General features: G+C 71.4%; 58 protein-coding genes, 1 tRNA gene and 3 pseudogenes (2 of these 62 cut by a window edge). 28 read left to right on the forward strand and 34 right to left on the reverse strand.

The window, feature by feature from the left end; all coding sequences use genetic code 11:
- The 7 genes from AB0J53_RS16615 to AB0J53_RS16645 all read right to left on the reverse strand — a co-directional run.
- A protein-coding gene (locus tag AB0J53_RS16615) for a zinc ribbon domain-containing protein (RefSeq protein WP_364172748.1) crosses the window boundary here: on the reverse strand, nt 1-855 show its 5' portion. Its footprint begins 630 nt before the window's first position; only the first 855 of its 1485 coding nucleotides appear in the window; it begins with the start codon at nt 853-855; its stop codon lies off the left edge, out of view.
- A gap of 129 nt (nt 856-984) precedes the next feature.
- A complete protein-coding gene (locus AB0J53_RS16620) occupies nt 985-1557 on the reverse strand; it encodes a Uma2 family endonuclease (protein ID WP_364172751.1) in 573 nt (190 codons plus the stop codon).
- Between the two features lie 63 nt (nt 1558-1620).
- Nucleotides 1621-2259: an adenosylcobinamide amidohydrolase gene (locus tag AB0J53_RS16625; RefSeq protein ID WP_357586374.1), complete on the reverse strand. Its 639-nt coding sequence runs from the start codon at nt 2257-2259 to the stop codon at nt 1621-1623.
- Nucleotides 2256-3047: an ABC transporter ATP-binding protein gene (locus tag AB0J53_RS16630; protein WP_246644267.1), complete on the reverse strand. Its 792-nt coding sequence runs from the start codon at nt 3045-3047 to the stop codon at nt 2256-2258. Before AB0J53_RS16630 ends, AB0J53_RS16625 begins: the two co-directional genes overlap by 4 nt.
- Nucleotides 3044-4003, reverse strand: a complete 960-nt coding sequence (locus AB0J53_RS16635) for an iron ABC transporter permease (RefSeq protein ID WP_219501935.1) — start codon at nt 4001-4003, stop codon at nt 3044-3046. The genes AB0J53_RS16630 and AB0J53_RS16635 overlap by 4 nt, the downstream gene beginning before the upstream one ends.
- 83 nt (nt 4004-4086) lie before the next feature.
- The gene (locus tag AB0J53_RS16640) at nt 4087-5037 is read right to left on the reverse strand and encodes an ABC transporter substrate-binding protein (protein WP_364172755.1); all 951 of its coding nucleotides are present in this window, start codon (nt 5035-5037) and stop codon (nt 4087-4089) included.
- 213 nt (nt 5038-5250) lie between these two features.
- The gene (locus tag AB0J53_RS16645; RefSeq protein WP_364172758.1) at nt 5251-6111 is read right to left on the reverse strand and encodes a Gfo/Idh/MocA family oxidoreductase; all 861 of its coding nucleotides are present in this window, start codon (nt 6109-6111) and stop codon (nt 5251-5253) included.
- Nucleotides 6112-6211: 100 nt separating this feature from the next.
- Between AB0J53_RS16645 and AB0J53_RS16650 the strand changes: the two genes are divergently transcribed.
- Entirely contained in the window at nt 6212-6796 is a 585-nt protein-coding gene (locus AB0J53_RS16650) for a histidine phosphatase family protein (protein WP_219501695.1), read from the forward strand.
- 44 nt (nt 6797-6840) lie between these two features.
- On the opposite strand, the gene AB0J53_RS16655 is transcribed toward AB0J53_RS16650, so the two are convergent.
- The 3 genes from AB0J53_RS16655 to AB0J53_RS16665 all read right to left on the reverse strand — a co-directional run bounded on the left by AB0J53_RS16655 (nt 6841) and on the right by AB0J53_RS16665 (nt 8247).
- The gene (locus AB0J53_RS16655; RefSeq protein ID WP_219501696.1) at nt 6841-7101 is read right to left on the reverse strand and encodes a hypothetical protein; all 261 of its coding nucleotides are present in this window, start codon (nt 7099-7101) and stop codon (nt 6841-6843) included.
- A gap of 87 nt (nt 7102-7188) precedes the next feature.
- Nucleotides 7189-7425 carry a DUF397 domain-containing protein gene (locus AB0J53_RS16660; RefSeq protein ID WP_049559738.1) on the reverse strand — a complete coding sequence of 79 codons (237 nt, stop codon included), beginning with the start codon at nt 7423-7425 and terminating at the stop codon, nt 7189-7191.
- A complete protein-coding gene (locus AB0J53_RS16665; RefSeq protein ID WP_219501936.1) occupies nt 7426-8247 on the reverse strand; it encodes a helix-turn-helix transcriptional regulator in 822 nt (273 codons plus the stop codon).
- 231 nt (nt 8248-8478) lie between these two features.
- On the opposite strand from AB0J53_RS16665, the gene AB0J53_RS16670 reads away from it, so the two are divergent.
- Together AB0J53_RS16670 and AB0J53_RS16675 are read left to right on the forward strand one after the other, a co-directional pair.
- Nucleotides 8479-8973 (forward strand): ATP-binding protein, encoded by a 495-nt coding sequence (locus AB0J53_RS16670; protein ID WP_364172763.1) that lies wholly within the window; start codon nt 8479-8481, stop codon nt 8971-8973.
- A 77-nt stretch (nt 8974-9050) separates the two neighbouring features.
- Nucleotides 9051-11444 (forward strand): helicase-associated domain-containing protein, encoded by a 2394-nt coding sequence (locus AB0J53_RS16675; protein WP_364172766.1) that lies wholly within the window; start codon nt 9051-9053, stop codon nt 11442-11444.
- Here the strand turns inward: AB0J53_RS16675 and AB0J53_RS16680 are convergent.
- Entirely contained in the window at nt 11428-12441 is a 1014-nt protein-coding gene (locus tag AB0J53_RS16680; RefSeq protein WP_219501700.1) for an ABC transporter substrate-binding protein, read from the reverse strand. The two genes, AB0J53_RS16675 and AB0J53_RS16680, sit on opposite strands and share 17 nt — an antisense overlap.
- Before the next feature lie 85 nt (nt 12442-12526).
- Between AB0J53_RS16680 and AB0J53_RS16685 the strand changes: the two genes are divergently transcribed.
- Genes AB0J53_RS16685 through AB0J53_RS16695 form a run of 3 tightly spaced genes read left to right on the forward strand, consistent with a single transcriptional unit; the run spans nt 12527 to nt 15398 of the window.
- Complete coding sequence (locus AB0J53_RS16685) at nt 12527-13591, forward strand: iron chelate uptake ABC transporter family permease subunit (RefSeq protein ID WP_364172769.1); 1065 nt, start codon at nt 12527-12529, stop codon at nt 13589-13591.
- The gene (locus AB0J53_RS16690; RefSeq protein WP_364172772.1) at nt 13588-14595 is read left to right on the forward strand and encodes an iron chelate uptake ABC transporter family permease subunit; all 1008 of its coding nucleotides are present in this window, start codon (nt 13588-13590) and stop codon (nt 14593-14595) included. Before AB0J53_RS16685 ends, AB0J53_RS16690 begins: the two co-directional genes overlap by 4 nt.
- Nucleotides 14595-15398 (forward strand): ABC transporter ATP-binding protein, encoded by an 804-nt coding sequence (locus AB0J53_RS16695; RefSeq protein WP_364172775.1) that lies wholly within the window; start codon nt 14595-14597, stop codon nt 15396-15398. The genes AB0J53_RS16690 and AB0J53_RS16695 overlap by 1 nt, the downstream gene beginning before the upstream one ends.
- Nucleotides 15399-15409: 11 nt before the next feature.
- Here the strand turns inward: AB0J53_RS16695 and AB0J53_RS16700 are convergent, their stop codons facing one another.
- Complete coding sequence (locus tag AB0J53_RS16700) at nt 15410-16663, reverse strand: ArgE/DapE family deacylase (protein ID WP_364172778.1); 1254 nt, start codon at nt 16661-16663, stop codon at nt 15410-15412.
- Nucleotides 16664-16723: 60 nt separating this feature from the next.
- On the opposite strand from AB0J53_RS16700, the gene AB0J53_RS16705 reads away from it, so the two are divergent.
- A complete protein-coding gene (locus AB0J53_RS16705; protein ID WP_364172781.1) occupies nt 16724-17638 on the forward strand; it encodes an endonuclease/exonuclease/phosphatase family protein in 915 nt (304 codons plus the stop codon).
- A gap of 3 nt (nt 17639-17641) precedes the next feature.
- Here the strand turns inward: AB0J53_RS16705 and AB0J53_RS16710 are convergent, their stop codons facing one another.
- The gene (locus tag AB0J53_RS16710) at nt 17642-18214 is read right to left on the reverse strand and encodes a DUF1349 domain-containing protein (RefSeq protein WP_246644268.1); all 573 of its coding nucleotides are present in this window, start codon (nt 18212-18214) and stop codon (nt 17642-17644) included.
- 93 nt (nt 18215-18307) lie between these two features.
- On the opposite strand from AB0J53_RS16710, the gene AB0J53_RS16715 reads away from it, so the two are divergent.
- Complete coding sequence (locus tag AB0J53_RS16715) at nt 18308-18628, forward strand: co-chaperone GroES (protein WP_308125643.1); 321 nt, start codon at nt 18308-18310, stop codon at nt 18626-18628.
- Here the strand turns inward: AB0J53_RS16715 and AB0J53_RS16720 are convergent.
- The gene (locus AB0J53_RS16720) at nt 18619-19545 is read right to left on the reverse strand and encodes a hypothetical protein (protein WP_364172785.1); all 927 of its coding nucleotides are present in this window, start codon (nt 19543-19545) and stop codon (nt 18619-18621) included. The genes AB0J53_RS16715 and AB0J53_RS16720 overlap by 10 nt on opposite strands.
- Before the next feature lie 54 nt (nt 19546-19599).
- Complete coding sequence (locus AB0J53_RS16725; protein WP_364172788.1) at nt 19600-20151, reverse strand: TIGR02611 family protein; 552 nt, start codon at nt 20149-20151, stop codon at nt 19600-19602.
- 83 nt (nt 20152-20234) lie between these two features.
- On the opposite strand from AB0J53_RS16725, the gene AB0J53_RS16730 reads away from it, so the two are divergent.
- The 3 genes from AB0J53_RS16730 to AB0J53_RS16740 all read left to right on the forward strand — a co-directional run bounded on the left by AB0J53_RS16730 (nt 20235) and on the right by AB0J53_RS16740 (nt 22788).
- The gene (locus AB0J53_RS16730; protein WP_364172791.1) at nt 20235-21131 is read left to right on the forward strand and encodes an aryldialkylphosphatase; all 897 of its coding nucleotides are present in this window, start codon (nt 20235-20237) and stop codon (nt 21129-21131) included.
- Nucleotides 21132-21250: 119 nt separating this feature from the next.
- Entirely contained in the window at nt 21251-22141 is an 891-nt protein-coding gene (locus tag AB0J53_RS16735) for a histidine kinase (protein ID WP_364172794.1), read from the forward strand.
- Nucleotides 22138-22788: a response regulator transcription factor gene (locus AB0J53_RS16740; protein WP_357586358.1), complete on the forward strand. Its 651-nt coding sequence runs from the start codon at nt 22138-22140 to the stop codon at nt 22786-22788. Before AB0J53_RS16735 ends, AB0J53_RS16740 begins: the two co-directional genes overlap by 4 nt.
- Here AB0J53_RS16740 and secY read toward each other — a convergent pair.
- The gene (gene secY, locus AB0J53_RS16745; RefSeq protein ID WP_364172799.1) at nt 22781-24070 is read right to left on the reverse strand and encodes a preprotein translocase subunit SecY; all 1290 of its coding nucleotides are present in this window, start codon (nt 24068-24070) and stop codon (nt 22781-22783) included. The genes AB0J53_RS16740 and secY overlap by 8 nt on opposite strands.
- 86 nt (nt 24071-24156) lie before the next feature.
- Between secY and AB0J53_RS16750 the strand changes: the two genes are divergently transcribed.
- Nucleotides 24157-24741 (forward strand): ATP-binding protein, encoded by a 585-nt coding sequence (locus AB0J53_RS16750; RefSeq protein ID WP_364172802.1) that lies wholly within the window; start codon nt 24157-24159, stop codon nt 24739-24741.
- Here the strand turns inward: AB0J53_RS16750 and AB0J53_RS16755 are convergent.
- A complete protein-coding gene (locus tag AB0J53_RS16755) occupies nt 24723-25505 on the reverse strand; it encodes a putative hydro-lyase (protein ID WP_219501715.1) in 783 nt (260 codons plus the stop codon). The genes AB0J53_RS16750 and AB0J53_RS16755 overlap by 19 nt on opposite strands.
- A 50-nt stretch (nt 25506-25555) precedes the next feature.
- On the opposite strand from AB0J53_RS16755, the gene AB0J53_RS16760 reads away from it, so the two are divergent.
- Nucleotides 25556-25864: a hypothetical protein gene (locus tag AB0J53_RS16760; RefSeq protein ID WP_364172805.1), complete on the forward strand. Its 309-nt coding sequence runs from the start codon at nt 25556-25558 to the stop codon at nt 25862-25864.
- A 184-nt stretch (nt 25865-26048) separates the two neighbouring features.
- On the opposite strand, the gene AB0J53_RS16765 is transcribed toward AB0J53_RS16760, so the two are convergent.
- A complete protein-coding gene (locus AB0J53_RS16765) occupies nt 26049-26288 on the reverse strand; it encodes a hypothetical protein (protein ID WP_219501721.1) in 240 nt (79 codons plus the stop codon).
- Complete coding sequence (locus AB0J53_RS16770) at nt 26288-26512, reverse strand: DUF6158 family protein (RefSeq protein WP_049559686.1); 225 nt, start codon at nt 26510-26512, stop codon at nt 26288-26290. Before AB0J53_RS16770 ends, AB0J53_RS16765 begins: the two co-directional genes overlap by 1 nt.
- A gap of 95 nt (nt 26513-26607) precedes the next feature.
- On the opposite strand from AB0J53_RS16770, the gene AB0J53_RS16775 reads away from it, so the two are divergent.
- From AB0J53_RS16775 to AB0J53_RS16785, 3 genes are all read left to right on the forward strand, one after another.
- The gene (locus AB0J53_RS16775) at nt 26608-27540 is read left to right on the forward strand and encodes a LysR family transcriptional regulator (RefSeq protein ID WP_219501723.1); all 933 of its coding nucleotides are present in this window, start codon (nt 26608-26610) and stop codon (nt 27538-27540) included.
- Nucleotides 27541-27622: 82 nt separating this feature from the next.
- On the forward strand, nt 27623-29062 hold the full coding sequence (locus tag AB0J53_RS16780; RefSeq protein WP_364172810.1) for a S1 family peptidase: 1440 nt from the start codon (nt 27623-27625) through the stop codon (nt 29060-29062).
- Nucleotides 29063-29249: 187 nt separating this feature from the next.
- Nucleotides 29250-29323 (forward strand) — tRNA-Ile (locus AB0J53_RS16785).
- 100 nt (nt 29324-29423) lie between these two features.
- On the opposite strand, the gene AB0J53_RS16790 is transcribed toward AB0J53_RS16785, so the two are convergent.
- The 7 genes and pseudogenes from AB0J53_RS16790 to AB0J53_RS16820 form a co-directional block, all read right to left on the reverse strand.
- Nucleotides 29424-29738: a hypothetical protein gene (locus tag AB0J53_RS16790; protein WP_364172935.1), complete on the reverse strand. Its 315-nt coding sequence runs from the start codon at nt 29736-29738 to the stop codon at nt 29424-29426.
- A 4-nt stretch (nt 29739-29742) separates the two neighbouring features.
- Nucleotides 29743-29850, reverse strand: a pseudogene (locus tag AB0J53_RS16795) (hypothetical protein); the annotation flags it as partial.
- Nucleotides 29838-30191, reverse strand: coding sequence for a hypothetical protein (locus tag AB0J53_RS16800; RefSeq protein WP_364172813.1), 354 nt, complete (start codon nt 30189-30191; stop codon nt 29838-29840). The pseudogene AB0J53_RS16795 and the gene AB0J53_RS16800, both read right to left, overlap by 13 nt.
- A 179-nt stretch (nt 30192-30370) precedes the next feature.
- Entirely contained in the window at nt 30371-30931 is a 561-nt protein-coding gene (locus tag AB0J53_RS16805) for an FCD domain-containing protein (RefSeq protein ID WP_364172816.1), read from the reverse strand.
- Nucleotides 30816-31073: a GntR family transcriptional regulator gene (locus tag AB0J53_RS16810; RefSeq protein ID WP_364172818.1), complete on the reverse strand. Its 258-nt coding sequence runs from the start codon at nt 31071-31073 to the stop codon at nt 30816-30818. The genes AB0J53_RS16805 and AB0J53_RS16810 overlap by 116 nt, the downstream gene beginning before the upstream one ends.
- A 53-nt stretch (nt 31074-31126) precedes the next feature.
- The gene (locus AB0J53_RS16815) at nt 31127-33406 is read right to left on the reverse strand and encodes an alpha-N-acetylglucosaminidase (RefSeq protein WP_364172821.1); all 2280 of its coding nucleotides are present in this window, start codon (nt 33404-33406) and stop codon (nt 31127-31129) included.
- Between the two features lie 38 nt (nt 33407-33444).
- Nucleotides 33445-34731, reverse strand: a complete 1287-nt coding sequence (locus AB0J53_RS16820; protein WP_364172824.1) for an MFS transporter — start codon at nt 34729-34731, stop codon at nt 33445-33447.
- A 291-nt stretch (nt 34732-35022) separates the two neighbouring features.
- Here AB0J53_RS16820 and AB0J53_RS16825 point away from each other — a divergent pair, with 291 nt between their 5' ends.
- The 9 genes and pseudogenes from AB0J53_RS16825 to AB0J53_RS16865 all read left to right on the forward strand — a co-directional run bounded on the left by AB0J53_RS16825 (nt 35023) and on the right by AB0J53_RS16865 (nt 43481).
- Nucleotides 35023-35214 (forward strand): ferredoxin, encoded by a 192-nt coding sequence (locus AB0J53_RS16825; protein WP_219501861.1) that lies wholly within the window; start codon nt 35023-35025, stop codon nt 35212-35214.
- Nucleotides 35215-35244: 30 nt separating this feature from the next.
- Nucleotides 35245-36423 carry an FAD-dependent oxidoreductase gene (locus AB0J53_RS16830; RefSeq protein WP_364172827.1) on the forward strand — a complete coding sequence of 393 codons (1179 nt, stop codon included), beginning with the start codon at nt 35245-35247 and terminating at the stop codon, nt 36421-36423.
- Nucleotides 36413-37657 (forward strand): cytochrome P450, encoded by a 1245-nt coding sequence (locus tag AB0J53_RS16835; protein ID WP_364172830.1) that lies wholly within the window; start codon nt 36413-36415, stop codon nt 37655-37657. The genes AB0J53_RS16830 and AB0J53_RS16835 overlap by 11 nt, the downstream gene beginning before the upstream one ends.
- A 40-nt stretch (nt 37658-37697) precedes the next feature.
- Nucleotides 37698-38618 carry a hypothetical protein gene (locus AB0J53_RS16840; RefSeq protein ID WP_364172833.1) on the forward strand — a complete coding sequence of 307 codons (921 nt, stop codon included), beginning with the start codon at nt 37698-37700 and terminating at the stop codon, nt 38616-38618.
- 110 nt (nt 38619-38728) lie between these two features.
- Complete coding sequence (locus tag AB0J53_RS16845; RefSeq protein WP_364172836.1) at nt 38729-39643, forward strand: AraC family transcriptional regulator; 915 nt, start codon at nt 38729-38731, stop codon at nt 39641-39643.
- Between the two features lie 87 nt (nt 39644-39730).
- A pseudogene (locus AB0J53_RS16850) lies at nt 39731-39982 on the forward strand (transposase); the annotation flags it as partial.
- Nucleotides 39983-40196: 214 nt separating this feature from the next.
- Entirely contained in the window at nt 40197-41867 is a 1671-nt protein-coding gene (locus AB0J53_RS16855) for a hypothetical protein (protein WP_364172839.1), read from the forward strand.
- 384 nt (nt 41868-42251) lie between these two features.
- Nucleotides 42252-42374, forward strand: coding sequence for a hypothetical protein (locus AB0J53_RS16860; protein WP_364172842.1), 123 nt, complete (start codon nt 42252-42254; stop codon nt 42372-42374).
- A 255-nt stretch (nt 42375-42629) separates the two neighbouring features.
- Nucleotides 42630-43481 (forward strand): AfsR/SARP family transcriptional regulator, encoded by an 852-nt coding sequence (locus AB0J53_RS16865; protein WP_364172844.1) that lies wholly within the window; start codon nt 42630-42632, stop codon nt 43479-43481.
- A gap of 81 nt (nt 43482-43562) precedes the next feature.
- On the opposite strand, the gene AB0J53_RS16870 is transcribed toward AB0J53_RS16865, so the two are convergent.
- The 7 genes and pseudogenes from AB0J53_RS16870 to AB0J53_RS16900 all read right to left on the reverse strand — a co-directional run bounded on the left by AB0J53_RS16870 (nt 43563) and on the right by AB0J53_RS16900 (nt 51236).
- The gene (locus AB0J53_RS16870; protein ID WP_364172847.1) at nt 43563-44273 is read right to left on the reverse strand and encodes a sulfotransferase family protein; all 711 of its coding nucleotides are present in this window, start codon (nt 44271-44273) and stop codon (nt 43563-43565) included.
- A gap of 20 nt (nt 44274-44293) precedes the next feature.
- Nucleotides 44294-45334, reverse strand: coding sequence for an endonuclease/exonuclease/phosphatase family protein (locus tag AB0J53_RS16875; protein WP_364172850.1), 1041 nt, complete (start codon nt 45332-45334; stop codon nt 44294-44296).
- Nucleotides 45335-45470: 136 nt separating this feature from the next.
- Nucleotides 45471-46379 carry a lysylphosphatidylglycerol synthase domain-containing protein gene (locus AB0J53_RS16880; protein ID WP_364172853.1) on the reverse strand — a complete coding sequence of 303 codons (909 nt, stop codon included), beginning with the start codon at nt 46377-46379 and terminating at the stop codon, nt 45471-45473.
- 38 nt (nt 46380-46417) lie between these two features.
- A complete protein-coding gene (locus tag AB0J53_RS16885; protein ID WP_364172856.1) occupies nt 46418-47593 on the reverse strand; it encodes a glycosyltransferase family 4 protein in 1176 nt (391 codons plus the stop codon).
- Nucleotides 47594-47636: 43 nt separating this feature from the next.
- Nucleotides 47637-48605 (reverse strand): UbiA prenyltransferase family protein, encoded by a 969-nt coding sequence (locus tag AB0J53_RS16890; RefSeq protein WP_364172859.1) that lies wholly within the window; start codon nt 48603-48605, stop codon nt 47637-47639.
- Between the two features lie 20 nt (nt 48606-48625).
- Entirely contained in the window at nt 48626-49666 is a 1041-nt protein-coding gene (locus AB0J53_RS16895) for an NAD-dependent epimerase/dehydratase family protein (RefSeq protein WP_364172862.1), read from the reverse strand.
- Nucleotides 49648-51236: pseudogene (locus AB0J53_RS16900) on the reverse strand (aminotransferase class III-fold pyridoxal phosphate-dependent enzyme). The gene AB0J53_RS16895 and the pseudogene AB0J53_RS16900 overlap by 19 nt, the downstream one beginning before the upstream one ends.
- 192 nt (nt 51237-51428) lie before the next feature.
- Here AB0J53_RS16900 and AB0J53_RS16905 point away from each other — a divergent pair.
- Complete coding sequence (locus AB0J53_RS16905; protein WP_364172865.1) at nt 51429-52682, forward strand: glycoside hydrolase family 18 protein; 1254 nt, start codon at nt 51429-51431, stop codon at nt 52680-52682.
- Between the two features lie 130 nt (nt 52683-52812).
- Here the strand turns inward: AB0J53_RS16905 and AB0J53_RS16910 are convergent, their stop codons facing one another.
- Entirely contained in the window at nt 52813-53859 is a 1047-nt protein-coding gene (locus AB0J53_RS16910) for a hypothetical protein (protein ID WP_364172867.1), read from the reverse strand.
- A gap of 308 nt (nt 53860-54167) precedes the next feature.
- Between AB0J53_RS16910 and AB0J53_RS16915 the strand changes: the two genes are divergently transcribed.
- Both AB0J53_RS16915 and AB0J53_RS16920 read left to right on the forward strand, forming a co-directional pair.
- Nucleotides 54168-54692 carry a peptidase inhibitor family I36 protein gene (locus AB0J53_RS16915; protein ID WP_364172870.1) on the forward strand — a complete coding sequence of 175 codons (525 nt, stop codon included), beginning with the start codon at nt 54168-54170 and terminating at the stop codon, nt 54690-54692.
- 5 nt (nt 54693-54697) lie between these two features.
- Nucleotides 54698-54857, forward strand: the beginning of a protein-coding gene (locus AB0J53_RS16920; protein WP_364172873.1) for a hypothetical protein. The gene runs 1232 nt beyond the window's last position; only the first 160 of its 1392 coding nucleotides appear in the window; its start codon is at nt 54698-54700; its stop codon lies off the right edge, out of view.

The raw sequence follows: 54857 nt of genomic DNA on the forward strand, positions 1-54857 counted from the left end.
CATGCCGATGACGTGGCCGTCCTTGTCGCCGATCACCGGCGCGCCGATCAGCCCGCGGTCGGCCAGGCCGCCCAGTTTGACGGGTTCGTCGGCCTTCTTCTCCGGGTCGGCGAACGGCCTGCCGGTGTCGCCCTTGCCGCCGCCCTTGCCCAGGTGGGCGATCTCGACGGTGTTCTGCACGTCGGGGCCGGGCCGGCCGAGGAAGCCCGCCACGCTGGTGGGCGAGCCGACCTGGTCGGGCACCTTGTCGGCGAGCGGGGCGGTGGGCATGCCGACGCTGCCGACGGCCCGGCCGATCGGCATGAGCACGGCGGGGCTGTCGGGCCCGGACCCGGCCTTGACCAGGTCGGCCTTGAACCCGTCGGTGTCGGCGGGCGCCACGTTCGGGAAGATCGTGATCTCGGTGGAGACGTCGATGATGCAGGTAGCGGTGGACTTCTTCGGCGGGTAGCACTGCTTGAGGTGGCGGTCGAGCAGCGGGTCGTCGAGCGAGTGGCGGTCGGCGTCCTGCGGGATCTTCACGTCGTGGTGCTCGGCGAAGATCTTGTTCGCGGCCCGCACGGCCACGTCCTCGCCGGTCCGCACGACGCGGGTCAGCGTGACGATCGCGCCCTCGGGGTTGACCACGGTGCCGGTGCCCTGGCCGAGCGGGAAGTCGTAGGAACGCTCCACGTGCCGTAATTCGCCGATGTGGTCGAGGAGGGTGATCTCCACGTGGGAGACGGCCTCGACCCGCACGACGGCGGGGGTGACGAGGTCGGTGATGCCGCTGGGGTGCTCGTGCGCCACCGCGGGCAGGGTGAGCAGCGCGATCGTCGCCGTGAGACCGCCGGCCAGAGCTGAGAGACGCGCCATCGCCGCCCCCGTACGAAGGGATATGACCAGGGTCCCAAGCGCCTGCCGTAAGTCAAGAGAACGGCGTGCGGGCATCGGCCGGACGCCGGGAATCCCACCACGACCCCATCGCGCCGACGCCCCCCTTCGTTACGCGATCAGGTCGGCGGGGTCGAAGGTCACCGGGTAGGGCGCCCACAGAGACGCGGAGCGCCCGGCCTTGTGCACGGCGGCCCGGCCGTAGGAGTCGCCGTCGAACTCGTACGCGTAGAGGGCCGGCCCCTCGTCCAGCTCCACCCGCCAGTAGACGGGGATCCCGGCGGCTCCGTAGGCCTCCAGCTTGGTCGCCCGGTCCCTCGTCTTGGTGCTCGGGCTGACCAGCTCCACGGCGAGCCGGACGTGCTGGGGCGAGAACTCCAGCTGACCGGCCCTGGCGAGCTCCCGGGGCACGACCGCGAGGTCGGGGATGTAGTAGTCGGTGTCGCTGACACGCAGGTTGATCGTCGCCAGGGGGATCAGGTCCGGCGGCGCCGCTCTCAACAGGATGTCCGTGATGAGGGTGGCGGCGAGCTGATGCAGCGAGTTGGGGGCAGGGCTCACCAGAAGGCTCCCGTTGAAGAGCTCGTAGCGATTCCCGTCGTCGGGGAACTTGAGCAGGTCGTCGACGCTGAACGGCGGCGCGCCCGGAAGAACCGTGCGCGCGGTCGTCGGTTCGGTCGCCATCGCGGTCACCCACTCAGTATCGCGGCTCTCCCCTTCACCGACATGGTACTTACCCGGATCCGGTCACTTTCCGTCCCAGGGCCGCCACGCTTCGGCGCCGTGGCGGACGGCGGCGTGGACGGCGCGGGCGAGGCGGGCGCCCCACTCGGAGCGGGGGCCGCCGAACAGCTCCTCGGGCCCGGTGGCGGGGACGGCGAGGCAGACGGCGTCGGAGGCGGTGCCGGTGCCCGCGTAGCCGGTCTCGGCGAGCGCCTGCGTCTTGGCCTCGGTGATCGTCATGACGGCGTTGACCAGGGCGGCGTCGGTCATCGCGACGGGCACGACGGCCAGGATGTTGATCGTGCCGACGCGCATGGGCGCGAGCTCGGGGTCGGCGGCGCCCTCGGGGGCGGCGGCCCAGGTGGGAACGCGCAGGCCGACGGTGGCCACGGCGTGGACGCCGCCGTCGCGGGCCTCGCTGTAGCGGTCGACGGAGGCGGCGGTCATCATGCCGACGCCGTCGCCGGTGGGGCCGAGCGAGGTCAGGTGCTCGACCGGGTCGGTGCGCGAGTAGCCGGCGACGACCTGGGCGTTGAGCACCCACGAGCGCGGCCCGATGCCGCCGCCGAGCATGGCCGAGGAGATCATCCGCCAGCCGGGCCCGAACTCCCAGAGCAGCGACCCGAGGCGGACGCCTTCCTCGACCCGGTAGCTGAGCTTCACGGTCCTCCCCTGACGAGGTGCACGACGGGCCGCCCGCCGGGGCCCGGCTCGATCATGACATGGGCGTCGAAGTGCTCGCCGACGAGCGGCTCGGTGAGCACCTTGTCCGGTTCGCCGCAGGCGACGGCGCGGCCCCGGGCGAGCAGCAGGAGGGTGTCGGCGTACTGGCCGGCGAGGGTCAGGTCGTGCAGCGTGGTGACGACGGTCAGCCCGTCGGCGCGCCTGAGCCGGTCGACGAGCTCCAGCACCTGCTGCTGGTGGCCGAGGTCGAGCGCGGTGGTGGGCTCGTCGAGCAGGAGCACGGGCGCCTGCTGGGCGAGGGCGCGGGCGAGCACGACGCGCTGGCGTTCGCCGCCGGACAGCTCGCCCGCCCTGCGGGTGGCGAACGCCGTCAGGTCGAGCCGGTCCAGGACGGACGCGGTGACCTCCCGGTCGTGGCGGCTCTCCCTGCCGAGATAGGGGATGTACGGGGTGCGCCCGAGCAGGGCGTAGTCGAAGACCGTCATGTCGGGCGGCACGGCCGGGGTCTGCGGCGCGTAGGCGATGAGCCGGGCGCGCTGGCGCGGTTTGAGCGTGGCGGCGGAGCGGCCGTCGAGGTCCACCTGACCCCGGTGGGCCAGCACGCCCATGACGGCCTTGAGCAGCGTGGACTTGCCGGCGCCGTTGGGCCCGATGATCGCCAGCCATTCGCCGCGCCGTACGGTGGCGTCGACGCCGGTCAGCACCTCGCGGTCGCCGAGCCGTACGGAGAGGTCGCGGACGCCGATCATGGCCGGGGTGCCCGTCATGTCGCGGTCCTCCGCGTCATGCGCAGGACGGCCACGAAGAACGGCGCGCCGACGAACATGGTGACGACGCCGATCGGCAGCTCGGCGGGGGCGATGACGGTGCGCGCGGCGAGGTCGGCGAGCACCAGGAAGGCCGCGCCGACGATCAGCGACAGCGGCAGCACGCTGCGGTAGGAGCCGCCGGCCAGGCGGCGCACCAGGTGCGGGACGACGATGCCGACGAACCCGATGAGCCCGCTGACGGCGACGGCGGCGGCGGTGGCCAGCGAGGCGGCCAGCAGCACCGTGAACCGGACCCGGGCGGCCCGCACGCCGAGGCTCACGGCCTCCTCGTCGCCCACCGACAGCACGTCGAGCATGCGGCCGTGCAGGAGCAGCAGCACGGCGGAGACGGCGGCGTACGGCAGCACGAGCCAGAACTGCTCCCAGCCGCCGCCGACGTCGCCGAGGATCCAGGCGTAGATCCGCTGCAGCTCCTCGACCTTGAACTGCTGCACGAACGTCTGGATCGCGGTGAGGAACGAGGTGACGGCCACGCCGGCCAGCACCAGCGTGGACGTGCCGCCGGAGCGTCCGGCGGTGTTGCCGAGCGCGTAGGCGAGGAACACGCCGCCGACCGCGCCCGCGAACGCCGCCACCGGGATGCTCGCCGCGAGCTGCGGCAGCAGCACGATGGCCACGGTCGTCATGAGCCCGGCGCCGGCGGCGGCGCCGAGCAGGTACGGGTCGGCCAGCGGGTTCCTGAACACGCCCTGGTAGCCGGCCCCGGCGATGGCCAGCAGCCCGCCGACCACGGCCGCGACCAGCACCCGGGGCAGGCGCAGCTCGTACAGCAGGCCCTGCTCGACGGGCGACAGCCCCGAGTCGGCGGTCACGAACGGCAGCCAGTCGGCGGCCTGGACCACCACCTGCCAGGGCGAGATGTCGGCCGCGCCGCCGAGCAGGCCCGCGACCATGGACAGGGCCAGCGCGCCCAGCGCGCCGGTCACCCAGAGCGGCCGGGCGCGGGACGGCCCGGCCGCCGTTTCGGCGGACCGCACTAGCGGCCGGCCGCCTTGGTGACGGCGTCACCGATCGCCCGGGCCAGGTCGACGACGCGCGGGCCCCAGCGGGAGGCGACGTCGTCGTCCAGCTCGATCACCTGGTCGCCGGTGATGGCGGACAGGTTCTTCCAGCCGGGGCGCTTGGCCAGCGTCTCCTTGCTCTGCTGGCAGCACTTCACGTCGGCCAGGAAGATCAGGTCGGGGTCGGCCTGGGCGACGAACTCGGCCGACAGCTTCGGGTAGCCGCCTGCCGCGTCGGGCGCCTTGTCGGCGATGTTGGTGAGCCCGAACATGCCGTAGATCTGGCCGATGAACGTCGTGGACGTGACCGCGTACGGCGTCTGGTCGAGCTCGTGGTAGTAGGTGAGGTCGGCCTTGGGCGCCTTGGCGGCCAGCTCGGCCATCGCCGTCTTCATCCCGGCGACGACCTCGTCCGCCTTGGCCCGGTTGCCGGTGGCGGCGCCCAGGTCGGTGATCTCGTCGTACGCCTCGTCCAGGTTGGTGGCGGCGGGCTCCAGCAGGACGGGCACGTTCAGCTTGCCCAGCTCGGCGACGACGTGGTCGATGTCGTCGGAGACGACGACGAGGTCGGGCTTCTGGGCGACGATGGCCTCGACGTTCGGCTTGAAGCCGGACAGGTCCGTCTTCGGGGCCTCGGCCGGGTGGTTGGAGCGGTCGTCCACGGCGATCACCTGGGGGCCGGCGCCGATGGCGAACAGCGTCTCGGTGTGGGTGGCCGACAGCGAGATGATCCGCTGCGGCTTGGCGGCGATGGTGACGTCGCCGTTGCCCGCCTTGACCGTGATGGGGAAGGCGTCGCCGGAGGACGAGGCGGAGGAGGAGGGGGCGGGGGTCGCGGGGGTGGCTGTCGTGCCGGTCTGGCCGCAGCCGGCCAGCAGCAGCGTTCCCAGCAGCGCGCCCGCGAAGGCCGTGCGTACGGGCCTCACGAGTAGTCCTTTCACACTGACGGAACCGAGAGACCCGCGAAGAGCGACGGATCACCCTTTTCCACGAGGGTTGATGACGTCACGCAGAGGCAGGCGACCTGGCTATGACAGTTGCGGGACAGCGCCGGATTCGCACCGGACTTCGCTGCAGCACTGCGCGTCGGACAAACGCTATCAACCCCCCAGAACGACAGCGACGTCAAGGGTGGGGCGTCACAGGGCGCGGACTTGGGACTCCGCCTCGGCGATGATTTCCTGGAGCCGCAGCCCGTGCGCGGCGTCCAGCGGGTGCCCGCCGCCCTGCCTGACCGTGCGGGCGAACTCCTCGGCGACCGCCGCCAGCGGGTCGCCGTCGCCGTGGGCGAGCACGGCGCTGCCCTTGCGGCCGTAGACGGCGAAGCTCGACGGGGGCAGCTCGCCCACGCCGGCCTGGCACAGCGACGCCTCGCTGACGGCGCCGCCCTCGTGCTCCAGCAGCAGCCCCACCCAGGTGAGCGGGTCGCCGTGGGCGCGCACGCCGGTGATCGGGCCGAGCGCGGCGTCGAGCAGGTCGATCACGTGCGGGCCGACGTCGAGCAGCGCGCCGCGCTCCAGCCGCCACGGGGTGGCGAACGGGTGGTCGCCCATGAGGGAGCCGGAGATGTTGGCCGCGTGCCCGCCGAACGGGTCGATCTCGGCGCACCGGGCCAGGAACGCGCGGGTCTCGGCGGCGTAGCGGAGGGTGAGCACCATCTGGCTGGGCACGCCCGCCTCGGCCACGGCGGCGGCCAGCCGCCTGGCGCCGTCCAGCGAGCCGGCGAGCGGCTTCTCCAGCAGCAGCGCCTTGCCCACGCGGGCGGCGCGCACGCCCAGCTCGGCCTGCACGTCCGGCGGCACGCAGAACGCGACGGCCTCGCACGCGTCGAACAGCTCCTCGACCCGTTCGAACACCGGCGCGCCGAGCCGCGCGGCCGACTCCGGCCGCCGCGCCCACACCCCGGCGAGCCTGGTGTGCGGGCTCTCGGCCAGCATCGGCGCGTGCGCCATCTCGGCCCACGGCCCCGCCCCGATCAGCCCCACCGCCACTGGCTCCATGCCCCGATCTTACGGCGGCCCCGCGGGCGGGAACGGAGCCGGGGGCGCCCCCTGCGGCCCCGGGAGGTCCGCGGCCGCGGCGGGCCGGGATGATGGTGCCATGGACGAGATGGTGTTGCTCAGGCATGGTGAGACCGAGTGGAGCCGGACGGGCAGGCACACCGGCCGCACCGACGTGCCGCTGACCGCGCGCGGCGAGGAGCAGGCGAGGGCGCTCGGGCCGCTGGTCAAGGAGCGCCCGTTCGACCTGGTCATGGTCTCCCCCGCGCAGCGGGCGAGCCGTACGGCGGAGCTGGCGGGGCTGACGGGGTTCGAGGTGGAGCCGGATCTGTGGGAGTGGGACTACGGCGGCTACGAGGGCATCACCACGCCGGAGATCAGGAAGACGCGGCCCGGCTGGTACCTGTGGCGTGACGGCGTGATCCCGGGCGCCCCCGGGCATCCCGGGGAGAGCGCCGCCGAGGCGGGCGCGCGGGCCGACCGGGTGATCGCGCGGGCGAGGCAGGCGGGCGGTCGGGTGGCGGTGGTGGCGCACGGCCACATCCTGCGTGTGCTGACGGCCCGCTGGCTCGGTCTGGAGCCCGCCGACGGGCGGCTGTTCAAGCTCGACACCGGCACGTACTCGCGGCTGGGCTTGGAGCACGGCGAACCGGTCATCACGACCTGGAACGCGCCCGTCGGCTGACGCCGGCCAGGGCGGTCCCCGGCGCCGGACGGGCGGCTCCCCCGTCAGGCCGCCGGGGCGTCGGCGGGCTGCGGCCCCCGGCCGGTCAGCCATTCCAGGACGCGGCGGTGGCCGGAGGCGGCGTCCTCGAAGTGCCCCCAGCGCCAGTAGCGCGGCTGGTCGCGGACGCCCGTCACCCAGGTGCGGTAGGAGACGGAGCCGCCGGTGTCCGCCGGCGCGACGCCGTAGGTGCGGATCACGACCTGGCCCCCAGGCGCGAACAGCACGTCGTCGGCGATCGGGTACAGGGTCATCTGCTGAAGCATGACCCGATCCTCCGGGTTCGGGCGGCACGGCCGGTTACGCCTCCGGCGCGCCTCGGTTACGTGAACCCGCCGGAGGTGAACAGGCTGTTACACGAGCAGCCCGTCGAACTCCCCGTCCTTCACCCCGAGCACGAGGGCCCGGATCTCGTCGCGGGTGTAGATCAGCGCCGGGCCGTCGGGGAAGCGCGAGTTGCGCACCGCGATGCCCCCGTCGGGCAGTTCGGCGAGCTCGACGCAGTTGCCCTGCGAGTTGCTGTAGCGGCTCTTGCGCCAGGCGACCTGGGTGAGGTCGGTGGCGGGCATGCCGTTGTAGGTCTGGTTCATCTACATCTTTCTGAGAAGGCCGCCGATGAGCTCGACGGTGCCCCCTGGCGTGGTGCTCTCCACGCACAGTTGCTCCATGGCGGTGAGGTACGGGTCGATGTCCTCACGTTTGTCCAGGTAGAGGGCACCCCAGAGCTGTTCGACGTAGACGACGTCCGACAGGTCGGACTCGGGAAACCGCAAGATGCTGAACGCGCCCCCCTCGGCAGCGTGCATGCCGTATTTGAAGGGCATCACCTGAATGGTGATGTTGGGCAGGGCGGCGACTTCCAGCAGATGCCGGAGCTGCTCGGCCATGACCTCTCGGCCGCCGATGGTCCGCTTGAGCGTCGCCTCGTCGATGACGGCCCACAGGCGCGGCCCGTCCTTCTGGGTGAAGCGCTCCTGCCGTTGCATGCGCATATGCACGCGGCGTTCGATCTTGTCGGCGGACAGGTCGGGGTTGCCGAGCTGGAACACCGCCCGCGCGTAGGCGGAGGTCTGCAGCAGGCCGGGCACGAACTGCACCTCGTAGGTGCGGATCACGCTGGCCGCTTCCTCCAGGCCGACGTACGTGGTGAACCAGTGCGGAAGCTCGGCCGAGTATTTGTGCCACCATCCCGGGGTGTTGGCCTCGCGCACCATCTCCAGCAGAGCACGCCGTTCGGCGTTGTCGACGACGCCGTAGAGCGTGAGCAGGTCCTCGACGTCACGTGTCTTGAATCCGACGCGCCCGAGCTCCATCCGGCTGATCTTGGACTCGGAGGCCCGGATGTGGAATCCGGCCTGGTCGCGGGTCAGCCCGCTCTCCTCGCGCAGCCGCCGCAGGCTCGCACCGAGCATGATGCGCCGAACGGTCGAACCGGAACCGGGCGGATCGATGGACACGTGGTGCTCCTTGGTCGTTTCCTTGCCACACAGTCTGTCACTTCACAACCCATAGATCATGGGCTGCGGACAAGATCCCCTTTCCCACTGATTGACCTTTTGACGACCAACCGTAGCGGCTGCACGAGTTGTCTGCACGTGCATTCGCTCTTGCACCTGCACGAGAGTCTGTCGCAGAATGATCACGTGCATCCCACCCTGGCGCCGGGCCTGTGGACCACGTTCGACTGGTGGCCACCGGTCGGCTGGTGGCCCGAGGCCGCGCGCGATCTGCTGGTGCCCGGCCCTGTCTCGAGCGCCACGTTCGTGCTCCCCGCCACCGCCTCGTCCGTCCACGCCGCCCGCAGTTTCACCGCCGGGGTGCTGTCGGCCTGGGACCTCCCGGAAGTGGCCGACAACATGGAGCTGGTGGTCTCCGAGCTGGCCACCAACGCGCTGCGTCACGGCCTGCGCCTGGAGGAGCCCCGCTGCGAACGGCCCGTCCACATGTCGCTGGTGCGCCGCGGACCGCTGGTGACCAGCGCGTTCACCGAGCCGGGCACCTCGGTGCCGGTGCTCCGCTATCCGGGCCCGCTCGACCCCGGCGGGCTCGGGCTCCACATCGTCGAGTCGCTCAGCCTCCGCTGGGGCTGGTCCGCCCTCGCCCCGCACGGGAAGATCGTCTGGGCAGTTCTCTCCTGACCGGGTGTGATCTGCATTACCGTGGATGGTCATGGCTCACGGTGAGTCCTACGCGCGACCCATGAGAGTGCTGACCGATGGACGATCACCTGCTCGGCTGGCTCCGGACCCTCGACGAGGACAGGCTCTGCCGCATCCTGTCCAACCGCCCTGACGCCATCGCCGCACCGTGGCCGCGCCGGCTCGACACGCTGGCCCAGCGCCTGAGCAACGGCTTCGCCGCCATGGAGGCGCTGCGCCGCCTGCCGCTGCCCTGCCTCCAACTCGCCGAGGCCTGCCTGGTGCCGGCCAGGCCGACCGCCGAGCGGCTGGCCGGGCTGCTCGGCAGGCAGCCGGCGGAGCTGAGCCCGTGGCTCGACCGCCTCTACGACCACGCGCTGGCCTGGCCGGGCGACGACGGCGAGATCCACCTGTCGGAGGCGGTGGCGCGCTCGTGGAGCACGCCTCTCGGCCTGGGCGAGCCGCTCGACCACTACCTCAACTCCTGGACGATCAGCACCGACACGCTGCGCGCCCTGGCCCGCAACCTGGGCCTGCCGCCCCACTCCAACAAGCGCCGCACGATCACCCGGGTGAGCGAGGCGCTCGCCGACCCGTCCCGCGTGGAGACGCTGCTGCGTCACGCCCCCGGCGGCACCCGCGACCTGCTCGACGCCTTCGCCTGGGACGGCCCCGTACGCGACGTCGACGGCGGCAGGTTCGTCACGCCGGGCACCCCGGAGAAGTGGTCGGCCGACCACGGCCTGCTCTACCGGCCGAGCTGGCACGTCGCCGAGATGCCGCGCGAGGTGGCGCTGTGCCTGCGCGGGCCCGGCTACCGTCCGCCGTTCGCGGCGCGGGCGCCCGAGCTGCCCACGCTGCCGGTCGACCCGGAGGAGGTCGACCATCTGATGACGCTCGCCGCGCCGCACGTCGTCGAGCGGTGCGCGGCCCTGCTCGACAACACGGCCAAGACGCCGCTGCCGCTGCTCAAGACCGGCGGCGTCGGCGTGCGCGAGGTGCGCCGGGTGGCCAAGGAGACGGGCTGCGACGAGGACGAGACCCGGCTGCTGCTGGAGGTCTGCGCGGTGGCGCGGCTGCTGGCCTGGGACGAGCCGTCGGGCGGGCTGGTGCCGACCGAGCGGTTCGACCGGTGGCGGCTCGACGAGGGCGCGGCCCGGCTGCGGGTGCTGCTGTCGGCCTGGTGGCGGATGGAGCGTTCGTCGCTGCGCAAGGTCGACGGCCGCTACGGCACGCTGCTGGGCGACGACCAGTCGGGCCCGGCCGTGGCGCGGGTGCGCCGCGCCGTGCTGTCGGTGCTGGCGCACCTGCCGTCGGGCACGGCGTTCGCCGGCCGTGACGGCCTGGTGGCCAGCGTGCACTGGCACGCCCCGCTGCTCGACCGCGAGCTGCTGGGCGCGTGCGCGTCCGCGGTGATCGACGAGGCGCGGCTGCTCGGCCTGCTGGCCAACGACGCGCTCACCGACCTGGGGCGGGCGCTGGCCGGGCTGTCGGACCGGGCGGGCGAGGAGAGCGACGACTCGGTGCCGCTCGTCGAGCACGACCCGGCGCTGGTGGAGGCGTCCACCCGGGCGCTGGCGAGCGTGCGCAGGAGCGCCCTGTTCGGGCCCGACCTGACCGCGGTGGTGACCGGGCCGCCGTCGGCGGAGCTGGCCGCGCTGCTCGACCGGGTGGCCGAGCGCGAGTCGCGCGGCGCCGCCTCGGTCTGGCGTTTCACCACCGAGAGCGTACGGCGCGCGCTCGACCGCGGCTACGACGCCGACGAGCTGCTGGAGGAGCTGGCCGAGGTCGGCACGATCCCGCAGCCGCTCGACTACCTGGTGCGTGACGTGGCGCGGCGGCACGGCGAGGTGACGGTGACCACGGTCGGCTGCGTCGTGCAGGCGTCCGACCCGTCGCTGCTGGCGGAGATCGCCGCCCACCGCAGGCTGTCGCGGCTGGGGCTGCGGCTGCTCGCCCCGACGGTGCTGGTCGCCTCGGCCGACGCCGAGCGGACCCTGGCCGCGCTGCGCGAGCACGGTTACGCGCCGGTCCCGGTCGCCGACACCGGCGAGATCGCCATCCGCCGCACCCGTGCCGAGGAGCCGCACGGCGGCAAGCTCATCCTGCTGCCGGGCGGCCAGGTGGCCGAGCTGGACCGGGCGCCGCACGTGATCGCCGAGCCCTCCCCCGACCCGCAGGAGCACGCCCGCCGCCTGATCGCCGACAGCCGGTCGGCGGCCGAGCAGGGCGGGCGCACCTGGGCGGTGATCGGCAGGATGGCCACCCGGCTGCCGACGGCCCAGCAGTCACTGCTCGGTTTCGTCGTCGACCGGGGCGTGCGGGCCGGCATCACGCTGACCGGCGGCCTGACCGCCACCGTGAGCCACGGCGAGCTGCGCGGCGGCGCGCTGGACGCGTGGTGCGAGGAGGCGGGCGACTACCTGGAGTTCCCGCTCGCCGAGATCGTCGAGGTCAGGGGAGCTTACTAGCCTTCGCCAGGTTGGCCACCATCTCCTCCAGGACCCCCGCGTACGACTGGTAGCTGAAGGGCGCTTCGGCGCGCCACGCGTAGAGCTGCCCGGCCTTGACCGCGGGCAGCCCGGCGAAGGCGGGCTTCTTGAGCATCTCCTCGGGCTTGAGCGCCTGGGTGCGGGTGTCGTGCAGGATCACGTCGGCCGCGTAGGCGTCGGCGTTCTCCCAGCTGAGGCTCTGGAAGAAGCCCGCCTCGTCCACCTTGTCGGGGGTGACGACGTTCAGGCCGAGCTCGGCGGCGTAGGTGAGGTCGGGGTGGTGGGGCGGGTTGGCGACCCACATGCCGTCGGGCCCGGCGGAGATCACCAGGACCTTGAGGTCCTTGAACCGGGCCAGTTCCTTGCCGGCGGCCGCCATCCTGGCCTTGGCCTCGGCGACGCCCGCCATTCCGGCCTTGAGCGAGGCGGCCAGCTCCTCGTAGCGGCCGATGATCGCGGTGGCGCCGCGGCCGGTGAGCATGATGCCGGCGGTGGGGGCGACCTGCTCGATCGCGTCCTTGGAGCGTTCGGGCACGTACCAGAGGGTGTCCTTGTCGTACATGCCGGTCACGAGCAGTTCGGGGCGCAGGCCGATGTACTGCTCGACGTTGAACTCGTCCCAGGCGTTGCCCAGGCCGGTGACCTGGCTGATGTCGACGCTGCCCGCCTGCGGGTCCTTGGCGCCGTCCTTGAGCTTGTGCGGGCCGAAGACGGCGATGGGGCGGACGCCGAAGTCCCACAGCGCGGCGGCGGCGCCGACCTGGGCGACGACCCGCGTGGGCGTGGCGGCCAGCTCGATCTTCTTGCCGCGGTCGTCGGTGAACGTCCACGCTCCCCCGGCGGTGGCCGGGGCCGAGGACCCCGCCGTGGCCTGCCCGCCGCCACCGCTGCCACCGCCGCCCGTGCCGCAGGCCGACAGCAACAGCGCGCCCGTGGCGGCGAGGAAGCCCCTGCGGGCCAGGACCGGTCCCGGCATGTGCAACTCCTTAGGTTAGGCTTGCCTTTCAAGCAAGGCTTAAGATTAGCCTTACCTAAGCTTGCTGTTGACGAAAGGGGGGCGGGTGCGGCCCGCTGAGCAGACCTCGCCGCCCGGCGCCGCCGCAGCGCCCGCCCCGCCGCGCACGGGAGGCCGCCGAACCGCGCTCGCCACCGGGCTCCTCGTCGCGGCCGGCGCGCTCGTGCTGGTGGCGCTGGCCGGCGTCGCGCTCGGCGCGCGGTCCATGCCGTGGACGGCCGTGTTCGACGCGTTCCTGGCCTTCGACGGCTCCGCCGACCACACCGTCATCCGCGACGTACGGGTGCCGCGCACGCTGCTCGGGATCGGCGTCGGCGCCGCGCTCGGGCTGGCCGGGGCGCTCATGCAGAGCCTGACGCGCAACCCGCTGGCCGACCCCGGGCTGCTCGGCGTCAACCAGGGCGCGGCGCTCGGCGTCACGCTCGCGCTCGGCGTGTTCGGGCTCTCCGACCCCGCCGTGTACGTGTGGTTCGCGTTCGCGGGCGCGGCGGCGGCCTCCGTCGTGGTGTACGCGCTCGGCTCGGCCGGCCGTTCCGGAGGCGGCCCGGTCCGGCTGGCGCTGGCCGGGATCGCCGCCGGCATGGTGTTCACCGCCGCGTGCTCGGCCATCCTGCGCCTGGACACGCAGACGTTCGACCGGATGCGCTTCTGGCTGACCGGATCGCTGGCCGGGCAGGGCGCCGAGACCGCGGCGCGGCTCGCCCCGTTCCTGGTCGCCGGGCTGGTGCTCGGGCTGCTGCTGGGCCGCCCGCTCAACATGCTGTCGCTGGGCGACGACGCCGGCAGGTCGCTGGGCGTCGCCGTCACCCGGACCCGCGCGCTCACCGCGGTCGCCGTGACCCTCCTGTGCGGCTCGGCCACCGCCGCCGCCGGGCCGCTGTGGTTCGTCGGCCTGGCCGTGCCCCACGCCGTCCGCGCCGTGGTCGGCCCCGACCAGCGCTGGGTGCTGCCCTACTCCGCGCTCGTCGCGCCCGTGCTGCTGGTCGGCGCCGACGTGGCCGGACGGCTGATCGCCAGGCCCGGCGAGGTGCAGGTCGGCATCATGTGCGCGGTCATCGGGGCGCCGGTCTTCATCCTGCTGGCCCGGCGCAGGAGGCTGGCCGCCCTATGACCGTACGCGTCGGCCCCTGGTCCGTCCGGCTCGCGCCGAGGGCGCTGTTCACCGGCGCGCTGCTGCTCCTGGCCGCGGTCGCGGTGAGCGTGGTGGCGATCTCGACCGGCGAGTTCACCGTGCCCGTGCCGGACGTGCTCGCCGCCCTGGTCGGCGAGGGCACTCCCGTCGCCGAGCTGATCGTCGCCGAGCTGCGCGCCCCGCGCGTCGTCACCGGGCTGCTGGTCGGGGCCGCGTTCGGGGTGTGCGGCGCGATCTTCCAGAGCCTCACCAGGAACCCTCTCGGCAGCCCGGACTTCATCGGCTTCACCGCCGGCGCCTCGACCGGCGGCATCATGGCCGTCGTCGCCGGCGGTTCGGCCCTCGCCGTCTCCGGCGGCGCGCTGGCCGGCTGCGTGATCACCGCGCTGCTCGTGTACGGCATGGCGTTCCGGCGCGGCGTCCAGGGCTACCGGCTCGTCCTCGTCGGCATCGGCGCCAACGCCCTTCTCCTGGCCGTGAACTCGTACCTGCTGACCAGGGCGAACATCAACGACGCCGCCACCGCCGGAGCCTGGCTCACCGGCAGCCTGAGCGGGCGCGGCTGGGAGCACGCCGTCCCCGTGGCGCTCGCACTCGCCGTGCTGCTGCCCGTCGGCGCGGCGCTCGCCAGGCCGCTGCGCATGATCGAGATGGGCGACGACGCCGCCCGCGCCGTGGGCATCGGCGTCGAACGCGTCCGCGCCGCCGCCGTCGTCACCGGCGTGCTGCTGTGCGGCGTCGCCGTCGCCGCCGCCGGGCCCGTCGTCTTCGTCGCGCTCGCCGCGCCGCAGCTCGCCCGCCGGCTCACCCGCTCCGCCGGCGTCACCCTGGCCTCCTCCGCGCTCATGGGGGCCGTCCTGCTGACCGTCTCCGACCTGGCCGCCCAGCGCCTGCTCGCCCCCACCCAGCTGCCCGTCGGCGTGGTGACCGCCGCCATCGGCGGCACGTACCTCGCCTTCCTGCTGCGAAAGGACCGTTACTGATGGCCGACGCCCGCCTGTACGGCAGCGACCTCACCCTCGCCTACGACCAGCGGGTGGTCGCCACCGAGCTGAACGTGGCGATCCCGGACCGGTCCTTCACCGTGATCATCGGCCCGAACGCGTGCGGCAAGTCCACCCTGCTGCGCGCCCTGGCCAGGATGCTCAAGCCGAGGACCGGGGCGGTGCACCTCGACGGCAGCGTGATCACCGCGCTGCCGTCCAAGGAGGTCGCCCGGCGGCTCGGCCTGCTGCCGCAGAGCTCGATCGTGCCCGACGGGATCACCGTCGCCGACCTGGTCTCCCGGGGGCGCTACCCGCACCAGCGGCTCATGCGGCAGTGGTCCAGGGCCGACGAGGCGGCGGTGACCGAGGCGATGCGCGCCACCGACGTGACGGAGCTGTCGGACCGCATCGTCGACGAGCTGTCCGGCGGGCAGCGGCAGCGCGTCTGGCTCGCCATGGCGCTGGCCCAGGAGACGCCGATCCTGCTGCTGGACGAGCCGACGACGTTCCTCGACATCGCCCACCAGATCGAGGTGCTCGACCTGTGCGCCGACCTGCACGAGGCCGGGCGCACCCTGGTCGCCGTGCTGCACGACCTCAACCAGGCGTGCCGCTACGCGACGCACCTGATCGTCATGCGGGACGGCCAGGTCGTCGCGGAGGGCGACCCCCGGGAGGTGGTCACGACGGAGCTGGTGGAGCGGGTGTTCGACCTGCGCTGCGAGATCATCGCCGACCCGCAGTCGGGCACCCCGCTCATCGTCCCGGAGCACCGCCGCCGCGTCTCCTCCCCCGCCTGACCGCTGGGGGTTCAGCCGGGCAGGCAGCGGCGTACCGCGAGGAGGGCGACGGCGCGGGTGACGGCGAGCAGTTCGGAGAGGGGGACCTGCTCGCGCGGCGCGTGCGCGTAGCGGGCGTCGCCGGGCCCGTAGTGGAGCGTGGGGATGCCCGCCGCCGCGTAGAGCCGCAGGTCGCTGCCGTAGGGGGCGGCGGATTCGGGCAGCGTGACGCCGCTGACGTCGGCCGCCGCCTGCCGGACCTCGGCGAGCAGCGGGTGGCCGGCCGGCAGCCTGCCGCTGGCGAACTGGCCGCCGGGCCAGGTGACGGCGGGCGGGTGGGCGCGCAGGAACGGGTGGGCCGCCGACAGCACCGCCTCCTCGAACGCGGCCCGCGCCTCGGCCGGGTCCTCGTCCAGCCGCACCCCGAGCCGCCCTTCGGCGACGAGCAGGTCGGGGACGCTGCTCGCCCAGTCGCCGGCGCGGACGGTGCCGACCTCGATCGGGTACGGCAGCGCGTTCCCGGCGAACTGGGCCGGGACGTCGCGGTTGCGGTCGGCCTCCAGCCGCCGGATCGCCTGGAACACCGGCCAGAACACCTCGACGGCGTTGACCCCTTCGAGGCGGGTGGCGCCGTGGGCGGCCCGCCCGGCGACCTCGATCCGGAACGTCAGCGCCCCGGCGCAGGCGCTGATGACGGCGCCGCTGGTGGGCTCGGTGATGAGGGCCGCCTCGGCGGTGTGCCCCCGGGCCAGGGTGCCGAACGCGCCGAGCCCGCCGTCCTCCTCGCTGACCACGCAGTGCACGGCGAGGGGTCGTTCCAGGGCGATCCCGGCCCGCTGGATGGCCCGGACGGCGGCCAGGTTGGCGGCCAGCCCGGCCTTCATGTCGCACGCGCCGCGCCCGTGCAGGACGTCGCCGGAGACGCGGGCGGCGAACGGGTCGCTGCCCTCCCACTTGGCCAGGTCGCCGGTCGGCACCACGTCCACGTGCCCCTGCAGCGCGAGCGCGGGCACGCCACCGCCCCCGGTGACGCCGACCACGCCGTACGCCTCCACGCGGGGCGCCTCGGTGCCGGGGAAGCCGTCGCGGGCGCGCAGGTCGTCGAGGTCGAGCTTCCAGACGTCGACGTCCATGCCCGCCTCGGTGAGCAGCCCGGCGACGTGATGTTGCAGCTCGGACTCGGCGTCGGTGCCGGTCACGCTGGGCACCCGGACGAGGTCGGCCAGCAGGTTGACGGTCTCGGCCTCGTCGATGGCGTTGAGGACTCGGGTCTCGGCGTCGCGCATGGTGCACACCATCTCATGTCAGGACGTGAACCCCCAGGGGCCCGGGTGGCGATACAGGGCGTGCGCATTCTGGTGTGGGTGATGGTGGCGCCGTTCGCGGTGTGGGCGGCGGTGCGGGTGTCGGGGTTCGAGCCGGACTGGCCGTGGGTGCCGCTGGTGGCGTTCACCCCGTACGCGGCGGTGGTGGCGGCGGCGGGGCTGGTGCTGGCGGCGCTGGCGAGGCGGCGGGCCGCCGCGGTGGTGGCGCTGGCGGCCACGGTGGCGCTGGGCGGCGCGGTCGTGCCGCGCGCGTTCGCCGACAGTGAGGCGGCCTCGGGCGGGCCGGCGCTGCGGGTGCTGGCCGCCAACCTGATGTTCGGCCTGGCGGACGCGGCGGACCTGGAGGCGCTGGTGACGCGGCTGCGCCCGGACGTGCTGACGTTGCAGGAGCTGACGCCGGACGCCCTGAAGCGCGTCGATCCGCGCCTGCGGCGGGCCCTGCCGTACGCGGTGACGAGCCCCAAGCGTGGGGCGGGCGGCTCGGCCGTGTACGCGCGGCATCCGCTGACGGCGGGGCCGCTGCTGGAGTTCGGCGGGTTCCGGCAGGCGGGCGCGGTGCTGACGGCGCCGGGCGGGACGCGGGTGGAGATCGTGTCGGTGCACCCGTGCGCGCCGCGCCGCTACGGGCGGCAGCCGTGCTGGCGGGCGGGGCTGGAGGCGCTGCCCCGCGCGGGCGGGCCGCTGCGGGTGCTGGCGGGCGACTTCAACGCCACGCTCGACCATCTGCCGATGCGTGACCTGCTCGCCTCCGGCTACCGGGACGCGGCGGACGTGACGGGGCACGGGCTGACGGCCACCTGGCCGCAGAGCCGGCTGCCCGGCGTGGCCATCGACCACGTGCTGGCCGACGCCCGCATGGGGGTGCGCGAGTTCGGCGTGCACGGGCTGAAGGGCACCGACCACCGGCCGGTGTTCGCGGTGGTCACGCTGCCGTGAGGGTCAGCAGCCGGCCAGGCGGACGTCGCTGAAGCGGACGGCGAAGCCCTGGCCCGCGGGCGCGGCGGCCATGGCCCCGGCGAGCGCGGGGGCGTCGGGCGGGAAGTAGGCCAGGCGGAGCAGGTGCTGCGGCGCCTCGTCGCCGAGCCCGTAGCGGACGGTCACGGCGTCGCCCTGGCGCTCCAGGTCGATCGTGACCTGGTCCGCCGGGGCGTCGAGCGGCAGGACGGACCAGTCGGAGCGCTCGCGGGTGACGACGGTGCTCAGGTGGTGGTGGCCGTCGACGTACTCGACGCCGGCCTTGATCCAGGTGCTCTCGTCGATGCGGAGCAGCGCGCCCGCCTGGTCGTACTGGTCGGCGTAGTCGCCGCTGAAGGTCACCGTGAGCCGCAGGTCGCCCCGGACCTGGCGGCCGAACTGGTGCGCGGTGTCGAAGGTGTAGCCGTAGTGGGTGCGCCGCCACAGGTCGGTGCCCGCATCGCAGAACAGGCTGAGGCCGTCGTCCGCCGTCCACTGGCGGGGCGGGTTCGTCCATTGCCAGCCGGTCGCGCCGAAGGCCATGATCATGGCTTTCATCCTGCCATGATCGGTCATGCCGTGTAAGGAGCGTTCCTCAGGATGAGATGCCGCGTGAGTCCCCGGCCCGGCGCGGAACGTAAACTTGGCCCCGTGGTAGAGCCCAAGTTCGAGATTCAGATGCTGCACGACCGGGTCATGGTCCGGCTGGAGCAGGAGTCCCAGGAGCGCCGCAGCGGCTCCGGCATCGTCATCCCCGCGACGGTCAAGCTGGCCAACCGGCTGGCGTGGGGCGAGGTCTGCGGCGTCGGCTCGAACGTGCGCTCGGTCAAGGTCGGCGACAAGGTGCTGCTCAACCCGGAGGACCAGTTCGAGGTGGAGCTGCACGCCCAGGTCTACCTGGTGATGCGCGAGCGCGACCTGCACGCGGTGGCCACCCAGGAGACCGACCACGGCACCGGCCTCTATCTCTGAGGCGCGGGCGCCGCCCGGGTGAAGGACAGCCACAGGTCGGCGGCCCACGTCCTGGTGGGGACGGCGGCCAGCACCCGGCTCACCCTCCCGTCGAGCCCGACCACGGCCAGCCTGTAGGCGCCGCGGTGCGCCATGACGGCGATCAGGTGGCTCTCGTCCCACCAGCCGAACACCGCCTCCGGCTCGACGGGCACGCGGCGGGCGATGCGCCCGGTCGCGGTGTCGGCCAGGCACACCTGCCCGGCGAACCGCGACGGGCACCACAGCGCCATCCGGTCGCCCGACGGCGAGAACGAGTCCTCCGGCCCGGTGGGCAGCCCGGCGCCGGGCAGGGTCCGCACCACCTTCCCGTCGGACGCGCGGTGCACGCGCAGGCCCGTGCCGTGCCGGGTGACCAGGTTGCCGCCGGGCGTCCACCAGAACCCGGCCGCCGCGCCCAGCCCGGCGACCGTGACGGTGCGGGCGCTGCCCGCCGCCACGTCGACGACGGTGAACCCGGCCGGGCGCCACCGCCCGCCGCTCTTCTTCTCGACGGTGAGCGCCACGCGCCGGCTGTCACGGCTCCAGGAGACGTACGACGCGGTGAGGGGCTTCTTGACGGTGCGGATCCGCCTGGTCTTGCCCGTGGCCCGGTCGGTGAGGAGCAGGCTGTCGTGCCCGGCCCGGTAGGCGCGCGGCACGCCGGCGACGGTGCGGCCGTCGGGCGAGAACGCCGCCTCCGACAGGGCCCGCTGCCGGGCGAACCGGTCGCCGGTGCGCAGGTAGGCGCCCTTGGTGCCGAGCCCGTAGGCGGTCAGGCGCACCGGATCGCCGGAGCGCTCCTGATAGGTCATGCCCGTGCCCGGCAGGGAGAGGTCCGCCTGGACGGCCGGGGCGGTCACGACCAGCGACAGCGCGAGAGCGATGTGGGCGATCACGCCCGAAGAATAGACACCGGGCGGCGCGATCCGGCGGACCGATAGCGAAGCGGTCTAGCGCAGGACGTATTGCCGGGCGAGCTGGACGACGTCGACGCCGATGGTGCGCAGGCCCAGGTAGACGATCGCGGTGGCGGCGATCATGGTGACGAGCGCGACGAGGATCTTGACGGTCCAGCCCTGCCGCTTGTACCACTCGGTCCAGGCGTGCAGCGTGCGCTTGCCGAACTCCAGCACCTTGTGCGCCCAGTGGAACTCGGTGGCCAGCACGGCGAGCCCGGCGAACACCACGAGCCAGCCCGGCCCGGGGAAGGGCACCATGACCAGGCCCCCGCCGACCATGAGCACGCCGATGACGCCGACCACGATCTTGAGGGTGAGCGCTCCGGCGGGGGTCGAGCGGACCCGGTCACGCCAGCCCCGGATGCCGGACCGGTGCGCGGGCATGCTCGACCGGCGCGCCGCCTCGCCCTTGACGATGTCGGCGTCACCCGTTTCGGAATTCTGCGTCGGCACGGTCCCCCCGGACTGGTCGGTGTCGTTCCCAGGATAGGGCCCGGCGTCCGGCCGGGTGTGCCCGAACCCGGAGAACGCAGCAGACGCCACCTAAACGCGATATACAGTAAAATTTCCCGCTTGATCAGGCAACTCCCGACAATCGTCGGATATCGTCTGGTATGCCCGAGGTCATGCTACGCACCGTCACCGGCCCCATCCGCGCGGCCGCCGTCACGGGTGCCATTCTCCCCCACGAGCACCTGCGCACCGACATGCGCTGGGCGGTGGGCATCGACTCCGACCCGCAGCGCTGGCTCGACGAGGAGCAGTCCGTCACCGCCGAGCTCCGCGAGCTGCGCCAGTCCGACGACCTCGGCCTGGTCGTGGACCTGACCTGCCTGGGCATGGGCCGCGACGCCGCCGGGCTCGCCCGCGTCGCGGCGGGCAGCCGGGTGCCCGTGATCGCCGCCACCGGCCTGTTCGCCGAGCCGTTCGCACAGCCGGGCGAGCGGGACGTGGACGAGCTCACCGCCCTGCTCATGACCGACATCTCCGACGGCCTCGACGGCACCGGCGTCTTCCCCGGCGTGATCGGCGAGGTCGGCTGCTGGGGCGCCCGCCCGACGGCCGCCGAGGAGCGCAGCCTGGCCGCCGCCGCCCGCGCGTCGCTGGCCTCCCGCCTGTCGGTGGCCACCTACGGCCAGGACGGCCTGGGCATGCTGGAGATCCTGCTCACCCGCGGCCTGCCGGGCTCGCGCGTGGCCGTCGGCTACGCGGGCGCCGACCCGGCCGTGGCCCGCAAGATCGCCGAGACCGGCGCGTACGTGAGCCTCGGCGCGCTCGGCCTGGGCGCCGAGCAGGCGGCCAGGATCGCGCTCGGCCTCATCGAGGAGGGCCACGCCGGCCGCCTGCTGCTCAGCACCGGCGTGAACCGGGTGGCGCAGCTGCGCCGCTACGACGGCCCCGGTTACCGCACGCTGTTCGGCACGCTGCTGCCCGCGCTGCGCGAGGCCGGGGTGGACGACGGCACACTGCGCGGCATCACGCACGACAACCCGCTGCGCTGGCTGACCGACGGCCTGAGCTGACCGGCCGCGGGCCGGCGCGGCCCGCCCCCGTGCAGGCCGTCTCCCGGCACCGGACGCGCCGCGCCCTGGCCGCCGCGACTGGCTAGGATCGTGGCGACACGAGCCTGGCCGGGTGGGGGATGGTGACGCGGAGACACGAGCACGGCCGTGCGCGCCGGGCGCGCGCGGCGCTGTCCCGGCTGGCGCGGCTGGGCCGGCTCGGCGACGTCCCGGTCGTCGTCATGCTGGCCTGGGCCGGCTGGCTGGCGGTCCCGTGGTCGTTCACCGGCCTCGCGCAGGCGCGCGCCGCCGCCGCTGCCGCCGCCACCCCTCCCCCGCCGCCCGCCTTCCACGACGTACGGCACGCGGCCTCCCCGCCGCCCGCCGATCAGCGCGTACGCGACGCCGCGCCCCCGCTGGAGGTCGCGCCGGCGGCACGGCTGCGCGCGGAGCTGGCCGGGGAGGTGCACGACGCGGCCGGCCACGGGCTGGCGGCGATCGCCATGCAGGCCGGGGTCGCGCTGGTGTCGCTCGACGACGACCCCGAGCAGGCCCGCCGGTCGCTGGAGGCGATCCGCGAGACCAGCACGCGCACGCTCGCCCGGCTCAGGGCCGCCCTCGACCGCATCGACGGCGGCCCGGCTCCCGGCGCGCGGGCCGACGACCTGACGGGGCTGATCGCCGGGGTGCGCGCCGCCGGGCTGCCGGTCGACGTGGAGCTCGCCGATCCCGGCGTCCCGGCCCACCTGCAGGGCGCCGTCTACGGGGTGGTGCGCGAGTCGCTGACCAACGTGCTGCGGCACGCCGGCCCGACCAGGGCGCTGGTGCGGGTGGCCGCCGACCCGTGCGCGTACGTGCTGGAGGTGGCCGACCGGGGCGTGGGCTGGACCGGCGCGGCCGAGGGCCGGGGGCTCGCCGGGATGCGCGCCCGGGTGGCCGACGCGGGCGGCCGGTTCACCGCGGGCCCGCGCGAGGGCGGCGGCTTCCGCGTCGTGGCCCGCTTCCCCCGCGAACAGGTGCCGGCGGCGTGATCCGGGTCGCGGTGGCCGACGACCAGGCCGTGGTGCGGATGGGGCTGCGCGCGCTGGTGCAGCGCGAGCCCGACCTGGAGTTCGCCGGCGAGGCGCCCGACGGCGCGGCGGCGCTGGCGCTGCTGCGGCGCGAGCGCCCCGACGTGCTGCTGCTCGACATCCGGATGCCCGGCATGGACGGCCTCGACACGCTGCGCGCGATCGCCGCCGACGCCGGGCTGGCCGCGACCAGGGTCGTGGTGGTGACGACGTTCGCCGAGGACGCGTACGTGTTCCAGGCGCTTCAGGCGGGCGCGAGCGGGTTCGTGCTGAAGGACGGCGCACCGGAGGAGCTGGTCAACGCGGTGCGCGTGGTGGCGGCGGGCGAGGCGCTGCTGTCCCCGGCGATCACCAGGAAGGTCATCGGCCTGTTCGGCCGGCCCGGCGCGGCCCCGGTGGAGGGCCTGGCGACGCTGACGCCGAGGGAGCGGGAGCTGGTGGCCTGGGTGGCGACCGGCATGTCCAACGAGGAGATCGCCGGCGAGCTGGTGATCAGCCCCGACACGGTCCGCACACACGTCAGCCGGGCCATGGTCAAGCTGCGCGCCCGCGACCGGGCGCAGCTCGTGGTGTTCGCGATGCGGGCCGGGCTGACGCCGCCTACCTGAGGAACCCCTCGTAGGCGCGCTGCTGCACCTGGGCCTCGACCTGTTTGACGGTTTCGAGGCCGACGCTGACCATGATGAGCACGCTGGTGCCGCCGAACGGGAAGTTCTGCTGGGTGGAGGGGTCGCGCAGGATCGCGAACGCCACCAGCGGCACCAGGGCCAGCACCGCCAGGTAGGCGGCCCCGGGCGCGGTCAGCCGGGTCAGCACGTGGGCCAGGTACTCGGCGGTGGCCCGGCCCGGCCGCACCCCCGGGACGAATCCCCCGTACTTCCTGATGTTGTCGGCCACCTCGACGGGATTGAACGTGATGGACACGTAGAAGTAGGCGAATCCCACGACGAGCAGCACGTACACGCTCATGTAGAGCGGGCTGTCGCCCGTGGCGAGGTGGCGTGAGACCCACGCGCCGGCCTCCGGGCCGAGCATCGGCGCGGCGAGGGCGGGCAGGTAGAGCAGCGCCGAGGCGAAGATCACCGGCACGATCCCGGCCTGGTTGACCTTGAGCGGGATGTAGGTGCTGGTCCCGCCGTACAGCCGCCGGCCCACCAGCCGCCTGGCGTACTGCACCGGCACCCGCCGCTGCGCCTGCTCGACGAACACCACGGCCGCCACCACGAACGCCCCCGACACCAGGATCACCGTGAACGCGACGGGGCTCACCAGGAGCACCGTGGACATGTAGCCGGGGAACACGGCGACGACCTGCGTGAACATCAGCAGCGACATGCCGTTGCCGATCCCCCGGGCGGTGATCAGCTCGCCGATCCACATGACCACGCACGTCCCGGCGACCATCGTGACGACGAGCACGGCCACGGCGAGCAGCCCGTCGTCGCGCAGCAGCGGCCTGGCGCAGCCCGGCAGGAGCTGGCCGGAGCGCGCGAGGGCGACGACGGTGGTGGCGTTGAGCACGGCCAGCGCGACGGTCAGGTAGCGGGTGTACTGGGTGATCCGCGCCTGCCCGGACTGTCCCTCCTTGCGCAGCGCCTCCAGCCGGGGCACCACGACGGTGAGCAGCTGCATGACGATGCTCGCGGTGATGTACGGCATCACGCCGAGCGCGAACACCGACAGCCGCAGCATCGCGCCCCCGCTGAGGAGCTGCACCATGTCGAACAGCCCGCCGCGCGCCGCGCCCGCGCACTCCCGCACCGCCAGCACGTCCACGCCCGGCGTCGGCAGCACCTGCCCCAGCCGGAACAGGGCCAGCAGCCCCAGCGTGAACAGCAGCTTCCCGCGCAGTTCCGGCATCCGGAACGCCCTGGTCAAGACCGTCAGCATGGTTCCGAAGTCTGGCCGCGCGCCCCCGTCCCGGTCGTCCGCCCAGCCGCGGCTCCGGCGTACGCGGATCCGCGTACGCTGATCGCGTGCGGGCGACGGTGTGGGTGGTCAGCGGGCCGCCGGGAGCGGGCAAGTCCACGGTGGCGGCGGCGCTGCTCGCGCGCCTGTCCCCCGTCCCGGCCGTCCTGGACAAGGACACGGTGTACGGCGGGATCGTCGCGGAGCTCCTGCGCGCCCACGGCAGGCCGCACGGCGAACGCGAGGGCCCCTGGTACGACGAGCACGTCAAGCACCACGAGTACGACGGCCTGACCAGGACCGCCGCGCACATCCGGGCGCACGGCTGCCCGGTGCTGCTCGACGGGCCGTTCACCGGGCAGGTGCACGACGCCGGGCGGTGGGCGCGCTGGGTGGCCGAGCTGGGCGGCGAGCCGGTGCGGCTGCTGTGGGTGCGCTCCGACGGCCCGACGCTGCGCGCCCGGCTGGCGGCGCGCGGGCTGGCGCGCGACGCGGGCAAGCTCGCCGCGTTCGACGCCTACCTGGCGCGCATCAGGGCCGGCGAGCCACCGGTCGTGCCGCACGTCGAGATCGACAACCGGCCGGGCGCGCCCGCGCTGGACGCCCAGCTCACGGCGGCGGGGCTCCTGGACCCTTACGGGCCCACCCGGTAGTCGTCGTCACGCACGTCCATGATCGCCATGTGGCCGGGCAGGTGGCCGATGGCGAACTCGACGCCGCTCGCCATGATCGCCGCCTGCGGCGTCACCCCGCACGCCCAGAACAGCGGCACCTCGCCCGGCCGCACCTCGGCCGGGTCGCCGAAGTCGGGCCAGCCCAGGTCGGCGATGCCGAGCTCGGCCGGGTCGCCCACGTGCACCGGCGCCCCGTGCACCATCGGGTAGCGTCCGCTCACCTCCACGGCCGTCGCCACCAGCGCCTCCGGCACCGGCCGCATCGAGACCACCAGCGGCCCCGACAGCGACCCCGACGGCTCGCACGGCCGGTTCGTGCGGTACATCGGCACGTTCGTCCCCTGCTCCAGGTGCCGCACCGGGACGCCCTCGGCCAGCAGGGCGCGTTCGAAGGTGAAGCTGCAGCCGATGAGGAACGGCACCAGGTCCGGCCGCCAGTCCTCGACCACCTGGTCCACGTCGGCGACCGGCCGCCCGTCGCGGTAGACCCGGTAGGCGGGCAGGTCGGTGCGCAGGTCGCCGCCGAACAGCCGGGTCCGCACCGAGCCCGGCTCGCCCACGTCCAGCACCGGGCACGCCCGCGCGTTGCGGTGCGCGAACAGCAGCAGCTCGTAGGCCAGCTCCTTCGGCACCGCGATCAGGTTCGCCTGCGTCCAGCCCCGGCACCAGCCCGCCGTCGGGGCCCGCTCGCCCGCGCGGAACCGCTCGCGTGCCCGCCCGGGAGTCAGGTCTGCGACATCCACCCTTCGACAGTACGCGTGAAGTCATGATTTTTCGGGGTAGCGGGCCGGTCGTGCGTCTCGACGTGAACCTCCTCGACCACGTCCTCATCGCCCTGTACTTCGCCCCCGTGCTCGGGATCGGCTTCGCGGCCCGCCGCCGGATCAGCTCCAGCCTGGACTCCTTCCTGGCCGGACGCGGTCTGCCCGCGTGGATCACCGGGCTGGCGTTCGTCTCGGCCAACCTGGGCGAGGACCCCGACGCCACCACGGGCGGCCACCCCCGGGGGTGCGCCCGACCGCACCCAAGTCCTCCCCGACGCCACACTGGGGGCCGCAATCCGCTCGGAGGGCTTGGGCAGGGGATGGCGCCCACCCGGTGAAGGAGGTGGAGGCCCTGGCGCGCCCGCCCGGTGAAGGAGGTGGGGGCTCTGGCGCGCCCGCGGCCGGGCTCGCACCGGAGGAGGGCGCGGCTCTGGGCACGGGTCAGCGCCCCGCCGGCCGCCGGACGGCCCGAGGCGGCGGCCCTGCGCGCCCCCGCTGCGTCAGCAGGCGGGCGCGGGCGCTCTAGTACTCGACCTCGAACGTGTGCGGCCCCAGCCCGTAGCCGTCGTCGCCCTTGGGCAGCACGTGCCCTTGGTCGATCAGCGTGCGCAGGCTGTCGCGCACCTCGTCCTCCTCCAGCCCGGTCGCCCGGACGAGCGAGCCGAAGCCGGCCCAGCCGTGCTCGACGGCTTCGGCGGCGATCGCCTCGTACACGTGGATGTCCACGTCCGAGAGGACCTGGACGTCATGATCGTCAGCCATCACCGCAACCTCGCCCCCTCGCGCAGCCGGTTCGGGTCGACGTCGCGCTCGGGGAAGCGGCGGAGGTACTCGGCCTCCATCTCGTTGGTGCGTGAGGTGTGCCGGTCAAGGGCGTCGTCAGAGCCGTGCATGAGTGTCTCGGTCCGGGTCGCGTGCAGTTGCCGCAGCTCGCGCAGCAGATCGTCGTCGCTGAGGGCTGCCGGGTCGATTCCCATCGTCGTCATGCGCTCCCCCTACCCCGGAAGCGCGCAACAATATATGTCACAATTCCTGACATATAGGCATTGTCCCGGAGATTGGACCGCCTTACCTTCCGGGTATGGACCTCGAGCTCCGGCACCTCAGAATCGTCCGCGCGGTAGCGGACGCGGGAAGTGTCAGCAAGGCCGCCTCCCTGCTCGGGTTAGCGCAGCCTGCTCTGACCGCCCAGCTGAAACGTATCGAGCGCATGCTCGGCGGCGCGCTGTTCGAGCGCGACCGTCACGGCGCCCGCCCCACCCGGCTCGGCGAGCTGGTGCTCGCCCGCGCCCGGGTGCTCCTGCCCGCCGCCAAGGAACTCCAGGAGGAGGCCGTACGGTTCGCGCACGCCCCCTCCCCCGGCTACCGGATCGGCGCGACGAACGGCCCCGTGCTCGGCGGGCTGGTCGACCGGCTCGCCGCCGAACGGAGCGTGACCACGTACACGAGCTGGTCGACCCACGAGCTCACCACGATGGTCGAGCTCGGCCGCCTCGACTACGTGCTCACCGGCGCGTGCGGCGAGGGCGGCGCCCCCACCGGCACGCTGGTGTGGGAGACGATCAGCCTCGACCCCGTCTTCGTGCTCATGGCCGACACCCACCCGCTGGCCAGGGAGAAGGAGGTGGAGCTCGGCGACCTGGCCGAGGAGCAGTGGGCCGCGACGCCCGGTGACGGCTGCTTCACCGACTGCTTCGCGACGGCGTGCGCGCGGGCGGGGTTCACGCCGCGCACGATGTACGAGACGGACCTCGCCACCTGCGCGCACCTGGCCCAGGTAGGGCGGGCGGTGGTGCTCTGTCAAGCCACTCATCAGGCCGCGCCCGGTCTGGTCGTGGTGCCGCTGAAGAACGCGCCGCTGCGCTGGCGGCAGCTCCTCGGCCGGCATCCCGGCGCCGCCGACGCGCCCTGGGTGATGGTGCAGGCCAAACAGGCCCACCAGGAGGCCGTACGACGCAGCATCGTCTATCACGACTGGCTGGTACGAAATCCGGGTTTCGGCACCGCACCATAACATCGCGATAGGGGCGAAGTAGTACTCCTCGCTCAGTGGGCGGCTGGTTACTTTAACGGCACCCCAGCAGCAAGGAGACATCATGCTCCGCACTCCTGCCATCATCGCGATCGCGATCGGCGCGTTACTCGTGACGGCGACCCCGGCCGTCGCCGAGAAGCCACCCTCTGGCGTCGTCGACGCCATCCAGCGCGACCTCGGCATCACCCAGGAACAGGCGATCAACCGCCTGGCCAACGAGGCGCGCGGCAACAGGGCCGCCCCCGGCCTGCGCAAGAAGCTCGGCGACCGCTTCGCCGGGATCTGGTACGAAGGCGCCGAGAGCGCCCTCGTCGTGGCCACCGTCGACGCGGCCGACACCGCGGCGATCACCCGCGCCGGCGCGCGGGCCCGAGTCGTGCCCAGAACCCTGGCCGACCTCACCGCCGTCAAGGAGCGCCTGGACAAGGCCGCGCCGCCCGCGACCGTGCACGCCTGGTCGGTCTCCGTCACCGACAACTCCGTCGTCGTCTGGGCCGCCGACCACGACGCCGCCCGCGCCTGGATGGCCACCGCCGGCGTGGACGCCAAGGCCGTCAAGCTGGAGCAGTCCGCCGAACGGGCCAAGCTCTTCTACGACATCCGCGGCGGCGACGCCTACTACACCGGCCCCTACCGCTGCTCGGTCGGCTTCGCGGCCCGGCGCGGCACCCAGATGGGCTACACCACCGCCGGCCACTGCGGCTCCACCGGCGACGCCACCCAGGGCCACAACCGGGTGGCGCAGGGCACGTTCCAGATCTCCTCGTTCCCGGGCAACGACTACGCCTGGGTCCAGACGAACGCCGACTGGACCGGCCCCGGCGTCGTCAACGGCTACTCGGCCGGCATCCTGCCCGTGCGCGGCGCGGCCGTCACCCAGCCCGGCGGCTCCGTGTGCCGCTCCGGCTCCACCACCCAGTGGCACTGCGGCACCGTCACCGCGCTCAACTCCACCGTGAACTACCCCGAGGGCACCGTCTCCGGCCTCACCCGCACCACCGTCTGCGCCGAAGGCGGCGACTCCGGCGGCTCGTTCATCTCCGGCGACCAGGCCCAGGGCATGACCTCCGGCGGCTCCGGCAACTGCACCAGCGGCGGCACCACGTACTTCCAGCCCATCGGGGAGATCATCTCGGTCGGCAACCTGACGCTGGTCACGAGCGGCGGCAACGACCCCGACCCGCCCACCGGCTGCGACGGCTACGAGGACACCTACACCGGCTCCCTCACCTCCAGCCAGAACGCCTACCAGCCCGACGGCTCCTACTACCGCACCACCACCTCGGGCACCCACGCGGCCTGCCTGGACGCCCCTGACAGCGCCGACTTCGACCTGTACCTCCAGCGCTGGAGCGGCTCCGCCTGGAGCACCGTGGCCAGGAGCGACAGCCCGAACGCCGACGAGTCCATCAGCTACAACGGCAGCGCCGGCTACTACCGCTACCGCGTCCACGCCTACAGCGGCTCCGGCTCCTACACCCTCGGCCTGAACCGCCCGTAACCCTGCTTCCCTCGGGCCGGGGAGCCCCGCGCTCCCCGGCCCTCCCACGCCCGAGGGTTTTATCCACTGTGATCCGACTTGGGCTCCATTCCGCCTGCCGGTCGTGGAATGATGTCCGAGGCAGCCGCGCGCACCGCCGGAAGCCACGGCGTCATGCTCTAGCCTTGAGGCCGTACAAATGAATCCAGGGGCGGTAGCTCAGCCGGTCAGAGCATCGGACTCATAATCCGTGGGTCGTGGGTTCAAGTCCCACCCGCCCTACTCACCAATACCGCGTTCGACCTGGGCTTTCTCGGTTTCCTGGAGCCCCGTGGCACCTTGTTGATCATGATTGGTTGCTCGGGGCACATCGGTAGATCGTTCAAGCGGCCAATCCCAACACAGGCTTCACAGAGGAACACGAGAACAAAGCGCCGCCGAGCTCGCCATTGCTTGCGACGCCCGACACTGCCTCAAGCACGGATCGGACCGCATCGCAGTGCGCCTGCCGAAAAATGCTTCCGTGCAGGTCAAGCGGCCTGGGAGTATTCGTAAAGGATTCCGCCGAGTCGATGTGTCGGCGGATGTTCAGATCGAGGATGCGCGCCGGTTTGGTGATCGGGGTCGGGTGCGGCGCGGAGTGGGGCGGCTTGGTCGAGAGCTTGATGAGCGCGATGCTCGTTGCAGAGACGTTCATACTCGCCGAGAGCGTGGCGTAGATGGCGTTCGTTCCAGAGCAGGCAGCGGTCCAGGAGTTCGCGGCGGCAGCTCCGCACCCACCGCTCCATGATGGAGTTCATCCGCGGCATCCGAGTGCCGGTGAGCACAGTCTGGATACCGGTTCGGCGAGAATCTCATCCATGAGAGCGGGGAACGTGCCGTCTCGGTCGCGAATCAGGAGCCGTGCCCGGCAGGTCCGGGCATGCTGCCGTTTCACGATCTCGCGGTGCCAGCGCAGGATGGTGTCCGGGCGGACGACAAGCCGGAGCCGGCGCAAGACTGCGCGGGGAAGCGAGGTCAGGAGAGTCTCCAGGAAGAAGCGGTCTTCGGGGGTGAACCTGACCCGCACACCCGCGCCGAGCTGCCGTTCCAAGACCATGATCTGATGACGCAGCGCGAGAATCTCGACGTCCTTGTCACGATCACTCATCGGCAGTAGCCGTAGCGCGGCGAATGCGTTCGTGACGGTCAGACAGGCCAGACGAAGAAGCGTGAACGATCATCATGCCGCACCCAGCAGCCTCCCCGGACGGGATTTTCGGCAGGCTACACACCCGCCTTGTGGGCATTCGCGCAACCTATTGCCCTACTGTCTTGTAGGACAATACGTCAGGCGCCGAGCGGCCCGGTGGTCCTCGCGTGGCCGATGGCGAGGATGCCATCGCGCGTCTTGAGCAGGTGGGCGCGCATGAGCCGGTCCGCGTGGTCCTCCTCGCCGAGGAGGATCGCGTTGCCGATGTCGCGATGGAACCGGGCGGAGCCGGCCACCGAGAGCTCGTGGTCGGGAGCGGCGGCCCGGATGACCCGGGTCGTCTGCAGGTGGTAGGCCATGACGTGCAACTGGCCGCCCAGACGGCTCAGGACCTCGTTGTCGGCGAGGTCGAGCACCAGGTGGTGGAAGCGCTCGTTCACGTCCATGTAGCCGGCCGGCTCGCCGCCCTGGAGGAACGTGGCGTTCTCCCGCAGCACCTCCCGCAGCACGGCCTCCTGCTCGCCCTGGCCGATGCGGCGGGCCGCGAGCGCCGCCGCGTGGCCCTCGATAGCGGCTCGCGCGTCATAAGATCGATGATGTCCTTTGTGTGCAGCCGCCGGACGACGGCGCCGCGCTTCGGCTCGACGACGACAGCCCCTCGCTGGCCAGCCGCCCCAGCGCCTCTCGCAGAGGGCCACGGCTCACGCCCAGTTCCTGTGTCCAGTCGTCCTCGATCAGGCGCTGGCCGCCGACGAGCTGACCACGCTTGATGCGCTCGCGAAGCTCGCCGGCGATGCGCTCGACGACCGACGACCCGCTCTCGGACACGACCCTGGGCATGGGTGAATCATGGCAGTGTTCGACTCGATCGTCCGACAAGAGTGTCGGTCACTTCACCCGGTTTCCGGCCGCGTGAACCGAGTCTGCCGCAACGCGGCCTCGACGCGTTCGGCGAAGCCGAGCACGGCGGTCGCCGCGGAGACGGGGTCGCCGGACGCAACCGCCGCGAACTCGACGTCCGGCTCCACCCAGTCCGCCGCGAAGCGGTACCAGTCCACCGGCGTGGTCGGTTCCGCGGTCAGCGCCTTGCGCACCTCGGCGAACCACCGCTCCCAGCGCGAGCGGAAGTAGCCGCCCACCAGACCCGCCCAGCTCCGGGTGGCGTATTCGGTCAGCACGAACGAATCCTCGTAACCCCAGCTCGTGAGGAGCCGTTTGGCCTCGGTCGCCAGCCGCACGGATTCGTCCGGCGAGCCTCCCCACCGTCTCGCGTCGGCGACCCAGCGCCCGAGCAGGAAGTTCTCGTCGGTTGAGAGGACCGCGTCCTGGACGTCGACGCCGTCGAGGAAGAGCGCCACCAGGCGGTCGTACTGGTCCAGGTCCTTCGCGTCGGCGGCCTCGGCGAGGGCCGGAAGGACGCGTCGCGCCTCGTCATCGACCACCTGACGAGCGAGGTCGACGAGATCGAACCGGAATCCGGGCGTCAGCTCGACGGGAGCGCCGGACAACATCAGACGCAACGCGGGCACCAGCGCTCCGGCCGGATACCCGAGTGCTCGCGGACCCACCGTGCTCGCCTGGTTGGCGCGCAGGCTCGGGACGGCCGCGATCACCGAGTCGGTGCCCGCGTAGAACTCGAACTCGATGCCGTCGATCGCTCCGGCGACCTCGTTGTCGCTCATCGGAAACCACGACCCGGTGGGAGCCGCGTGGGCGGCGGCGTCGACGGCCGTGCCGGACAACGCCGTGCTCCACTCCGCGGGCGCGGGAGCCGGGCCGGCGCCCCGCCACGACGCGTACGCGGTGGCCAGCAGGATCCGCCAGGCTTCGCGCAGCTCCGGGTGCGCGGTGCCGTACCGGGCCGCCGTCCACGACGCCAGCCAGCCGTCCAGCTCGATCCGGTCGCGCTGCCACGCCACATCGTGGAAGAGGTCCCAGACGACCGGATTGTTCCCGACGCCTTCCGCCATGTTCGCGAGCCCCGTCAACCGCCGCGTACCCGCCCTGCCGAGCTTCGCGGGGGTTTCCGCGATCGCCGCCAGGTCGCCGTACAGCGACGTCCGGCCGCCGTAGTTGGGCAGGATCCCGTACACCCACGGGGTGTCGTCGAACGCGTCGAGCCGCTCCCAGGATTCGCCGGTCAGGTCGATCACGAGGAGATGCTCGCGGTCAACGGCGTCGAGCAGTTCGCGGCGCGGGTTCCCGACCCACGCCTGCAGGACCCAGGTGTAGGCGGGGTCGGCCCGCCGCATTCCCGCCTCGACGCCGCGGGCGGCCTCGGCCAGCGGCACGCCGCCGGACTTGCCGCCCTCGTGGAGCAGGTCGACGGCCCACATGCCGCCCGCGTCGAAGAGGCGGCGCTGCTCGGCGTAGAACGCGTCCGCGACGGCGTCGTAGTGCGGCGTGTCGCAGGCCAGCCAGTCCGGGCGTTCTGGGCCGGCCATGTCGAGGAACCACTTGCCCTGCGGGATCGTACGGGCACCGGGATTCCGCTCGGCGAACCCGCGCGGCACCGTCCCGCTGAAACCGGGCAGGACCGCCCGCATTCCCAGCTCGCGCATGCGGCCCAGCACCTGGCGGGCGAGCTCGGCACGGCGTTCGATGAGGTCGAGACTCGTTCCATCGCCGAAGTGCTCGATGTTGTTGAGCCACTGCCATGGCTGGTGGGACGGCGGGGCGATCCAGGCGAGCAGTTCGTCCTGCCGGTAGCCGAATCGCTGGAAGGTGCTGAGCCACACCGCCTCCTGCCCGAGGGTGAGCTGCACGGTGTTGACTCCGCTCGCCGCGAGCAGGTCCAGTTCCCGCTGCCACTGGTCCCAGTCGAAGTACGGCGTCGTGTACCCGCCGACCGTGATGTTGTGCGCGAGGCGGATGGGGTATCCGCACCTCATCTCGATCGGCGCTCCTTCGATGAGTTCACCCGAGATGGGCCGGACGCCGAAACGCGACACGCTGCCGAGACCCGTCCGCCGGGCGTACGCGGCGTAGGCCGACACCGCTGCCACGACGTCGCTCGCGCGGATCCGCAGGCGGCCCCCGGAGGCGTCGACGGCGAAGGCCGAGTGATCTTCAGGGACCGTCATCGGCGAGATCACGATACGGTCGGCCGGCAGCCCGCTGAGGCGGGAGATCGCGGCGACCGCGGCCGTGAACGAGACGCTGTCCGTTGACATGAAGTTCCATCCTCCTGGTACGTCAGGGGCCGGGGCGATCATTTGTCCACGCGCTGGGGTCTGACCCGGAGCACCGTGAGTGATCCGAGGAACGCGAACACGCCGCCCACGACGAAGAGCGCGGGATAGCCGCCGAGCCTCTCCACCGCCAGCGCGGCGGCGAACGGCGCGATGACCTGGGGCGCGGTGAGAGCGATGTGGAAGACACCCAGGTCACGACCGGCGTCGCCGGTCTTGGGCAGCACGAGGGTCGCGAGGGAGAGGTCCACGCCGAGGAACGCGCCAAGGGCGAATCCGCTCAGCCCGGCCTGGACGAGGAACATGGTCCAGCTCGGCGAGAACAGGGGCAGGACGATCGAGGACGTGAGGAGCAGGGACGAGATCAGCACGAAGCCCCGGTGCCGGCCCAGCCGATCCACGAGCGGTCCGGCGATCAGGGTGCCGATGGTGAGGAACACGATGCTGGTCGTCTGCGCCGTCGCCACCGCGGCGGTGGGCGTGAGCGCCGCCGGCAGCTCGACGTAGTCCTGAAGGATGTACAGGCCGAAGCCGAAGACGATGTAATAGCCCATGTAGATGACGGCGCGGGAGACGAACACCCAGCGATAGTCGCGATCACGCAGACTGCTGAACATCGCCATGAACTGCCGCCCGATGGGCGTCCGCTCAAGCCGCGGATCGTCCAGCGCCGTGCTGGAGCGGTCGCGGACGAGTATCGCGGAGATGACGGACGCGATCAGAAAGAGGCCGCCGAGGAGCGCGTAAGCGACCATGGGCGAGCCGGCCAGCGCCGCACCCAGTTGAACGCCGATGACGCCGCCCACGGGGATGCCGACGCCCTGCACGGTGCTGGCGAGTCCGTGCCGCCTCGGCGGAACGCCCTCCGGGATCGTGGCCAGGATGATGTTGAGGCCGATGTTGATCGTGGCCTGGATCAGGAAGGAGCCGATCACCAGGCCGGTCACGGTGGAGACCGCTCCGGTGAGTACGAGCGCGGCCGCGGTCGTGACGCCGCCGGCGAGGATCCACGGCGATCGGCGGCCCCAGCGGGTTCGCGTACGGTCCGACATCAGTCCCACCAGCGGCGGTATGCCGAACGAGGCGATCGCGCTCACGCTGGTGACGAGGGCCAGGGTGGCGACGGCATCATCGCCGGCGGCGGACCTCACCTGCGTGGGCAGGAGCACGGTGAGGGCGGCGTTGTTGGCGGCGTAACCGAAGACGTTTACGAGGAACATCGCGGTGAGGAGCGGCGCGATGCGTCTCAGGGGCGCCGGGGCGGCGGCGGTCTCGGTTCCGCTTCCTGTTGCGGGATAGACAGTCATGGGGGGTCCTCTGTTCTCACGTCACGGCTCTGAGACGGGCGATGCCGATGAGGCCCGCCGATCAGACGTGTGTTCGCTCACCGGCGGTTGATCGCTTTCAGGCGATCGAGCACGGCGCGCTCACAGGAGGTGAGCATTGGCGCTGCGGCCGAGAGAAGCCAGCAAATGCCATGAAAGTACCGGAATCGGTCAATAACGGCGTGGCCGCTGCGGCGTGTCTCGGCGATCGTGGTGGCACCGAGTCGCCGGCGGCCCGGAAACCCCCGGGCACCCGTTCCAGAGAGGTTCGATATGGATGTCACCGTCAACAAGCCTGCCTGCGTGGGCGCGGGCCAGTGCGCCCTGGTCGCCGGAGAGCTGTTCGACCAGGACGACGACGGCATCGTGATCATGCTGAAGCCGACGATCGGTCCCTCCGACGAGGCGACCGTGAGACGCGCGGCGACGTTGTGCCCGGCTCGCGCCATCAGGATCGCGGAGTAACAGGGAATGCCATCTGGTGCGCGATCAGAGGTGCTCATCGTCGGCGCGTCGGTGGCGGGGCTGTCCACGGCCGGAACGCTGCGTGACGAGGGCTTCCCGGGCGGAATCACCATGATCGGCGATGAGGACGCACTGCCGTACGGCAGGCCCCCGCTGTCCAAGCAGATCCTGTCCGGCGAGTGGCCGATCGACGAGTCCGCGTTGTGCACCCCGGCTGAGCTGGACAGACTCGGCATCAGGCTCGTACGGGGAACGGCAGCGGTGTCACTCGACCCTTCCGAGCGGGTCGTGACCACGGCCTCGGGTGACGACATGCGCTACGGCACCCTCGTGGTGGCCACCGGGGCATCCGCCCGCCGGCCGCCCTACGGCGACGGCCTCGGGGGCGTCCACTGTCTTCGTACCCGCGCCGACGCCACGGCCCTGCGAGCGGACCTCGCCACGGCCCGGCACGCCGTCGTGGCAGGCGCGGGCGTCCTGGGGTCGGAGATCGCCGCCGGCCTGCGCAAGCTCGGTCTCGCGGTGACCCTCGTCGGACGGTCACCGGAGCTGCGCCTCGCGCAGGCGGGCGCCTTGTTGTCGCCGCTCATCGCACGACTGCACCGCGAGCACGGCGTCGATCTGCGACTCGGTGAGGAGGTCGTCGCGCTCCGCGGCGCAGACCGGGTGTCGGCCGCGAGGTTGTCCGGCGGCGACGTCATCGAGACGGATCTCGTGGTCGCGGCCATCGGATGCGTCCCCAACACCGGCTGGCTGTCATCGAGCGGGCTCGACGTGTCCAACGGGGTCGTCTGCGACTCCGCGGGCCGTGCCGCTCCCGGCGTCTTCGCCGCGGGCGACGTGGCGGCCTGGACCGACCCCGCAACGGGGATCCCCACCCGGGTCGGGCACCAGCTCAACGCCGCCGAGCAGGCGCAGATCGTCGCCCGGACCATCGCCACGGGCGCCGTACCCACCGCGCAACCGGTCCCGTTCTTCTGGTCGGAGCTGTTCGGCACCAAGATCCAGGTCTTCGGGCGCTGCGACGGTGTCTCGCTGGACACGATCGCGGGCGACACCTCGTCGGGACGATTCGTCGCCGCCGTCCAGCGAGACGGAGTCGTCACCGGAATCGTCGGGTGGAACATGCCGCGCGACTTCCGCATCGCCCGGGAGCGGGTCGGCCGTCCGGCCGAAGGTCTCGACCGATCAAGACAACGTGTTCACTGACAGGAAGGTAGCGATCGTGACGGACTCGCTTTCCACCACACCCGACACCACGGCGGCGGCCTGCCCGTTCCACACCGCCGTCACCATGCCGTTCGACGGGACGCCGCAGCGGCCGTCGTCCCGCTTCGCCGAATGGCGGGCACAGGCTCCGGCGACGCGGATGAAGGCGTCCGACGGAAACGTCGGCTGGTTCGTGACCCGGCACGCCCTCGCCCGCGCCGTGCTCGGGGACGCGAGGTTCAGCCAGCAACCGCAGCGGTTCCCCCTCGGGCCGACCCGCTCCTTCGGCGACGCGGACGAGGACGCGCTGCGCTCGATCGCGTCCGGAAACCTGCTCTCGCTCGACTCGCCGCAGCACGTGAAACTGCGGCGGGCGGTGATCGGCCGTTTCTCCGTCAAGTCCGCCCAGAGCCATAGAGCGGCCATCGCGGCGTTCACGGGGAAGCAGCTTGAGCGATTTCTCACCCACGGCTCACCCGCGGACCTGTACAAGCACTACGCGGAGCCCGTGTCCGTGTTCGCCCACTGCCGCGTGCTCGGGATCCCCGATGACCACATCGAGGGGTTCACGGCGGCCTACGTCGAGGAGGCGCCGCTGGACCTGATGTTCGGCTTCGTCCGGACACTGCTCGACGTCAAGAAGGACGACCTCGGAGAGGACGTCGTCAGCGATCTGCTGCGATCCGAACTCTCACGACACGAAATCGAGGGAATCCTGACCCTGCTGATGGCCGCGGGCCGCGACGCGGTCGCGCACATCATCGCGACCGGCGCCGCCCTGCTGCTCTCCCGCCCCGCGCAGCTTGAGAGGCTGAGATCCGAGCCGGCCCTGATCTCGACCGCGGTGGAGGAGTTCGTCAGGTACGGCGGGATGTTCGTGTCCGTCTTCCCCAGGACGGCGACCGAGGACGTCGTCCTTGAAGGCATACGCATCCGTAAGGGTGAGTCGGTGTGGGTATCGCCCGCGGCGGCCAACCGCGACGAGAGACGCTTCGCGAACCCCGACGAGTTCGACGTCGGCCGCGACGCGTTCGGGCACCTCGGATTCGGATACGGGACGCACGGCTGCGTCGGGCAGCAACTGGCGCGGGTGGTGATCGCCGAGGCGATCACCCAGCTGGTCGCGGGTGTGCCCTCTCTCACGCTCGTGTCCGCAGAGCAGGACGGCCACCTGCCCTTCGCGGGCGACCTGCCGACCTACCAGACAGGAGCGGTGTTCGTTGCGTGGAAGTGAGCGCCGGGACGCGGCGGGCGGCACCGCGTCCGGCGGGACGATGCGCTGGCAGACACTTCCGTCCGGGGTGCCGGCGAGCACGGAATGGTCTCATTCCGGCATAGCGCTGGATCGGGAGGGCAACCTGTTCTGGGCGCACCCCGGCGGCGGGGCGGTTCTGGTCCGGCGAGCGCTCGACGGCGGTGTCGAGCAGATCGAGGTGCCCCTGCTCGAAATCCACGGGATCAGCTACGACCCTCGCCGTGGAGGTGCGCTCTGGCTCGCGGATCCGGGTTTCAAGCCGCGACCGCCGGACTACGACGTCGAGGCACGCGAAGGCCGCGGTGGCCGCCTCGACCTCAGGACACGAGAGTTCACCGCGTTGAGCCGGCCGTCGCACCCGGCGTACGCGAAGGATCCCTGGCGGCCCACCTCCATCGCGGTCGACGGGCCGGCCGTCTTCGTCGCCGACGGCTACGGCGCGAGCCTCGTCCACCTCTACGGCGACCGCGGGCACGAAAGGACCATCGACGGCTCCGAATCGGGGCTGCCCTTCGCGTGCCCGCACGGCCTCGTGATCACCGAAACGGATCGCGGCCGGGAGTTGGTCGTGGCCGACAGGGGCAACCGGCGGCTGGTCACCTTCGGGCTGGACGGCACATACCACGGCACCTTTACCCACCCCGGGCTGAGGAGTCCGACCTGCCTCGCCGTACGAGAGCGCGAACTCATCGTGACCGACCTCGACGGCGCGCTGACCGCGGTGGACCTGGAGACGGGCGCGCTTCGGCACATCATCCCGTTTCCCGCCGCCGGCAAGAGAGACGGCTGGCCGAACGCCCGGCGCGGCGGCACCCTGAGCCGGCCCGACCTGGTCGAGGGCACGCTCAACAGTCCCCACGGCGTGGCTGCCGGGCCCGACGGCTCCATCTACCTCACCGAGTACGTCATCGGTGGCCGCGAGGTCCGGCTGACGCCGTAGCCGGACGGCGAGAGTCCGGGCCCCAGGGCCACGACGGGTGAGCCGGCGCGGCGGCTACGCTGAGTGGAGAGCACGGGGGACCGGGCTGCGCGAAAGAAGGACCAGGGTCAATGCGTATCGTCTATGAGCATCTTGAGCCGGAATTCCCGGTCAACTGGCGCTACACTCGGTTCCAGGAGCCTCGGCTGGATGCGTACTGGCATTTTCATCACGATTACGAGCTGACCTACATCCTCAACGGAAACGGCACCCGCCTGGCCGGGAGCTCGGTCGAGGAATACCGGCCCGGAGACCTTTCCCTGTTCGGTCCCAATTTGCCGCACACGTACGTGTCGACGCCCGAGAGCGAGCCGATCGAGGCGATCGTCGTCCATTTCACCCGGGATTTTCTCGGCCCGGAGTTCTTCGACTCACCGGTGTTCGGAAACGTCGGGCGGATGCTCGACGACTCGCTGCGCGGCATCCACTTTCCTGAGGTGGTCCCCCCGCTCGCGGGCCTTGACCGGCTCGCAGCCCCGGAGCGGACGGTCGAGCTGATCAGGATCCTCGTCATGCTGAGCCGGGCGCCCTACATCCTGCTCACGACGGGACGGAGCCCGTCCGTTCTCCACCACGGCACCGCGCTGCGGATCCAAGCCATGATGAAGGTGATTCATTCCGGTTACACGGCCCGGTTGTCGCTGGACGACATCGCAGCGGCGGCGCACATGAACGCCAGCGCCGCCAGCCGGCTGTTCTCCCGCAGCACCGGTTTCACCGTCTCCCACTACGTGAACCTCGTCCGCGTCAACCGGGCCTGCCAGTTGCTGCGCGACACGGATCGCTCGGTTTCGGTGATCGCCGCCGACTCCGGATTCGGGAACCTCTCCAATTTCAACCGCCGTTTCCGCGAACTCAAGAACATGTCGCCCCGTGAGTACCGCGCGAACTTCCGGGTCGAATTGGAGGCGGTCGGCGGCAGGGACCTCCGCGGCGTCCGGGTGGATCTGCGCGAGCTCCGCAGCCGGCGTGGGAGCCGTGTTTAGGCGCCCGGTCCCGGGCCGCTCCAGTCGGCCGTGCCATCGACCCCACACGACCGAGAAGCGTCACGAACCCATCGAACCCTGCTGATACGGCTGCCGCTGCCGCCGCTGCGGATCCCGCGCGTGCTGGGGGTCGATGACTTCGCGCTCAAGCGCCGGCACCGGTATGCCACCATCCTCATCGACACCGAGACGGGCGAGCGGATCGATGCCCTGCCCGGCCGCGGGGCCGAGGTCCTGGAGACGTGGCTGCGCTCCCACCCGGGGGTCGCGATCGTCTGCCGCGACGGGCCAGGCGCCTACGGCGAGGCGGTCCGGCGTGCCCTACCGGATGCGGTGCAGGCCGGCCGCGCTCCTCGGCTCGCACATGTCCAGCCCTTCGTGGCGATGGTGAGCCCACTGGGCCTGTCGGCCGGCCTTGCAGGCATGTGCCCTGGCGGCGACACCGCGCCGGCGACGCCCCGCACGAGATCCGCATGGTCTGAGATCGCACTGGACGGCGATGATCACGTATGCGAACATGAGTTCGACAATTTCCCGCCTGAATGGAGTGCATGTGCGCTTCTCCAACTCTGGCCGTGCTCCTCTCCCCCACCGATTAGTCGCCCTGGCCGGCTCCCTGTTCCTGGCAGCGGCCCTGCTCGTCGCCCAGGCGCCCGCCGCCTCGGCCGCCGACACCGTCACCGACCTCGGCGTAACCGCCGGCAGGGGCGGTGACGTGGTAGGGCACACCGGCAAGATCTTCGTCGCCGCCGACGACCGGATCGTGGTCACCAAGAGCGACGGCACACTCATCGACACGATCGGCGGCCTGTCCGGCGCCCTGGCCCTGTCCGTGGCGGACAACGGCAGGCATGTGTACGCGGCGCTGCGCGACTCGCATGAAGTGATCGAGATCGACATCGCGACGCTCGCCATCACCAGGCGGGTCGACCTCAGCGCCTACCCGTGCCCGTCCACGCTGGCGCAGGCGTACGAGCGGGTGTGGGTCGGCTACGGGTGCGGGCAGGCGGGGGCCGGAGGCGTCGTCGCGCTCGAGACGTGGAGGCCCACGCCCGCCCTCGTGCCGGTCGAGTCGGGCACGACGCAGCCTCCGCTGGTCGCCGTCGCCGGTCGCACGCTGGCGGCGGGAGAGCCGGGCGCCGGCCCTGCCTCGATCAGGCTGTACGACGTCGGCACCGCTCCGGCCACCCCGCTCGGCGAGATGCGCGCCGGCACGGCCCTGCGGGACCTCGCGCTCGCCGGCCACGGGTCGACGGCGCTGTCGGCGCTGGCCGACACCCACCGGTTCGACGCCTGGGACACGGCGACCAAAGCCACGACACGCGCGTACGACAGCGGCGAGCTGAGCGAGCATGGCATCCCCGCCGCCGTCGCGGCCAGCCAGGACGACGCCTACGTCGTGGGCGGCTGGAACTCCGCCGCGGGCGACGCGGCGGAGCTCGTGGTGTACGACCCGGCCACGGCGGAGGTGATCTACTCGGCCGGCCACCAGGGGAAGACGCTGGTGCCGGGCAGCATCGCCTTCTACGGCGTACTCACCTACGCGGTGCTGAAGGAGCCCGGCACCGGGCGGATGCACCTCTGGCGGCTGCCGCATTCGCCGTACCACGCCTCCGCCCTGACCATGACGGCTCCGTCCGAGGCGACCGCGCTCAAGCAGCTGACCTTCCACGGGCGGCTCACGCTGAGCTCCGGCGCGCTGCCCGGCGTACAGACGCTTGAGCTGTACAGCTGGCTCCCCGACGGCACCTCGCGGCCCTTCCGGGAAGTCACCACGGAGGCGGACGGCACCTACCAGTTCACCGACACCGCACCGGCAGGAGGGTCGTACGAATACAGGTTGTCCTGGCCGGGCAACTCATGGTTCCGGAGCAGCTGGGACACGGCTGTCGTCGCGGTGAGCCGGTACCAGCCGGTGCTCACGGTGACCGGTCCGCAGACCGGCACCGTCGGCGAGCCACTCGCCTTCAGCGGAACGTTCGCCGCCGACGGCATCACCTTCCCGCCCGGCGTTGTCCTCGTCGCCCGTACCGTCTCCAATTCCGAGGGCAGTACCTCGAAGAGTTTGGCCAAGATAACCACCGGTGCCGACGGGTCGTTCAGCTTCGCCGACACGCCCGAGACGGCCGGCAAGTACACGTACGTCATCCGATCGGTGGCGAACTCGGCCGTCGAGTCGGCGAGGACCAGCCACGTGATGCTCGTCCGCCAGCCCTCCACGTAACCCCGACGGGGTGACGGCGATCCGAATCGCCGTCACCCCTGTCATATCGTTGAACCACGAAACCCCAGTCCGCTCGGGTCTTCCCGCACGAACGGATGCGGGCCGCGCGACCGCCCATCGTTCGGCAGGCCACCGGCGGCGCCCTACGCCAGCTCCGGGCCCATCATTATGTGAAGTCTGTTCTGTCAAGCGGGGCTATTCGCTATCAGCTGGCCGGTTCCGTATAGAACCTGGACAATCGCCTGGCGTGATGGGGATTTCCGGGTTTCAGCCGACCTTTCTCGTCGGGCTCGAAGCTGTCCGCGTGCAGCACGGACCGGGCCTTGCCGCGCGATCGCGCGTTTCGTCGAGGACGGGGACTGGTTCGCCGACTGCCCCATCGTCTTGGACTTCGACGGGGTCCGGGTAGAGATCTGCCACTGGAAGTTCGACGAGCTGACGATCGGCTGGCGTTCTTCAGGTGATGACCTGGCGGACGGCACCCTCGCGGTGGAGCTCGCCGGTTGATCTCGATGACCGGCAGCCGGTGCGCGAGCCCGCGTAGCCGCGTACAGCGGATCGAAATCGGCCTCCCGTAGCATCCGGACATCCTGGACCGACACAGGAGGGGACGATGCAGAACTGGCCATCGCGTTCCACGTCCTGGTGGCGATTCTGCCGTCCATGAACGCCCCGGACAATCAGCCGGGCGTCCGCGCAATTAGACACCTTGGACAACCAAAAGGATCGGCACCTACTGATACGCGAAACGGGGGAGGCTGCATGCCAGACGCGCAGGGCGATCGGCTCGAGATCGCCGGGAGGATCGGGCCGGTGGAGTTCCGGGTGTTGGGCGCGGTGGAAGTGCTCAAGGACGGGGCTCGCGTCAACCTGGGCGGGGCACGGGAACAGACGCTGCTCGGCGCGCTGCTCCTGCATGCGAACGAGCCCGTGAGCGTCGGTTATCTCGTCGAATCCGTGTGGGATCGCCCGCTGGCGTCCCCGGAGACGAATCTGCGGAGTTATGTGTCCAGGCTGCGCCGCCGGCTGGACGCGGTGCCGCATGGCGGGGACCGGCTGGTCACCCGCAGCGGTGGCTATCTGCTCGTGGTTCAGCCGGGCGAGCTGGACGCCGACGTCTTCGAGCGGCTGCTGGACGAGGCCGAGCGCGCGCTCGCCGCGGATGATCTGTCCCGGGCGGTGACGGCGCTGCGACAGGCGGTGGACCTGTGGCGGGGCGCGCCCATGCAGGGCGGCCGGGCGGGGCCCGCGCTGTGTTCGGAGCTCACCCGGCTGACCGAACGGAGGTTGTGGGCGTTGGAGCGTTACTACCACACGAGGATCCGGCTCGGCGAGCACGCGGCGGCCTCCAACGACCTGCACCGGCTCGTCGCGCATCACCCGTTGCACGAGGAGCTCTGGGCCCTGCTCATCGTCGCGCTCTACCGCTCCGGTCGCCGCGCCGAGGCGCTGGCCGCGTACACGCGCGTGCGGAATCGGCTGGCCGACGAGCTGGGGATCGCGCCAGGGCCCCGGCTCCGGCAGCTCCATGCCGCGGTCCTGCACGACGATCCCGCACTCGCGCCTCGCCGGCCGGCCGACGACCTGGCGGAGCTCACACCGCTGCCGACATAGCCCTCGGACCATGTCCGGTCGCTCGCCTGCCCGCCACCGCCTACGGCTCAGGGCCGCATCTCCGCGGTGCCACCTGGCCTCCTAGGCGCCCGGCCAGGGTCGCGTCCGGCCCAGGAGCAGCGGGAGCGCCCTCCCTCCGAAGCCGCCTCGGCTGCTGCTGTATTCCGCTGTGTCGTTCACCCGGGGGAACGGCTCATCGGGCACCGGCACCTCGAGGAATGCGCAGAGCGGTTTCCAGCCGTCGCGGACGTCGAGAACCAGTAACCGGTCCGCGGGTACGGTCTCCCGGATCTGCGCGGTGTGCTCCTCGAACAGCTCGACAGCACGTTGCGGCGTCTGCTCGGCCAGGAATCGCAGGGCCTGCGCCTCGTACGTCACCTGAAAGAGCCTGACCAGTGGAGCGAGATCCGTGCCGAACATCGACGACAGCAGGACAGCGGCCTTTCCGGGCAGCGAATCGACGCGCCGGCGTCGCTCGTACAGCGTCTTCCGTATGCTGTCCAGCCAGCGTTCGGGGTCGCGCACCGTGTGGACGACCTTCGCCTCCGGATAGCAGCGGACCAGCCTGCGCCAGCAGACGGAGGCGGGCTCGCCCAGGAGTGACGCATACCCGGTGAGGATGCCTTCCCAGGGCGCCGAGTCGTCCTCGATGATCCGGAGCAGCGGCCGGATCAGCTCCGTCCTGTCGAAGATCGCTCCCGCGCTGAAACACGGGCCGAATCCGAGCCGTACCAGCGCGACCTCGAGGGACGTCGTTCCCGTACGGCCCAACCCGGTGGCTATGACCTGCATCGATCTCTGCTCCTGTCTCGTCACGAGGGACGGGGGACGCCTACGTGGAACTGCTGGGCCAGGTGGTCCGAGAAGGCCCCTCCGCCGGCCAGCCGGTGGTTGGAGACGGCCACGTCGCCCTTGGTGTACAGCCAGTCGAGGCGCCACAGCGCGGGCAGCGAGTAGTCGCGGACGGGCCACGTGTGAGGCGCCCCCAGGGAGCTCCGGGGCCAGTGCGCCTCCGTACCGGATCCGAGGGGGTAGAGCTCCATCCAGGGCGTGTTGAAGTCACCCGCCACCACCGCCGGGTTGGGGTTACCGGCGAGGTCCGCGCGCAGCCTGTCCAGTTCCTTGAGCCGCCAGGTGGCCTGTTCCTCGATGAGCCGGGCGGTCTGCGAGGTGAAGACGCCGGAGAGGCTGCCGCGGAAGGGGTTGTCCCCCAGCCGGAAGGGCGTCGGCAGGTGGACGTTGTAGAAGGAGACCGTGCGCCCGTCGATCCGGATGTCGGTGCGCTGGTTCTTCGCCGCCTTCCAGAACCACTGGGAGCCGGTGCCGGGCACGTGCTCATGGTGCGTCGCGACGATGGGCAGCCGGGAAAGAGTGACGAACGTGCTGTCGACGGACAGGTGGTAGCCGGGGAATTCCGCCCGCAGCCGGGCCGACTCGTCGATGCGGAACACGTGGTTGTACGGCGCGGCCTCTTTCGCGTGCAGATATTCCTGCAGGAGATAGACGTCGGCATCCTGGCGGCGCAGGAAGGCGTAGAAGTCATCCCTGTCGTCCCACATCTCCCAGTATCCGGTGTTCCAGGCGAACACCTTGATCCCGCCGGAGGCACTGGTGGTGCCTGACCATCCACGGCCGTAACCGGCCAGATAGGCCCCGGCCAGCAGCAGGAGAACCAGGACGACCGAGAGCCAGCGGCGGACCGGGCGCGCGAACCACACGAACGCGAGCAGCAGCAGCGGCACCACCACCGCCGTCACCGGAGGAGTGGCCTCGAAGACGGACCACACCCACCACCGCCCGGCGAACAGGATGAGCAGGACGAGGTACGTGATCCACGCCGCCGTGGCGGCCACGAGGAGCCGTGTCCCCTTGCACCAGCGGCGTCGTGCGCCCGGGGTCTCCCGCGGCTCCCCCGTGTCGTCTCCTTCGGGCGGGGACAGGGACGGATTGCCTTCTTGCGCCTGTGCGTGTTCCATCGGAGCGTGCGTCCTAACTGACCTGTCGATAAGTGTCTGACGGTTTCACGCGGCGGATTCCGGCCAGCATCCCCAGCACGCCGAGGGTCGCGACCACGTGGCCCAAGGTCGTGATGGCCCGGCTGAGCAACAGCAGGGTGACCAGGTCCGGCCCGCCGAGCAGAACGCCGAAGGTGAGGCTGAGCACGGCCTCGCGCACCCCCAGGCCGGCCGGCGCGAACGACAGCCCTCCGGCGACGGCGCTCAGCGCGAACCCTCCGATGCCCAGCGTCATGGCGGACGCCGCGGGCACCCCGAGGGCGATGCCGATGATCGCCGCGTGCAGGCCCGTGCACCACCATCCGAGAACGCCCAGGGCGATCACCGCCAGGGAGACCCTGCCGGTGGGAAGCGTGATCTCACGCTCGCCCCGTCGCAGTAGCCGCTGGCCCAGGCGGATCAGTCGCCTCAGCAGGGGCGGCGCCAGCATGACCACACAGGCGCAGAGCACGAGCGGCACCATCAGCCACCATCGGGGACTGTCCGCCACCAGTCGCGGGAGGGCGAGCAGCCCGACCAGCGTCCCGCCGATCGCCGTCATGATCATCATCACCAGGCCCGCCCCGAGAAGCCTGGTCGCCGGCACTCCGACCCGCCGCGCGAGCGTGGCCTGGGTGACGGTGGGCCACATCGCCCCGGGCAGGTAGATCGTCACCCCGGAGAGGAAATACAGCCAGGCCGCGTCGGTAACGGCGAGGCGTCCGCAGGTGCGCGTCACCAGGAGCCGCCACCCGAAGAATCCGGGGAAGTTCGCCATCACGGTGACCCCCACCGCGGCAGCGGCGGCCCCCCAGCCCACGGAGCTCAGGCTGTCCGCGAGTCCATGTCGTACACGCCAGACCTGCCAGCCCAGAAAGACGGCGACGGCCGCGTAGACGGCCACTCTCAGAACCTTGAGAACGCTCTTCGAGGAACGCACCGCTATCGCACCATCGTGGTTCGGCGATGCGAGCCGATGACGGAGGGGCGGTCCCGGAGCGGAACGAGCTGATCGAACAGTTCCTCGTACGCCTTGAAGCAGTTCTCCTTGTCGTAGAGCTCCCGGGCCCTGCGCCCGCCCTCCGCGCGCTCTTCCGGGGTCAGCGCCGCGAGCTCGGTGATCGCGCGGGCCAGCGCGGCCGGATCACGCATCGGGACCCGGCGGCCGAACCCCGTTTCCATGACGGGCGAGCGTCCTCCAGGAAAGTCCGTGGTGACCGAAGGGACGCCGACCATCATCGCCTCGGCCTGCACGATGCCGAAGGATTCCCAGATGGACGGCAGGGCGAAGACGTCGATCGACGCGTAGAAGTCGTCGATCTGGCCTCCTCTCAGCATGCCGAGCATCCGCACCCGGCTGTCGTCGCCGATGAGCGGGCGAAGCCGATCTTCGATTCCGCCGCCGGCCACCTCGATCCAGTCGCCGCCGATCAGCAGCCGCGCGTCCGGGTCGTCGAGGAGCTGGAATGCCCGGATGAGGTATTCGATCCCCTTCTCTTCCACGATCCGGCCGAGGAATCCGATGTGCAGCCCGGGGCCGTCACGATGGTTCGGCTCGGCGCCCCGGCGATCCAGGCACGGCGGCGCGATCCCGCGCCAGTGCCTGCGCCTGATCATGGGCCACAGTTTGGAGCCACGCGCCTGATCGGAGCTGTTGAGTACGACGGCGTCGGCGAACCGCATCGCCATCCACGTGGAACGGCTGACCGCGTTCGTGGCGACCGAGTTGACCACTCCCGGTGGCAGCCACAGGTCGGTGTGGTGCGTGATCACCAACGGCCGGTCCCGCACGCTCAGCGCGATCGGCGCCACTTCGAGCATCGGCACATGCAGGTTGACGATCGCCGACCGGCGAGCGACACGCCGGACAAGGGGCACGAACTGCGGGCTCACCGGCCCCCGCCCGATTCTGGTGCGGACGGGGCTGCGAAAGATCGAGACGCCGGCGCGGAGCTCCCGCAGGGGCAGCGACTCGTCGTGCTGGACGGCCACGACCGCCACCCGGCTCCCCCGCTTGGCCAGCCCCTCCGCCAGCGTCTGGGCATAGATCGTCAGCCCGCTGACGTACGGAGCGTAATAGTTGATGATGATCGCAACGTCGAATTCGTGAGCACTCATGGCAGGCATCGATTCCTCACCCGGACGCGACCAGGGCGTGAGTTCATGGCATGGCGGGATGGTTGTCGAGCATCAACAGGACGCTGAACGCGACCGCCCACAGGACACAGGCGCACTGCAGGGTGCGGTCGCGCAGCAGGTGCCGCACCGGGTCGCCGTCGTTCCGGCTCGTCAGCTGGATCTGCAGGTAGCGGAAGACGATGAAGAGCGCGAACGGGGCGGACAGCGCCATCGCCGTCTGGCCGTGGTCGCGGCTCAGCGAAGCCCCGGTTCCCAGGTACATGAGGCCGGAGATGAGGGCGAACACCGACGTGACCTGCATGAGCCAGCCGGTCAGCTCCACCGTGTAGCCGCGGAGCGCCGGCCGGTGCGCGGCTCCCGCGCCCAGGAGTTCCTGGCGTCGCTTGCCGAGGAGGAACAGCACGGATACGGCCAGCACCGTGACCAGGAGCCAGTGCGCGACGGGTTCGCCCACCGCCAGATAGCCCTGGACGACCCGGAGGACGAAGCCCAGCCCCACCGCGCTCAGGTCCACAAGCGGGACGTGCTTGAGAACCAGGCTGTAGGCCACGTTGAGCCCCAGGTACACCAGCACCGGCCAGCTCGGGACAGGGGCGAAGGCCAGCATCGCGCCGAGCGAGGCGAGCAGTCCGGCGCAGTAGAGGTATCCCACCGACACCGGAATCCGGCCGGAGGCGATGGGGCGGTGGCATTTGACCTCATGGCGGCCGTCACGGTGCCGGTCGGCGATGTCGTTGCCGACGTAGACCGCGGCGGAGGCCAGCATGAACGCGCCCACAGCCCACGCGATCCTGCCGGCCATCGCGACGTTCCAGGGCCAGGCGTCGATGAGCGCGAGCGGGACGAAGAAGACCGCCTTGACGGAGTGCAGCGGCCGCGCCAGCCGGACGAGGTCCAGGACCCACCGCAGCCGGCCGCCCTCGGCCTGTTCTGCCGGTGAGTCCGGGCGCTCGGAGTTCCTCGGCACACCGGTGGATCCCATGACGTGCATGTCGCAACCTCCGGCCAGGCTCAGAAGAAGACCTTCGCGAGTGACAGTGCGCCCTGCCGCCAGGCATCGCGGCTGGTCCGGCCCGCCCTCCCGGACGACCTGGCCTGACGTTGTTCCTGCCACCACTCGTACGTGCGGAGGATCGCTTCCCGGTTGGACAGCCGGGGCCGGAAGCCGAGCCGGTCACGGGCCTTGTCGATGCTGACGTAGGAGTCGTCGAGCAGTTTGTGGGCCAGCCGCCCGTACACCGGGGAGAGCCGCATCCGCTCCAGGATCCGGAGTCCGGCCAGAGCCGGCCGGGCCGGGAGCGAGACCACCCGTTTGCCGTGGCCCGCGGCGTCGAGCACCGCCTGGAAGTTCTCCCGGACCGTGCCGAACTCCGCGGCCGCGATGTTGTACGTGTCGCCCGCCACGTCCGCCGGAGCGGAAAGGACGCCGACGACGGCCTCCACCAGGTCCTCGATGGCCAGCATCTGGTTGCGGGTATTGCCGTCACCCAGGACGGGGAAGTTGCGCCCTTCCTCGGCCCACTCGAAGAGCATCGCGAACAGGCCCATCCGGCCGGGGCCGACGAAGGTCTTGGGCCGCAGGATCGGAACGCACATGCCGTCCGCCCGGTACTCTTCGGCCACCTCCTCCGCCGCGCTCTTGGCCCGCGTGTACGGGTCGACCGGCTCGCGCGGGTGATCCTCCGGGGTCGGCACCAGCTTGGGCAGCCCGTAGACGGCGGTGGACGAGATGTGGACGACCCGCTCGACGCCGGCGCGGCGTCCGGCCTCGAGCACACTGCGGGTGCCGTGGACGATCACGTCGTGGATCTGGGCAGCCGGGTAGCTCGGCAGCGCACCGGCGCAGTGCACGACGGCGTCGGCCCCCGCCATCGCGTCGGTCAGCAGCGCGGTGTCGCGGATGTCGCCGATCCGCTGCCGCCAGCCGTAGCCGGGGTCGGGCGACAGGCGCAGGTCCACGCCGACGACGTCACGGCCCTGCCCGACGAGATGCCGGGCCAGTGCGCCGCCGAGCATTCCCGCGCTTCCGGTGACTACGATCCGCTCGGCCATCGCGGCGCCACCTTCTCCCGTACGAATCGGACGAGGAGCCGCGACAGGCCCTTGGCCAAGGTCTGGTCCAGGGCGTCCAGGAAGTATTCGACGTCCGCGGGCTCCGCCACCAAAGGGGGTGCCACGACGAGCGGATTCCGGCCGTTCAAGGTGTAATACGCGTAGACGTCGTGATCATGATATAAGGCGTCGATGACCGAGCAGGTGATCAGTTTGACGCGGAAATTCGGGTCGCGAGCCAGGCCGCTGGGCGCCAATTTGGCGACGAGATCGAGGATGCGCGGCCCGCCGTCCAGGAAGACGCCGTACAGCGCACCGGCGCCGCGCACGTCGGCCACCGCATGGCCGTGCTCCTTGCGGATCCGGTCCAGACCTGGCGCCAATACCTGCTCGATGTCCCTCGCCCGTTTCGGATAGTCGTCCTCGACGGCGATGTTGACGGCCTCGATGGCGGTGACGCTCTCCTCGCCGAACCCGTAATACGTCGTGCTCGTGCTGAGCAGGAGGGAGTCGGTGAGGTTGTCGTACGCCTTGCGGAACACCGGCTCCCTCGCGATGTACGCAGAAACCGAGGACTTTCCGCCGCCGAACGATTTCGACGTCGTGAGAATGTCCGGGACGAGATCGGGGTAGCGCATGAAATAGAACAGGCTCCCGGACTTCCCCCATCCGGTGTAGATCTCGTCGAAGATCAGGATGATGCCTTCCTCGGTGCAGAGATCCCGCAGTCCGCGCAGGAACTCCTCCGAGCACAACCGCATGGTCGACGCGCTGAACGGCTCGATGAGAATCGCGTACACATCGCAGCCGCCGTCCGGCCGGCGGGCCCGGCGGACCGCGTCCCGTACGGAATCGAGGTCGTCGTAGCGAAAGCTGCCGATGCCGGGGATCGTGGGAAAGGCGAAATTCTTCTGCGCCCCGCCGGTGAGGCCGGCGGATCCGAGCAGCTTGCCGTGAAAGCTGATGTCGGCGTGGAGAATCTGCCCTCTTCGGCCTCATGGTATTTGTACGCCATCTTGACCGCGCCTTCGACGGCCTCGGCGCCGGAATTCGGGAAGAACGACATGTTCAGGTCGCCGGGCAGCAACTGGGCGAGGTTGTGGCTGAGCGCGGCGACGTAGGGCGAGAAATAGGTCTTGTGCACCTCCATGCGCTGCCGGTCGGCGAAGCGGCGGCGGGCGGCGAGGATGCGCGGATGATTGTGCCCGTGGTTGAGAACTCCGACCCCGCCCGTGACGTCGAGGATGCGGCGGCCGTCACGGGTCCAGATCCACGCGCCTTCCGCCCGGTCGACCAGTTCGCGGCCGAATCCGAACGAGGTCATCAGGGACACCTGGCTGCGGCTGACATATTTGCGGTAAAGGTCGTGAACCTGTTTTGCGGTAAGACGCTCACACTCGTCGACTGTGATCAGCTTGGACATGTGGGCATTTCCTTTCGCAGGCGTGAAGACCGCGTTCCCGTCGGTGACGGCCCGCCCTTTTATTGCCTGACCGGCATTCGCAGGATGACAGTGAGGGCGCTCAAATCCCGCCCAACTTCCGCCCAAGACGGGTGGCACGGTATTCATCCGGGCCCGCGCTGCCGGCCCGCCCGGACCCGTCACCGGGGGGACGCCGGCTCCAGCGGCCGGGGCGCCTCTTACGCGCCCGCCGGTACCGGCATGCAGCAGCCTGCCGTCCGCCCGTTGACTGGCCGATCGCGACGTCCTACCGTCAGTGCCACTTAAAGGAAAGTTTCCTATAAATTCGGGAGACGTCACGTGAAGAAGGTCCTGCTCGCCCTCACCCTCTTACTCGGCATGACGGTGGTGTCAGCCCCCGCCGAAGCCCACCGCGACGGCTTCAAGAGAGTCGCCTACTTCATCCAGTGGGGCGTCTACGGCCGCAACTACCACGTCAAGGACATGGAAGCCAGCGGAGCGGCCCGCAAGCTCACGCACATCAACTACGCCTTCGGGCTCGTGAACCAGCAGGCCGAGTGCTACTCCTCCGACCCCTGGGCCGACTGGCAGCGGCCCGTGCCCGCCGAGCAGAGCGTCGACGGCGTCGCCGACGCGGAGGGCCAGGCGCTGAACGGCAACCTCAACCAGTTCAAGAAGCTCAAGGCCAAGTACCCCAAGCTCAAGATCCTGATCTCGCTGGGCGGCTGGACCGGCTCCGCGCACTTCTCCGACGCCGTCCTCACCCCCGAGTCGCGCAGCAAGCTCGCCAAGTCCTGCATCGACCTGTGGCTGCGCGGCAACCTGCCCGGCCTGCCCGAGGGCGCGGGCGCCGGCATCTTCGACGGCATCGACCTCGACTGGGAGTGGCCCGGCTTCCCCGGCGCCCCCGGTAACGTCGTCCGCCCCGAGGACAAGCAGAACTTCACCGCCTTCGTCGCCGAGCTCAGGTCGCAGCTCAACGAGTACCGGCGCAACGCCCTGCTGACGGCGTTCCTGCCCGCCGCCACCCGCGTCATCGACGCCGGGCTGGAGGTGCCGAAGATCTTCCGCAACCTCGACTACGCCACCATCCAGGGCTACGACCTGCACGGCCCGTGGGACAAGATCACCGGCCACCACTCCAACCTCTTCAACGACCGCCGCGACCCCAACGAGATCCGCGAGAGCCTCGACCAGACCATCACCTACTACCGCGAGCGCGGCGCCCCCGCCCGCAAACTCGTCGCCGGCGTCCCCGCCTACGGCAAGGGCTGGACCGGAGTCCCCGCCGGCCCCGCCCGGGACGGCGTGTACCAGCCCGCCACCGGCGCGGCCCCCGGCAAGTGGGAAGCCGGCTCCGAGGACTACAAGGACATCCTCGCCAAGCCCGGCAAGCGCTACCGCGACCTCAGGACCGGCGCCGTGTGGCTGTACGACGGCAACGAGTTCTGGACGTACGACGACCCGACGGTGATGCTGCAGAAGGCCGCCTACATCCGGCACAAGAAGCTGGGCGGCTACATGATGTGGTCCATCGACGGCGACGACGCCAAGGCCTCCCTCACCTCCGCCTTGTACAGGGTCCTGCGCTAGATGCGCTTGGCCAAGATCTTGTGACTCTCCCTGATCGCGCCTTCCGGCCGCGGTCAGGGAGAGTCGCCACGGCCCATGCGTTCCCGCGGCTGCGCGATCGCCCGAAGGCGGGAGCGCGTCCACGACGGCGTCACGGCCGCCCCTCCCGCCGGAGCATGCCGACGACGGTGGCCAGATGGTGGGACAGCGAGTAGGCCTTCCACTCACCGGCGCCACCGGCGCCGCCGTCCCTGCGGGCGGCCCTGGCGATCCGCTCGTCGCCCCAGGAGAAGTCCGCGCCCTCGTGCGGCCAGTCCGGCGACTCGACCAGTTCCTGGCAGAGGTCGTAGAAGGGCGTGTGCTTCCGGTCCTCACCGACGGGCCAGTAGTACAGGAACCATCGGCGCCCGACCGTGTAGCGCAGGTTGGGCGCGGGCCAGCCGGGCTCGTCGAGCAGCAGGCCGGGATGGTCGACCCCGTAATCTCCGTAGCCGACCTCGTCCCAGGAGCCGGCGATGCGGCGCCAGAGGTCGGCTTCACGCCGGGGAATGCACGTGACCTGCGCGGTGGCAGGCGTGACGAAGGTCTCGGGCGGCGGGAACGATCCGGCCACGACGGTGACCGACTGCCAGCGGCCGGCCTCGTCGACGAGCGGCCCCAGGCAGTCCGCCACGCGGGTGAAGGCGGTGGCGGGCGAGGTGATGTAGCCGCAGTCGATCACCAGGTCGGTACGCCATGCCGGTTCCCCTATGGAGCGCAGTTGCTCGAGAAGCATCTCGGGGCCGCGCAAACTCGGGAGGAATTCGCCGTCCACCCGGAGGCATACTCCGCTCTGTTGTTTCTGAATGGCGTCACGCACCTCGTTGAGATCGTCCAGGGTGTCGCCGAGATGCGCTACGGGGCGGAAAGAATAGAAGTCGAGCTCCACGGCGAGAAACTTCAAGGCTTCCCGGGCGCCCGGCTTTCCGAAGCGGCCGACGAGCGGCCTCGTGTCCAGGGCGAGGTCGACGCCGCTGTCCAGCCGATTCTGCCGGAGCTGCCCTGTCACCCGGTCCACGGCCACCTTCGGGGATCCGTCGCCCGGCCGGGCCACGACCTCGATCAGTGGCCTGACGCTGTCCTTGACCTCCTTGCTCGCATGGCCGAGCGCCTGCAGGCTCGGCCGACGGCTGTTGACGATGACCGTGTACGCCGTCATGGCGGGTTCTCCGTGCGGTTGCCGTCCCTGTCCTGACGGTGCACTTCGCCGGTGAGGGCGTCAATATCCGCACAGTCAGGTCCGCACGCCTTCACCATTCCCGGGCTCCGGGCCATTACGGGATCGCGTTTCAGGTTGCCCGAAACCCGCCAGGACAGGGCCGGCACATCACCGGAGGGCGACGTTCCCCATTCCCCGCGTGCATCAACCGTTTCGATTCGATATCGACTGCTCGCCGGAGCCGAGTTTCTTGACAAAAGCCTCGACTACTGTTTCCGGCGAACCTGACACAACTGCGAGGAGGCGACGTGTTACCCAGGCTCACACCACTGCGCGTGGCGGCAGTCACGCTGATCACGCTGATCACGCTGTCGGGCTTCACGGCCATGCCGATGGGCGCAGCGCAGGCGGATCGGGTGGATCCGTCGGTCCAGGAACAGGTGGACAGTCAACTGCACGACTACCCGGGCGGTGTGCAGAGCGCGCCGGGCGAGATCACCTACGCCGGAGGGTCGGTCAAGGTCGTCATCCCGCGCGCCGGCGCCGCCGCCACCTGCCCGAGCGGCTGGTACTGCTTCTTCCAGGACAGGAACTGGATCGGGCGCATGCTGCAGTTCCGCGACTGCGGCGGCAACCAGTCCCTGACCGACTACGGCTTCGGGAACCAGGCCACCTCCTGGGTGAACAACACCCGGCACCTGGTCGAGGTCTACGACAGGGACGTCGACCCCTTCGACACCCTCTGGCGGGAGGCCGCGAACGCGCGTGCCTCCTACGTGGAGGCCGGCAAGGACAACCGGGCCGACTTCTTCCACACCTACTGCGGGAGCTGATGGCCATGCGCTCTGTCAGCGTGGCCATCGCCGCGACGCTCACGCTCCTGGCGTCGATGACACCGGCGGCGGCCGACCCCGCGGCCGGCCGTGACTGGATCAGGTCCACCACCACGACGTTCACCCTGGACGAGACCGCCGATCAGGCCCGGAGCGGCCCCGAGC

The sequence above is a fragment of the Nonomuraea sp. NPDC049725 genome (genome assembly GCF_040674795.1).
Taxonomy (GTDB): Bacteria; Actinomycetota; Actinomycetes; order Streptosporangiales; family Streptosporangiaceae; genus Nonomuraea; species Nonomuraea ceibae.

What these genes read in the sequence shown, in the direction of transcription:
- AB0J53_RS16620 (WP_364172751.1), bottom strand. Translation starts at nt 1,557, where the DNA reads ATGGCGACCGAACCGACGACCGCGCGCACGGTTCTTCCGGGCGCGCCG.
- AB0J53_RS16700 (WP_364172778.1), bottom strand. Translation starts at nt 16,663, where the DNA reads ATGCGCGACGCCGAGACCCGAGTCCTCAACGCCATCGACGAGGCCGAG.
- AB0J53_RS16910 (WP_364172867.1), bottom strand. Translation starts at nt 53,859, where the DNA reads ATGACGGCGTACACGGTCATCGTCAACAGCCGTCGGCCGAGCCTGCAG.
- AB0J53_RS16780 (WP_364172810.1), top strand. Translation starts at nt 27,623, where the DNA reads ATGCTCCGCACTCCTGCCATCATCGCGATCGCGATCGGCGCGTTACTC.
- AB0J53_RS16820 (WP_364172824.1), bottom strand. Translation starts at nt 34,731, where the DNA reads ATGACTGTCTATCCCGCAACAGGAAGCGGAACCGAGACCGCCGCCGCC.
- AB0J53_RS16895 (WP_364172862.1), bottom strand. Translation starts at nt 49,666, where the DNA reads ATGGCCGAGCGGATCGTAGTCACCGGAAGCGCGGGAATGCTCGGCGGC.
- AB0J53_RS16890 (WP_364172859.1), bottom strand. Translation starts at nt 48,605, where the DNA reads ATGCACGTCATGGGATCCACCGGTGTGCCGAGGAACTCCGAGCGCCCG.
- AB0J53_RS16775 (WP_219501723.1), top strand. Translation starts at nt 26,608, where the DNA reads ATGGACCTCGAGCTCCGGCACCTCAGAATCGTCCGCGCGGTAGCGGAC.
- AB0J53_RS16770 (WP_049559686.1), bottom strand. Translation starts at nt 26,512, where the DNA reads ATGACGACGATGGGAATCGACCCGGCAGCCCTCAGCGACGACGATCTG.
- AB0J53_RS16710 (WP_246644268.1), bottom strand. Translation starts at nt 18,214, where the DNA reads ATGAAAGCCATGATCATGGCCTTCGGCGCGACCGGCTGGCAATGGACG.
- AB0J53_RS16885 (WP_364172856.1), bottom strand. Translation starts at nt 47,593, where the DNA reads ATGAGTGCTCACGAATTCGACGTTGCGATCATCATCAACTATTACGCT.
- AB0J53_RS16790 (WP_364172935.1), bottom strand. Translation starts at nt 29,738, where the DNA reads ATGAACGTCTCTGCAACGAGCATCGCGCTCATCAAGCTCTCGACCAAG.
- AB0J53_RS16865 (WP_364172844.1), top strand. Translation starts at nt 42,630, where the DNA reads ATGCCAGACGCGCAGGGCGATCGGCTCGAGATCGCCGGGAGGATCGGG.
- AB0J53_RS16630 (WP_246644267.1), bottom strand. Translation starts at nt 3,047, where the DNA reads ATGACGGGCACCCCGGCCATGATCGGCGTCCGCGACCTCTCCGTACGG.
- AB0J53_RS16815 (WP_364172821.1), bottom strand. Translation starts at nt 33,406, where the DNA reads ATGTCAACGGACAGCGTCTCGTTCACGGCCGCGGTCGCCGCGATCTCC.
- AB0J53_RS16800 (WP_364172813.1), bottom strand. Translation starts at nt 30,191, where the DNA reads ATGAGTGATCGTGACAAGGACGTCGAGATTCTCGCGCTGCGTCATCAG.
- AB0J53_RS16690 (WP_364172772.1), top strand. Translation starts at nt 13,588, where the DNA reads ATGACCGTACGCGTCGGCCCCTGGTCCGTCCGGCTCGCGCCGAGGGCG.
- AB0J53_RS16735 (WP_364172794.1), top strand. Translation starts at nt 21,251, where the DNA reads ATGGTGACGCGGAGACACGAGCACGGCCGTGCGCGCCGGGCGCGCGCG.
- AB0J53_RS16825 (WP_219501861.1), top strand. Translation starts at nt 35,023, where the DNA reads ATGGATGTCACCGTCAACAAGCCTGCCTGCGTGGGCGCGGGCCAGTGC.
- AB0J53_RS16675 (WP_364172766.1), top strand. Translation starts at nt 9,051, where the DNA reads ATGGACGATCACCTGCTCGGCTGGCTCCGGACCCTCGACGAGGACAGG.
- AB0J53_RS16655 (WP_219501696.1), bottom strand. Translation starts at nt 7,101, where the DNA reads ATGCTTCAGCAGATGACCCTGTACCCGATCGCCGACGACGTGCTGTTC.
- secY (WP_364172799.1), bottom strand. Translation starts at nt 24,070, where the DNA reads ATGCTGACGGTCTTGACCAGGGCGTTCCGGATGCCGGAACTGCGCGGG.
- AB0J53_RS16635 (WP_219501935.1), bottom strand. Translation starts at nt 4,003, where the DNA reads ATGGTCGCGGGCCTGCTCGGCGGCGCGGCCGACATCTCGCCCTGGCAG.
- AB0J53_RS16650 (WP_219501695.1), top strand. Translation starts at nt 6,212, where the DNA reads ATGGACGAGATGGTGTTGCTCAGGCATGGTGAGACCGAGTGGAGCCGG.
- AB0J53_RS16680 (WP_219501700.1), bottom strand. Translation starts at nt 12,441, where the DNA reads ATGCCGGGACCGGTCCTGGCCCGCAGGGGCTTCCTCGCCGCCACGGGC.
- AB0J53_RS16845 (WP_364172836.1), top strand. Translation starts at nt 38,729, where the DNA reads ATGCGTATCGTCTATGAGCATCTTGAGCCGGAATTCCCGGTCAACTGG.
- AB0J53_RS16765 (WP_219501721.1), bottom strand. Translation starts at nt 26,288, where the DNA reads ATGGCTGACGATCATGACGTCCAGGTCCTCTCGGACGTGGACATCCAC.
- AB0J53_RS16645 (WP_364172758.1), bottom strand. Translation starts at nt 6,111, where the DNA reads ATGGAGCCAGTGGCGGTGGGGCTGATCGGGGCGGGGCCGTGGGCCGAG.
- AB0J53_RS16840 (WP_364172833.1), top strand. Translation starts at nt 37,698, where the DNA reads ATGCGCTGGCAGACACTTCCGTCCGGGGTGCCGGCGAGCACGGAATGG.
- AB0J53_RS16695 (WP_364172775.1), top strand. Translation starts at nt 14,595, where the DNA reads ATGGCCGACGCCCGCCTGTACGGCAGCGACCTCACCCTCGCCTACGAC.
- AB0J53_RS16730 (WP_364172791.1), top strand. Translation starts at nt 20,235, where the DNA reads ATGCTACGCACCGTCACCGGCCCCATCCGCGCGGCCGCCGTCACGGGT.
- AB0J53_RS16810 (WP_364172818.1), bottom strand. Translation starts at nt 31,073, where the DNA reads ATGCCCAGGGTCGTGTCCGAGAGCGGGTCGTCGGTCGTCGAGCGCATC.
- AB0J53_RS16870 (WP_364172847.1), bottom strand. Translation starts at nt 44,273, where the DNA reads ATGCAGGTCATAGCCACCGGGTTGGGCCGTACGGGAACGACGTCCCTC.
- AB0J53_RS16660 (WP_049559738.1), bottom strand. Translation starts at nt 7,425, where the DNA reads ATGAACCAGACCTACAACGGCATGCCCGCCACCGACCTCACCCAGGTC.
- AB0J53_RS16665 (WP_219501936.1), bottom strand. Translation starts at nt 8,247, where the DNA reads ATGCTCGGTGCGAGCCTGCGGCGGCTGCGCGAGGAGAGCGGGCTGACC.